47 protein-coding genes and 1 pseudogene are annotated in these 57357 nt (G+C 73.4%); 14 read left to right on the top strand and 34 right to left on the bottom strand.

Features of this window, described 5'->3' with window-relative positions:
- Positions 1–92: 92 nt before the first annotated feature.
- The 5 genes from VMF51_RS20030 to VMF51_RS20010 all read right to left on the bottom strand — a co-directional run bounded on the left by VMF51_RS20030 (position 93) and on the right by VMF51_RS20010 (position 17559).
- Positions 93–896 carry an SDR family oxidoreductase gene (locus tag VMF51_RS20030; protein WP_325476231.1) on the bottom strand — a complete coding sequence of 268 codons (804 nt, stop codon included), beginning with the start codon at positions 894–896 and terminating at the stop codon, positions 93–95.
- On the bottom strand, positions 893–1996 hold the full coding sequence (locus VMF51_RS20025; protein WP_325476230.1) for a diacylglycerol kinase: 1104 nt from the start codon (positions 1994–1996) through the stop codon (positions 893–895). The genes VMF51_RS20030 and VMF51_RS20025 overlap by 4 nt, the downstream gene beginning before the upstream one ends.
- Positions 1997–2115: 119 nt before the next feature.
- The gene (locus tag VMF51_RS20020; RefSeq protein WP_325476229.1) at positions 2116–9657 is read right to left on the bottom strand and encodes a metallophosphoesterase; all 7542 of its coding nucleotides are present in this window, start codon (positions 9655–9657) and stop codon (positions 2116–2118) included.
- Positions 9654–15350, bottom strand: a complete 5697-nt coding sequence (locus VMF51_RS20015) for a beta strand repeat-containing protein (RefSeq protein WP_325476228.1) — start codon at positions 15348–15350, stop codon at positions 9654–9656. Before VMF51_RS20015 ends, VMF51_RS20020 begins: the two co-directional genes overlap by 4 nt.
- A 1021-nt stretch (positions 15351–16371) precedes the next feature.
- On the bottom strand, positions 16372–17559 hold the full coding sequence (locus VMF51_RS20010) for an NADH:flavin oxidoreductase (protein ID WP_325476227.1): 1188 nt from the start codon (positions 17557–17559) through the stop codon (positions 16372–16374).
- Positions 17560–17609: 50 nt separating this feature from the next.
- Here VMF51_RS20010 and VMF51_RS20005 point away from each other — a divergent pair, with 50 nt between their 5' ends.
- Entirely contained in the window at positions 17610–18377 is a 768-nt protein-coding gene (locus VMF51_RS20005) for a putative protein N(5)-glutamine methyltransferase (protein ID WP_325476226.1), read from the top strand.
- 50 nt (positions 18378–18427) lie between these two features.
- On the opposite strand, the gene VMF51_RS20000 is transcribed toward VMF51_RS20005, so the two are convergent.
- From VMF51_RS20000 to VMF51_RS19985, 4 genes are read right to left on the bottom strand one after another with little or no spacing between them, the layout of a single operon-like run.
- The gene (locus tag VMF51_RS20000) at positions 18428–18964 is read right to left on the bottom strand and encodes a ribonuclease H (protein ID WP_325476225.1); all 537 of its coding nucleotides are present in this window, start codon (positions 18962–18964) and stop codon (positions 18428–18430) included.
- Between the two features lie 50 nt (positions 18965–19014).
- Complete coding sequence (locus tag VMF51_RS19995) at positions 19015–19587, bottom strand: TetR family transcriptional regulator (RefSeq protein ID WP_325476224.1); 573 nt, start codon at positions 19585–19587, stop codon at positions 19015–19017.
- Positions 19588–19614: 27 nt separating this feature from the next.
- A complete protein-coding gene (locus tag VMF51_RS19990; protein ID WP_325476223.1) occupies positions 19615–20418 on the bottom strand; it encodes a glucose 1-dehydrogenase in 804 nt (267 codons plus the stop codon).
- Entirely contained in the window at positions 20415–21491 is a 1077-nt protein-coding gene (locus VMF51_RS19985; RefSeq protein ID WP_325476222.1) for a hypothetical protein, read from the bottom strand. Before VMF51_RS19985 ends, VMF51_RS19990 begins: the two co-directional genes overlap by 4 nt.
- 79 nt (positions 21492–21570) lie before the next feature.
- On the opposite strand from VMF51_RS19985, the gene VMF51_RS19980 reads away from it, so the two are divergent.
- On the top strand, positions 21571–22224 hold the full coding sequence (locus VMF51_RS19980; RefSeq protein ID WP_325476221.1) for a PaaI family thioesterase: 654 nt from the start codon (positions 21571–21573) through the stop codon (positions 22222–22224).
- Between the two features lie 338 nt (positions 22225–22562).
- Here the strand turns inward: VMF51_RS19980 and VMF51_RS19975 are convergent, their stop codons facing one another.
- Both VMF51_RS19975 and VMF51_RS19970 read right to left on the bottom strand, forming a co-directional pair.
- Positions 22563–23990 (bottom strand): NAD(P)/FAD-dependent oxidoreductase, encoded by a 1428-nt coding sequence (locus VMF51_RS19975; RefSeq protein WP_325476220.1) that lies wholly within the window; start codon positions 23988–23990, stop codon positions 22563–22565.
- Between the two features lie 7 nt (positions 23991–23997).
- Positions 23998–24909: an alpha/beta fold hydrolase gene (locus tag VMF51_RS19970; RefSeq protein ID WP_325476219.1), complete on the bottom strand. Its 912-nt coding sequence runs from the start codon at positions 24907–24909 to the stop codon at positions 23998–24000.
- An 18-nt stretch (positions 24910–24927) separates the two neighbouring features.
- Between VMF51_RS19970 and VMF51_RS19965 the strand changes: the two genes are divergently transcribed.
- From VMF51_RS19965 to VMF51_RS19950, 4 genes are read left to right on the top strand one after another with little or no spacing between them, the layout of a single operon-like run.
- On the top strand, positions 24928–25497 hold the full coding sequence (locus VMF51_RS19965) for a TOPRIM nucleotidyl transferase/hydrolase domain-containing protein (protein ID WP_325476218.1): 570 nt from the start codon (positions 24928–24930) through the stop codon (positions 25495–25497).
- A gap of 57 nt (positions 25498–25554) precedes the next feature.
- Entirely contained in the window at positions 25555–26277 is a 723-nt protein-coding gene (locus VMF51_RS19960; protein ID WP_325476217.1) for a hemerythrin domain-containing protein, read from the top strand.
- An 11-nt stretch (positions 26278–26288) separates the two neighbouring features.
- On the top strand, positions 26289–26603 hold the full coding sequence (locus tag VMF51_RS19955; protein WP_325476216.1) for a thioredoxin family protein: 315 nt from the start codon (positions 26289–26291) through the stop codon (positions 26601–26603).
- 28 nt (positions 26604–26631) lie between these two features.
- Complete coding sequence (locus tag VMF51_RS19950) at positions 26632–27687, top strand: NAD-dependent epimerase/dehydratase family protein (protein ID WP_325476215.1); 1056 nt, start codon at positions 26632–26634, stop codon at positions 27685–27687.
- Between the two features lie 99 nt (positions 27688–27786).
- Here VMF51_RS19950 and VMF51_RS19945 read toward each other — a convergent pair whose 3' ends face one another.
- The 7 genes from VMF51_RS19945 to VMF51_RS19915 all read right to left on the bottom strand — a co-directional run bounded on the left by VMF51_RS19945 (position 27787) and on the right by VMF51_RS19915 (position 35018).
- Positions 27787–28428: a TetR/AcrR family transcriptional regulator gene (locus VMF51_RS19945; protein WP_325476214.1), complete on the bottom strand. Its 642-nt coding sequence runs from the start codon at positions 28426–28428 to the stop codon at positions 27787–27789.
- The gene (paaE, locus tag VMF51_RS19940) at positions 28425–29465 is read right to left on the bottom strand and encodes a 1,2-phenylacetyl-CoA epoxidase subunit PaaE (RefSeq protein ID WP_325476213.1); all 1041 of its coding nucleotides are present in this window, start codon (positions 29463–29465) and stop codon (positions 28425–28427) included. Before paaE ends, VMF51_RS19945 begins: the two co-directional genes overlap by 4 nt.
- A 2-nt stretch (positions 29466–29467) precedes the next feature.
- Entirely contained in the window at positions 29468–29953 is a 486-nt protein-coding gene (gene paaD, locus VMF51_RS19935) for a 1,2-phenylacetyl-CoA epoxidase subunit PaaD (RefSeq protein WP_325476237.1), read from the bottom strand.
- 2 nt (positions 29954–29955) lie between these two features.
- Positions 29956–30825 (bottom strand): 1,2-phenylacetyl-CoA epoxidase subunit PaaC, encoded by an 870-nt coding sequence (paaC, locus tag VMF51_RS19930; RefSeq protein WP_325476212.1) that lies wholly within the window; start codon positions 30823–30825, stop codon positions 29956–29958.
- Positions 30809–31087 (bottom strand): 1,2-phenylacetyl-CoA epoxidase subunit PaaB, encoded by a 279-nt coding sequence (gene paaB / locus VMF51_RS19925; protein ID WP_325476211.1) that lies wholly within the window; start codon positions 31085–31087, stop codon positions 30809–30811. Before paaB ends, paaC begins: the two co-directional genes overlap by 17 nt.
- Positions 31084–32001, bottom strand: coding sequence for a 1,2-phenylacetyl-CoA epoxidase subunit PaaA (gene paaA, locus VMF51_RS19920; RefSeq protein WP_325476210.1), 918 nt, complete (start codon positions 31999–32001; stop codon positions 31084–31086). The genes paaB and paaA overlap by 4 nt, the downstream gene beginning before the upstream one ends.
- Before the next feature lie 92 nt (positions 32002–32093).
- Complete coding sequence (locus tag VMF51_RS19915; protein WP_325476209.1) at positions 32094–35018, bottom strand: crotonase/enoyl-CoA hydratase family protein; 2925 nt, start codon at positions 35016–35018, stop codon at positions 32094–32096.
- Positions 35019–35070: 52 nt separating this feature from the next.
- Here VMF51_RS19915 and VMF51_RS19910 point away from each other — a divergent pair, with 52 nt between their 5' ends.
- Positions 35071–35670: a TetR/AcrR family transcriptional regulator gene (locus VMF51_RS19910; protein ID WP_325476208.1), complete on the top strand. Its 600-nt coding sequence runs from the start codon at positions 35071–35073 to the stop codon at positions 35668–35670.
- Position 35671: 1 nt separating this feature from the next.
- On the opposite strand, the gene VMF51_RS19905 is transcribed toward VMF51_RS19910, so the two are convergent.
- Positions 35672–36013, bottom strand: a complete 342-nt coding sequence (locus tag VMF51_RS19905) for a DUF2200 domain-containing protein (RefSeq protein ID WP_325476207.1) — start codon at positions 36011–36013, stop codon at positions 35672–35674.
- A 62-nt stretch (positions 36014–36075) separates the two neighbouring features.
- Here VMF51_RS19905 and VMF51_RS19900 point away from each other — a divergent pair, with 62 nt between their 5' ends.
- Positions 36076–36558, top strand: coding sequence for a hypothetical protein (locus VMF51_RS19900; protein ID WP_325476206.1), 483 nt, complete (start codon positions 36076–36078; stop codon positions 36556–36558).
- A gap of 4 nt (positions 36559–36562) precedes the next feature.
- Here the strand turns inward: VMF51_RS19900 and VMF51_RS19895 are convergent, their stop codons facing one another.
- The 7 genes from VMF51_RS19895 to VMF51_RS19865 all read right to left on the bottom strand — a co-directional run bounded on the left by VMF51_RS19895 (position 36563) and on the right by VMF51_RS19865 (position 45076).
- Entirely contained in the window at positions 36563–37093 is a 531-nt protein-coding gene (locus VMF51_RS19895; RefSeq protein WP_325476205.1) for a hypothetical protein, read from the bottom strand.
- A 68-nt stretch (positions 37094–37161) separates the two neighbouring features.
- Entirely contained in the window at positions 37162–37539 is a 378-nt protein-coding gene (locus tag VMF51_RS19890) for a hypothetical protein (RefSeq protein ID WP_325476204.1), read from the bottom strand.
- Positions 37540–37654: 115 nt separating this feature from the next.
- Positions 37655–40063, bottom strand: coding sequence for a phosphoenolpyruvate synthase (gene ppsA / locus VMF51_RS19885; RefSeq protein ID WP_325476203.1), 2409 nt, complete (start codon positions 40061–40063; stop codon positions 37655–37657).
- Positions 40060–40917, bottom strand: coding sequence for a pyruvate, water dikinase regulatory protein (locus VMF51_RS19880; protein WP_325476202.1), 858 nt, complete (start codon positions 40915–40917; stop codon positions 40060–40062). Before VMF51_RS19880 ends, ppsA begins: the two co-directional genes overlap by 4 nt.
- Before the next feature lie 77 nt (positions 40918–40994).
- Positions 40995–42221 (bottom strand): AGE family epimerase/isomerase, encoded by a 1227-nt coding sequence (locus tag VMF51_RS19875; protein WP_325476201.1) that lies wholly within the window; start codon positions 42219–42221, stop codon positions 40995–40997.
- A 4-nt stretch (positions 42222–42225) separates the two neighbouring features.
- Complete coding sequence (locus VMF51_RS19870; protein WP_325476200.1) at positions 42226–43566, bottom strand: aspartate aminotransferase family protein; 1341 nt, start codon at positions 43564–43566, stop codon at positions 42226–42228.
- The gene (locus tag VMF51_RS19865) at positions 43559–45076 is read right to left on the bottom strand and encodes a CoA-acylating methylmalonate-semialdehyde dehydrogenase (protein ID WP_325476199.1); all 1518 of its coding nucleotides are present in this window, start codon (positions 45074–45076) and stop codon (positions 43559–43561) included. The genes VMF51_RS19870 and VMF51_RS19865 overlap by 8 nt, the downstream gene beginning before the upstream one ends.
- A gap of 91 nt (positions 45077–45167) precedes the next feature.
- Between VMF51_RS19865 and VMF51_RS19860 the strand changes: the two genes are divergently transcribed.
- Positions 45168–46742 (top strand): PucR family transcriptional regulator, encoded by a 1575-nt coding sequence (locus VMF51_RS19860; RefSeq protein ID WP_325476198.1) that lies wholly within the window; start codon positions 45168–45170, stop codon positions 46740–46742.
- Between the two features lie 501 nt (positions 46743–47243).
- On the opposite strand, the gene pcaC is transcribed toward VMF51_RS19860, so the two are convergent.
- From pcaC to pcaH, 5 genes and pseudogenes are all read right to left on the bottom strand, one after another.
- Positions 47244–47645 carry a 4-carboxymuconolactone decarboxylase gene (pcaC, locus tag VMF51_RS25915; RefSeq protein WP_414689488.1) on the bottom strand — a complete coding sequence of 134 codons (402 nt, stop codon included), beginning with the start codon at positions 47643–47645 and terminating at the stop codon, positions 47244–47246.
- A 63-nt stretch (positions 47646–47708) separates the two neighbouring features.
- Positions 47709–48437: pseudogene (locus tag VMF51_RS25910) on the bottom strand (alpha/beta fold hydrolase); the annotation flags it as partial.
- Positions 48434–49546 carry a lyase family protein gene (locus VMF51_RS19850; protein ID WP_325476196.1) on the bottom strand — a complete coding sequence of 371 codons (1113 nt, stop codon included), beginning with the start codon at positions 49544–49546 and terminating at the stop codon, positions 48434–48436. The pseudogene VMF51_RS25910 and the gene VMF51_RS19850, both read right to left, overlap by 4 nt.
- 5 nt (positions 49547–49551) lie before the next feature.
- Positions 49552–50094, bottom strand: a complete 543-nt coding sequence (gene pcaG / locus VMF51_RS19845; RefSeq protein ID WP_325476195.1) for a protocatechuate 3,4-dioxygenase subunit alpha — start codon at positions 50092–50094, stop codon at positions 49552–49554.
- Positions 50091–50861: a protocatechuate 3,4-dioxygenase subunit beta gene (gene pcaH, locus VMF51_RS19840; RefSeq protein ID WP_325476194.1), complete on the bottom strand. Its 771-nt coding sequence runs from the start codon at positions 50859–50861 to the stop codon at positions 50091–50093. Before pcaH ends, pcaG begins: the two co-directional genes overlap by 4 nt.
- Positions 50862–50966: 105 nt before the next feature.
- Here pcaH and VMF51_RS19835 point away from each other — a divergent pair, with 105 nt between their 5' ends.
- The gene (locus VMF51_RS19835) at positions 50967–52169 is read left to right on the top strand and encodes an aromatic acid/H+ symport family MFS transporter (protein WP_325476193.1); all 1203 of its coding nucleotides are present in this window, start codon (positions 50967–50969) and stop codon (positions 52167–52169) included.
- Between the two features lie 66 nt (positions 52170–52235).
- Complete coding sequence (locus tag VMF51_RS19830) at positions 52236–53018, top strand: IclR family transcriptional regulator (protein WP_325476192.1); 783 nt, start codon at positions 52236–52238, stop codon at positions 53016–53018.
- On the opposite strand, the gene VMF51_RS19825 is transcribed toward VMF51_RS19830, so the two are convergent.
- Together VMF51_RS19825 and VMF51_RS19820 are read right to left on the bottom strand one after the other, a co-directional pair.
- Positions 52955–53179, bottom strand: a complete 225-nt coding sequence (locus VMF51_RS19825) for a hypothetical protein (RefSeq protein ID WP_325476191.1) — start codon at positions 53177–53179, stop codon at positions 52955–52957. The genes VMF51_RS19830 and VMF51_RS19825 overlap by 64 nt on opposite strands.
- Positions 53180–53241: 62 nt before the next feature.
- A complete protein-coding gene (locus tag VMF51_RS19820) occupies positions 53242–53583 on the bottom strand; it encodes a hypothetical protein (protein ID WP_325476190.1) in 342 nt (113 codons plus the stop codon).
- A 96-nt stretch (positions 53584–53679) separates the two neighbouring features.
- On the opposite strand from VMF51_RS19820, the gene VMF51_RS19815 reads away from it, so the two are divergent.
- The 3 genes from VMF51_RS19815 to VMF51_RS19805 are packed head-to-tail and all read left to right on the top strand — an operon-like array spanning position 53680 to position 57215.
- Complete coding sequence (locus tag VMF51_RS19815) at positions 53680–56397, top strand: response regulator (protein WP_325476189.1); 2718 nt, start codon at positions 53680–53682, stop codon at positions 56395–56397.
- Positions 56398–56440: 43 nt separating this feature from the next.
- A complete protein-coding gene (locus VMF51_RS19810; protein WP_325476188.1) occupies positions 56441–56899 on the top strand; it encodes a GAF domain-containing protein in 459 nt (152 codons plus the stop codon).
- 19 nt (positions 56900–56918) lie between these two features.
- The gene (locus tag VMF51_RS19805; RefSeq protein ID WP_325476187.1) at positions 56919–57215 is read left to right on the top strand and encodes a DUF1905 domain-containing protein; all 297 of its coding nucleotides are present in this window, start codon (positions 56919–56921) and stop codon (positions 57213–57215) included.
- 13 nt (positions 57216–57228) lie between these two features.
- On the opposite strand, the gene VMF51_RS19800 is transcribed toward VMF51_RS19805, so the two are convergent.
- A partial coding sequence (locus VMF51_RS19800) for an integrase core domain-containing protein (protein WP_325476236.1) occupies positions 57229–57357 on the bottom strand: 129 nt, incomplete at its 5' end.

The raw sequence follows: 57357 nt of genomic DNA, 5'->3' as shown, positions 1-57357 counted from the left end.
AGATGACCGAGTCCGGTGCTCGTGCATGCGAGTGGCGTTCAGCGTGCGTGATGGGCGCCGCGGAGCGTGCGAGCAGCGGACTCGGTCATCTACTAGACGGACACGTCGGGGAACCCGAGGTCGAGGGTCGGTTGCTGGATCCCGCCGTCGATCTCGAGGAGCTTGCCGGTGACGTACTGCCCGGCCTGCGAGGCCAGGTAGAGCACGCCCGCGGCGATGTCCTCGGGCTCGCCGACGCGGCCGAGCGGCGTCTTGGTCTCCAGCTGGCTCATCAGCTCCGGCTGCCCGGCGACGTACTCGAGGGCGCTGGTGAGGATCGAGCCGACGTAGATCCCGTTGACCCGGATGCGCGGCGCGAGGTCCTGCGCGGCCATCTTCGTCCAGTGCGCGAGCGCGGCCTTGGCGGTGCCGTAGGCGACGAAGCCGCGGTCCGCCGTACGGCCCATCATCGAGCTGATGGTGACGATCGACTTCTGGCCCTCGCCTTCCTTCAGCATCAGCGGTACGGCGGCGACGCTCAGCGCGTGCGCGGTGGTGACGTTGAAGCTGAACGCCTCGTTGAGGAACTCGTTGCTGGTCTTGAGGAACTCCGTCGGGAAGGTGCCGCCGACGTTGTTGACGACCGTGTCGAGCCGGCCGAACTCGTCGTACGCCGCCTGGGCGAGACCGGCGACGGCGTCGAGGTCGCTGAGGTCGGCCGGGACGACGAGGCACCGGCGCCCTGTGGCCCGCACCTGCTCGGCGACCCGGTCGAGCTGCCGCTCGGTGCGGGCGGAGATCAGGACGTCGGCCCCGGCCTGGGCGAGCGCGACGGCGGTGGCGGCGCCGAGCCCGCGGCCCGCTCCGGTGACGATCGCGGCGTGGTCGGTGAGCGCGAAGCGGTCGAGGATGCTCACGAGCCGCTCACCAGCCCGCGGCCGGTGACGAGCGGGAGGTCGACGGCGCGGACGAGTCCCGGCTTCGCGGCGACGACCGCGGGCAGGGCGTTGATGATCCGCTGGGCGGTGGTGATCATGCCGCTGACGTTGTGGTCGCCGTGCTCGCCGTGGTGGGTGAAGTCGACCTGCATCATCGGCTCGCCGGTGATCCGGACCCGGTAGCCGCCGTCGCCGCCGGCGGGCGGCTGCTCCCACTCGGGCACCTGGTCGGGGTCGGTGCGGGTGATGTGCTCGAGGACGACCCGCGGGACGCCGTCGACCTTGCCGATCACCTGGAAGCGGACCGCGCCCATGGTCCCCTTCGCGACGTCGCCGCTGACGCTGGCGGTGTCCCACTCGGCGGGCCGGCGGTCGACCTCCTCGGTGAGCGGCTCGTCGAGCGTGATGTCGAGGCCGGCCGCGATCTGGCGGACGACGCTGCCCCAGGCCATGCCGAGGATCCCGGGCGCGAAGATGGCGCCCACCTGGTCCATCGGCCTGCCGAAGCCGAACAGGTCGTTCATCACGACCGGCTGGTAGTACGTCGAGTAGTCGCAGATCTCCATGACCCGGACCTCGTCGATGCGCTGGCTCAGCGAGGTCATCACCAGCGGGAGGATGTCGTTGGCGAAGCCGGGGTCGATGCCGTTGATGTGCATGCTGGCGTTGCCGCGCACGCAGGCGTCCTCGATCCGCGCGATGAACTCGGGCGGCAGGATCCCCTCGGGCCACTGCAGCAGCACCGGCCCGCTGGACGTCACGTTGATCCCGGCCTCGACGAACGAGATCAGGTCCTCGATGCACTCGAAGACGCGGTCGTCGGCCATCGCGGTGTGCACGATCGCGTCCGGCGCCCGCGCGATCAGCTCGTCGCGGTCGGTCGTGGCCGCGATCCCGAGCTCGCGGCCCAGCTCGGCCAGCACCCCGGCGTCCTTGCCGTGCTTGTCCGGGTTGCTGACCCAGACCCCGACCAGCTCGAGGTCGGGGTGTGCGTCGATGCCGGCGATCGCGTGCCGGCCGATGGTCCCGGTCGACCAGACGACGACACGGAGCGGCTTCTCGGGGATGACCTGTGACATGCGTCGCACACTAGAACACGTTCTAGTGACCAGGGAAGGGCTCGGGACCGCCGCTGTAACGCGGTGTCCACGCGCCTGGTGCGGTGCTGCGACACAGCACCAGGTCGGTGGACACCGCGTTACAGCCGGAAGCGGACCACCTTCGCGCGCGCCGACAGGTACGACGCGTCGCCGCGGTAGGTCACGACCGCCCGCCAGCGGCCGGCGGGGAGGCGCTTGGGGAGCGCGATCCGCGCCGTACCGGCGGTGAGGGTGCCCCGCACGGTCCGAGTCACGGAGACGCGGCGCGCCTTGCCCTTGACCCGCTTGGTCACCGTGCCGGTCAGCTTCACGACGACCGTGCCGGTCGCCGCGGTCCGGCCGGAGGCGGGCGGGACGGTGACGATGACAGCACTCGCCCGACCCCGGGTCCTGGTCACCTTCGCGCGCACCGAGGGCTTCACCTTCGCCAACGGCTGCCAGGTCGCCCGGAACGTGAGGGCGCCGCTCGTGCCGGTCGCCACGGTGACCGAGGTCGACGCCCCGCTCAGCCCGGTGCCGACCCAGCCGGTGAACCGGTGGCCGGGACGCGTGGGGTTGGCCAGCGTGAACGCCGCCGACTCGACCGTGTACGACGCCGGGTTGCCCGACGCCGTGCCGCCGGCCAGGTCGTAGGTGATCGGGAAGCCCCGCGGCGTCCACGTGGCGACGTACGAGCGCGCGCCGACCGACCCGGCCGGGACGGTGACCTCGGTGGTCGGCCCGCTCAGGTCGGTGCCGGTCCAGCCGGCGAAGTCGAAGCCCGAGCGCCGCGGGTTGCTCAGGCTCAGCGCACCGGTCTCGATCGTGTACTCGGTCGGGTTCGCCCGGGTGAGGTAGCCGCCCGCGAGGTCGTAGCCGAGCCGGTAGGGGGTCACCCTCCAGTGCGCGGTGTAGCTGCGGTCGCCGGTGGAGCCCGCCGGGATCGTGACGGTCGCCGTCGGCGAGGTCACCCCGGCCCCCGTCCACCCGAGGAACGTGTAGCCGGTGCGCGTCGGCGCGGCCAGCGTCACGGCGTCCTCCGAGGTGTACGTCGTCGGGTTCTCGGTCTCCGGCGCCCGGCCGCCGGCGAGGTCGTAGCCGATCGCGAAGCTGGCGACCCGCCGGACGATGTTCGTCTTCGAGGTCACGCTGTTGCCCGCACCGTCGGTCAGGACGGCGTACCACTCCTGCGTCACGTCGAGGTCGGGGTGGAACGTGACCTCGCCCTGCTCGTCGCCGACGAGGGTGACCGGTTCGCCGAGCGCCTCGGGCGCACCGGAGGCGAAGGTGACGCGCGAGGTCTCCAGGGTGCGCTGCTGGGCGCCGCCGAGGTCGACCTCGATGACGTAGTTCTCGGAGTTCTCGCCCCAGTAGCCCGGCGTGCTCGGCTTCGGGATCTCCTGGCTCCAGCGACCGTCGGACGTCGTCCGCTGCAGCCACGGGCTATAGGTGTTGACGTAGATGAGGTTGTTCTCGGCGTCGACGCTGAGGTTCTTCAGGAAGCCGTGGCCGCCCCAGGCGCGGGTCTGGTAGTCGGTCAGGATCGCGACCACGCGCGAGCCGCCGCTGTTGGTCCGCGAGGTCACGAACGTCCCGGACTGGTGACCGGACAGCACGAGCTTGACGTTCGGGTAGGGATCGATCAGCTCGTTGATCGTGGGGTTCGAGTACGGGTTGTTCGCGTCGCGCGCCCACAGGTGGTGGTGCGTGGAGAGGATGACGCTGTGGTCGGGGTGGGACTCGATGACCGACTGCGCCCACGCGATGCCGGCGGGCGTGTTCTTCATGCCCGGCTCGACCGACCAGTGGCCCATCTGGAGCCACAGGATCTTCGAGCCGCTGATCTCACCGGTGTAGAAGTAGTTGTCGATGTCCAGGTGGCCGCCGAACGACCACGGCGAGCCCTCGAGACCCTCCTCGAAGCGCTCCATCGGGAAGTACTTCTTCAGCATCTGGCGACCGTTGTACGACTCGTTGTAGTCGTGGTTGCCCCAGGAGACGGCGAGCGGGATGTCCGCCTCCTCCAGGGCCTGGGCGGACGGCTCGGCGTTGCGCCACTGCCACTCGTCCTCGAACTCCTCCTTGTTCACCCAGTCGCCGGCCTGGACGACCATCGCGGTCTTGCGCTCGGCGGCCTTGTCGGCGATGTACTCGAACTGCTCCGTCATCGTCCACGGGGTGGCCTGGGAGTAGAGCTGGGTGTCGCCGACGTGGTTGAACGACCAGTCGTAGTCGTCGGCCGACGGCAGGACGTCGTCGAAGTCCTCGCTCTCGGCCCAGGGCAGCGCGGTGAGGCCACGCCACACGAGCACGGTGAGCACCCGCCCGTCGGACACCGGGTGCTCCGCGGCGGTGGTCCGGACGTCGAGGTTGACGTCGGCACCCTCCGGGCTGGCGTCGTCCTCCTTCAGCTGCCACTTCTGCGCCTCGGTGTCCCAGACCCAGGCGGACACGGTCCGCTTGTCGGCCTTGCCCCGCCAGGAGAAGTGCCACTCGTCCTCGGCGGCCTGCTCCTCGGTCAGGGTGAACCGGTAGATCTGGAAGGGGTTCTCGTCGTCGCCGACGGTCGCGGGCGTGAGCTCGCCGGTCGGCGTACCGCTGAGGGGCGTGAGCGCGCCGGGCTCGCGGTCGGCGGTCGCGCCGGTGCGGACCTGCACGTTCTCCGAGCCCAGCGGGACCGACTCGTTCGCGTAGTACTGGGCCTCGACGGTCTCCGGAAGGTCCGTCTGCGGGGTGACCTGCAGTCGGAGGGAGTCGTTGGCCGGCCGCTGCACCGTGGTGAGCGGGGTGCGCGGAGCCGTCGTGTCGCTCACGTCGAGACGGAGTACGGCGGGCTCCGAGACCAGGCTCGGCTCGGCGGTGGTCGTGGCGGTGAAGGTGACCTCCACCCCGGACCCGGTCGTCAGGACCGGCACGGGGACGGTGAACACGCCCGCCTCGACCTGCTGCTCGAAGACGGTCTCGCCGCCGATCTCCGCGGTCAGCACCGAGCGCTTGGACACCGACCCGAACACGTCGACCCGGCCGGCCTCCACGTCCGCGCCGTCACCGGGGCGACCCAGCGCGAGCACCAGCTCGTCGGCGGACCGCGTCTCCCGCTTCCCGAGCCTGACGGCGTCGCCGAAGTAGTTGTCGGCGCGGAACGCGTCCAGCTCCGGGATGAACGGCATGGTGGCGATCCAGAGCTCGTCGACGACACCGAGGAACGGCTCGAGCAGCCGGTTGGGGTCGTCCGGGTCGACCCCGGAGTCGCCGACGGTCAGGGGCGCGTCGAACAGGTTGGGGAACCGGCGCCCCTCGGCCATCGCGGAGTGGGCCTCCACCCCGTCGACGAACACCGCGTAGGTCATCTCGTCGAAGGTGACCGTGACGACGTGCGGCTCGGCGTCCGTGGGGATCGCCGTGGTGGCGTCGTCGAACGGCGTGAGCGCCTGGAAGAGCCCGTCCGCCTTGCGCAGGCCGAGCTCCATGGTGGGCTCCTCGGCGCCCGGCACGCTGCGTGCCACCAGGGCGTTGCGCTCGCCGCCGATGGCGGCGATGTCACCCGGGGTGAGGGCGAAGATGCCCGAGACGGTGAACTTCTTGGCGCTCGCACCGACGTTGCCGTCGTACTGCAGGCGTGAGGAGTCGAAGCGCACCGAGCCGCTGCCCGGCAGCGCCGACTCGGAGTCGGTGACCGCGGTCAGCTCGGACCCGACGAGCGTGCCGGTGACCTTGCCGGTCGAGTCGGTGAGCGCGTCGCCGACGGCGAGGTCCGTGGCGAAGTGCTCGACGAGCTCGAAGTCCTCGCCCCACACGTCCCGCGGGTCGTTGTCGGGTGCCCCGAGGCCGCCGAAGTAGGCCCAGACGACCTGCGAGTCCAGCTTGGTCAGCTGGTCGAGACGCGCCCAGACGACCGAGGTCCCCCCGGGCTGCCAGGTCTCGACCTCGAAGGGGACGGGGACGCTGCGGTCGGTGTAGAGCGCGAACGTGTCGGCCTCGACGTCGGGGGTGTCCTCGATCTGCAGCCGGACGGGTACGTCGGTGAGGGTGCGGCGCTGGTCGTTGCTGACGGTGACCGGCTGGCGCTCGGTCGCGCCGGCGTCGGCCCACGCCACCTCGCTGCCGTCGGACGACGCCACCCCGTGCAGGACGCGCAGGGCCGCCTCGGCGGCCCGGAGCCGGTCGAGGTGGCCGAGCGCTCCGCGCTGCGCCTCGGTGAGTGTCCGTACGGCGACCCGGGCCGCGCGGACGGCCGGCTCGTCGGCCAGGGTCACGTCGGCGGCTGCCGGGAGCGCGGCCAGCAGGGCGTCGACCTGCGAGGTCTCGCGGTCGATGCCGAAGCCCTCGGCGAAGTACGCGCGGCCGTTGCCGTCGACCTCGTGGCGGTTGACCGTCAGCCGGTCGTCGGCGACGTCGATCTCGAGGAACGACGGGTGGGAGTTGCTGGAGAAGCTGAGGCCGCCGCCGAGCCTCTCGAAGAGACCCAGGTAGTCGTCCTCGCTGATCCCCTCGGCGATCCCGTCCTCGAGCTGGCTGTAGTGCTTGGCGCCCGCCGTACCCGGGGTGACGAAGAGGGTGCCCTCGGGGTCCACCTTGTACTCGACCCGGACGCCGCCGATGACCTCCTCGATCACCTCCGACGCCGGGGCGGCCGCGCGGGCCTTGACCGGGGACGACGGGTCGGAGAAGAGCTCCTTGGTGCGCGTCCAGTAGTGGTCGTGGCCCTGGATCACCAGGTCGATGTCGAGCTCGTCGATGATCGGGACGAGCTTGTCGCGCAGGCGCAGGATCTCGGCGTCGAAGGGGTGCGCGCCCGCGGTGTAGACGCCCTTGTGCATCGTGAGGACGATCCACTTCGCGCCGGCCTCGCGCGCCGCGGCGACGTCGGCGCGCAGCCAGGCGACCTGCTCGTCGCTGAGGACGTCGCAGTCGGTGTCGTTGCCGAACCCGTGCAGCTGGCAGCGCCCCCGGCCCTCGTTGGTGTTGAGCATGACGAAGTGGGCGTCGTTGTAGTCGTAGGAGTAGTAGACGCCGGCCGAGGTGTTCTGGCCGTCGGGAGCCTCGAGCGTGAAGTGGTCGGTGAACTCGTCCGGCGCGCCGTCGTGGTTGCCCGCGACCGGGGCGATCGTGTTCGCCAACAGGCTCGCCTGGGACTTGTCGAACAGGTCGACCCAGTCGAGCTCCTCCTCGCTGGTCTGGACGACGTCGCCGGCGTGGATCATGAACTCGGAGTCCGGCACGGTCCGCAGCGCCTGGTCCAGGGTGTTGGCCGACACGGCCGCCTCGGTGGCGCCACCGCGGGCCTGCGTGTCCGTCAGCCCGATGAAGCTGAAGTCGTCCCCGCCGTCGGCGGTCTCGAACGTCCCCGTCTCGCTCCACTTGCCCGTGAAGGTGTCGCCGACGCGGTAGTAGTAGGTCAGGCCGGGCGTGAGGTCGGTCGCGACGACGCGGTAGAGGCTCTCCCCCTCGTTGCTCTCCTCTGCCTGGGCCTCGAAGATCCGGGTCGCGTCGTCGGGGAAGCGCGGGTCGGTGCTGACGATCGCGCCGGGCTCGACGGCGTCGGCGAGGTCCTGGTACCAGGTGAAGGCGCGCCGGGTCCCGGGGTCGCCGTGGAACGTGGCGGTGATGCGGTTGGGCATCTCCTCCGGGGCGACGTACTTGATCCGCGGCAGCAGGGTCGCGAGGTCCCACATCCAGGCGTCGACGAAGTCCCAGCCCAGGGCGGAGTACGTCGACTTCGCGTGCTCGTCGAGACCGTCGGCGTCGTCGCCCACGACGACGTTGCCACGCACGGTCGTCGCGGGCCCGAGGTCGCGGCCGACGACCTTCTCGGCCCGGGGCGCCGCGACCGAGGAGTCCTCGCGGACCAGGTTGTTGCGCACGGCGGCGTCGCCCTCGACCGTCGCGGCCAGGCCGGCCGCGAGGTCGGCGACGGTGACGGCGACCTCGACGTCGTTGTCGTGCACCGACGTGTGCGCGCCCGCCTCGGCGACGAGGCCGGCACCGCGCGCCGCGGCGGGCGCGCTCAGGACGGCGTCGTCGACCTCGACCTGGGTGATCGTGGCGGGGCGCGTCTCGGTGCCGCCCGCGCTCACCGCGACCGCCGACACGCGCTCGGTGCCGGCCTCCGGCGCGAGGCGTACGCCGGCGAGGGTGAGGCCGCGGATCGTGCCGTCCAGCTCGCGCACGAGGCCGAGGTCGGCGGAGCCGTCGCTGGCGGCGTACGTCGGGTTGGCGATCGTGTGGCCGTTGCCGTCGAGGGTGCCGGAGAAGCGGTCGAGGCCGGTGAACTCGGCGCCCGCGAAGTCGATGTCGGCGACGAGGCGGAAGGTGTCCGCGCCGTACACGCCGTGGTCGGAGGCGACCGCGGCCCGCATGGCCTCCAGGTCCCCGACCGAGCCGATCAGGTAGGGGTCGGCCGTGGTCCCGGAGCCGGCGACGCCGGCCCGCTTGAGCGGCGGGACCTGCGCGTTCCGCGGCACCGGGTTGCCCATCACGGGCTCCCAGCGCCAGGTGCCGGACCCCGCGGCGAAGTCCCAGCCGATGCCCTCGTACGTCGCCTGCCGGGCCAGCTCCGCCGGCGAGGCCGGACTGCCGTCGTGACCGATGCGCCAGGTGGTGCCGGTCGCGCCGGTCTCGCTCGGGACCGAGGTGAGGTCGATGTCGCTGTCCCAGGCGAGGTCGTAGGTGCCGGTGCCGCGGGTCTTCACGGTCTGCTCGACGTGACCCTCGGCGTCGAAGTTGCGGTTGTTGTTGGCGTTGACGAGGTTGCCGGTCGCCGTGCCGTCCTTGTCCGCGGTGATCCAGCCGGTGCCGAAGGTGCGCCCGGAGCCGGTGTTGGCGTCCATGTAGATCCAGCCGGACTTGACCACGTTGTCGCGGATCGTGGTCGTGGCGTTGGGGTCGAGGACGACGTACGCCGCCGACGACCCGGCGCCCTGGGTGTCCTCGTTGACGCGCGTGTCGACCACCAGGTTGCGCTCGACAACGGGGCTGCCGGCCGAGACCCAGTTGACGACGGCACTGGGGTACTTCTTGCCGATGACGTCGACGTCGTCGAGGTAGTTGTCGGCGATGACGCTGGCGCCCGAGACCCGGTTGACGAGACCCGACGCGCGGGAGTTGGTCGCGGTGATCGAGGCCTTCAGCAGCTCGACCTTGGAGTCGATGAGCGAGTTGCCCCGGACGGTGACGTTGTTGCCGGTCTCGACCAGCGCCGCCGCGAAGTGCCCGGCGGTCGGCGGGTCGCCGGCGACCGTGACGTTGACCCCGACCAGGGTGAGGTCCGAGATGGTGGCGTCCGTGGCGCTGCGGAAGAAGCCGGTGCTCACGCTCGTCGCGTAGCCGCCGATGTTGCTGATCGCGTGCCCGTTGCCGTCGAACTGACCGGTGAAGGTGTGGAAGGTCGGGAACGTGGCGCCCTGGTAGTTGATGTCGGCGTCGACGCGGTAGCTCAACCCGGCGTACGTGCCCGGCTGGGCGTTCACCGCCTCGGCCGCGGCCGTCAGGTCGGCGGCGGAGGCGATGACCACCGGGTCGGCCGCCGTACCCGTGCCGGTGAGGCCGGGCACGGTGGCCGCCGCGGCCGGGCTGACGGCTCCCAGGAGGGAGCCGGCCAGCCCGGCGGCGGCGACGAGGGCGAGGGGACGCAGCGAGGGCTTCTTCACGGTGGCAGTCACTTCTTGTGGGTGTAGGAGCGGGCCTTCGAGGTGCGGGCGGCGTAGAACGCGTCGCCCGCGTAGGTCGCGGTGATCCGGTACCGGCCGGCGGGCAGCCGCTTCGGGATCGTCACGGTCGCCGTGCCGGCGCGCAGGGTGGACCGGAGGGTCCGGGTGACGCGCACCCTCGTGGTGCGGCCGTTCACCTTCCGCGTGACCTTGCCGGTGACCTTGACCCGCACCGTCCCGGCGGGCGCGGCGTAGCCGGAGGCGGTGCCGACGGTGACCTCGGCCTGTCGCCGGGCACCCTTCCGGACGACCTTCAGCCGGACCGTGGACCGGGCCTTGGCCTTCTTCGTCCAGGTCGCGGTGAGCACCAGGTCGGCCGACGTGCCGCGGGGGATCGTCAGCGTCCGGGTCGTGGCGCCCAGACCCGCCCAGCCCGCGAAGTCGTAGCCCGGCCGGGTCGGGTTGACGAGGGTGAACGGCGCGGTCCGCACCGTGAAGGTCGCCGGGTTGCGCCGGGCGAGAGCGCCGCCGGCGAGCCGGTAGGTGATGGTGTGCACCCGGTCCCAGGTGGGCGTGTAGGTGCGGGTCCCGGACGAGCCGCGCGGGATCGTCACGACCGGCGTCGGCCCGGTCAGGCCGGTGCCGTCCCATCCGGCGAACACGAAGCCGGGGCGCACCGGCGTCGGCAGGGTGATGGCCTCCGACTCGACCGTGTAGGTGCCGGGCACCGGGCCGGTGAAGTCCGCGTCGTCGCCGAGGGCGTAGATGATCGGGTAGACGATCGGCGTCCAGGTGGCGGTGTAGGAGCGCGGCTGCGACGAGCCCCGCGCGACCACCACCGTGGTGGTGGCGCCGGTCAGGCCGGTGCCGGTCCAGCCGGCGAACGCGTAGCCGGTGCGGGTCGGGTTCGCGAGCGTGAAGTTCGCGCTCTCGACCGTGTACGACGTCGGGTTGCCCGCGCCCGCCTCGCCGCCGGCGAGGTCGTAGCTCAGCGGGTAGCCGATCGGCGTCCAGGCGGCCGCGTAGGAGCGGGAGCCGGTGGAACCCGCCGCGACCGTCACGGTCGCGGTCGGCTGCTCGACCCCGGTCCCGGTCCAGCCGGCGAACGCGTAGCCCTCGCGGGTCGGGTTCGCCAGCGTGAACGCCGCGCTCTCGACCGTGTACGACGCCGGGTTGGCCCCGGCCGGCGTACCGCCGGCGAGGTCGTAGCTCACCGCGTAGGCGACGGGGGTCCAGGTCGCGGTGTAGGCCAGCGGGGCGCTCGGGTAGCGCGGCAGCGTGACGTTGCGGGACGCGCCCTCGATGCCGGTGCCGGTCCAGCCGTCGAACACGTAGCCGGTGCGGGTCGGGTTGACCAGCGTCCGGCCGACGGCGTAGCCGTGCGTGGCCGGGTTGGCGTCGCCGTCGGTGCCGCCCGCGAGGTCGAGCTCGAGGTCGACCTCGGGGAACGTCACCCCGGCGGGGACCGGGTGGCGACGCTCGTCGTCCCAGCGCCAGGCGCCGGTCCCGGCCGTGAAGTCCCAGCCGATGCCCTCGTACGTCGCCTGCCGCGCGAGGTCGTCGCGCGAGGTGTAGGTGCCGAGCTGGCCCCGGGTCCAGGCGTCACCGCCCGCGTCGAGCAGGCTCGAGCCCGACCAGAACACGTCGTACGGGTTCGGGGTGGGGGCGCTGGTGTGCCCGACCGGAGTCGTGGGGTCGATGTTGTTGTTCGCGTTCACGAGGTTGTCGGTCGCGGTGCAGCCGCTCGCGGCCGTGGCGATCCAGCCGTAGTTGGCGGCCGCGGTCTGCCGGATGCTGCCGGTGAGGACGACGTTGCCGGTGAGGGCGCCGACGCAGACGGTGTGGCCGTTGACGAAGGCGCCTCCGGCCCCGGAGCCGCCGTTCTGGGTGACGGACGTGTCGAGCACGAGGGTGCGGGAGACGTCGACCCCGACGTTCGCCCAGCCGAACACGCCGCCGACGCGCTTGTCGCCGTTGACGCTCACCCCGGCGAGCAGGTTGTCCGCGATGGTGGTGCCCGCACCGGTCGACTTGCCGACCAGGCCGCCGACCGCGGAGGAGTTGTCGGTGTTGTTCGCGCTGCTCACGGTGGCGTTCATCAGCGCCGAGCCCGTGATGGTCGCGCCGGCCGCCCGGCCGGCGAAGCCGCCCTGCTGCACCCGGTCCGTGGTGCCACCGGCGGTCACGGAGCGGAGATCGCGCAGCGTCAGGTCCCGGATGGTCCCACTGAGGACCTGGACGAAGCCGGTCTGGGTGGCGCCGGCGTCGGCCCCGTCGGCGATGGTGCCCGGGCGCAGCGTCAGGTCGCTAATCGTGTGGCCGTTGCCGTCGAGGACGCCGGAGAAGCGCCGGAACGTCTCGAAGGTGCCGCCCGCGTAGTCGAGGTCGGCGGCCAGCTCGAACCAGCCCGCCGCCGCGCCGGTCTGCGCCTCGTCGGCGTTGACCATCGCGACGGCGGCGTCGAGGTCGGACACCGACGCGACGACGTACGGCGAGGCCTCGGTGCCCTCGCCGTCGAGCTCGGAGACGACGATGGTGACGGTGACCGGGGCGGCGACCTCGTCGCCGTCGGCCGCGGTGACCGTGACGGGGTAGCTGCCCTGCGTGCCGAAGTCGACGGCGCTCAGGTCGAGCGCGACGGTGCCCCGGTCGACGCTCGCACCGAGGCGCTCCAGGACCTCGGCCGCCGTCGGGCTGCTGCCCACGCGGTACGACGCGGTCGTGCCGGTGACGGTGATGACCGGCGGCTCGACGACCGGGCCGGCAGCCCGCTGCAGCACCGGGTGCTGGGCCGCGGCGTCCCAGGTCCAGACCGTGTCGAAGTCCCAGCCGAGGGCCTCGTAGGTCGCCTGCTGAGCCAGCTGGGCCGCGGGGGTGTACGTGCCGAGATCGCCCCGGTCCCAGCCGCTCGCCGACAGCAGGGTCGTCCCGACCCAGAGGACGTCGTACGGGTTCGGGTCGGGGGCCGCGGTGTGGCCGACCGGGGAGGCCGGGTCGATGTTGTTGTTCGCGTTGACCAGGTTGTCCGACGTCGCGCACCCGGTGGCGGCCGAGCGGATCCAGCCGTAGCCGGCCGGGGACGCCTGCTGGAGCGTGCCCGAGACCACGACGTTCCCGGTGAGGGCGCCCACGCAGACGGTGTGGCCGGCGACGAAGGCGGCGCCGGCGCCGGAGGTCCCGTGATGGCGCACGGAGGCGTCGACGACCAGGTTGTCCTCGACGGTCGCGTCGGTGTTCTGCCAGCCGCTGATCCCGCCGACGCGCTTGTCCCCCGAGACGGTGGTGCCCGAGAGCAGGCTGTCGCGGATCGTGGTGGTGGCGGTGCCGACGGTCTTCCCGACCAGCCCGCCGACGGCGGAGGAGTTGTCGGTGTTGTCCGCCGAGCGGACCTCGGAGTCGACCAGCGCGACGCCGGCGACGGTCCCGCCCGAGCTCCGCCCGACGACGCCCCCCTGCTGCACGCGGGAGGTGGTCGTGCCGGCGGTCACCGACGTCAGCCGCTTCAGCGTCAGGTCCTTGATCGTGCCGCCGGCGAGGACCTGGACGAAGCCGGTCTGGGTCGCGTTGGCGTCGGCGGCGTCCGCCGTCGTGCCGGGCTGCAGCGTCAGGTCGGTGATCTCGTGCCCGGCGCCGTCGAGGACGCCCGAGAACTCGCGGAAGGTCGCGAAGGTGCCACCGCCGTAGTTCACGTGGGCGGTGAGCTCGATGTGGCGCAGGCCGTACGTCGCGTTGTCGGCGTTCACGGCCGCCGCCACGGCGTCGAGGTCGGCGGCGGTGCCGACGAGGTAGGGGCTGGTCGGGGTGCCGTCACCGCTCACGCCCGCAATGGCGGCGGGGTCGAGGGTCCAGGTGGCCGTGTAGGACCGGGCGCCGGTCGAGCCGGTCGGGATCGTCACGGTCAGCGACGGCCCGTCGAGGCCGGTGCCGGTCCAGCCGGCGAACGTGTAGCCGTCGCGGGTCGGGTTGGCCAGCACGATGTCGGCGTCGCCCGGGAGGTAGGTCTCCGGGTTGGCGCCGGTGGCGGTGCCGCCGGCCAGGTCATAGGTGATCGCGTCGCCGGCGGACCAGGTGGCGGTGTAGGAGCGGTCCCCGGTCGAGCCGGCCGCGATCGTCACGGTCGCGGCGGGCTCGTCCAGACCGGTGCCGGTCCAGCCGGCGAAGGCGTGGCCCGGGCGGGTGGGCGTGGGCAGGCCGATGTCGTCCGACTCGACCGTGTACGTCGACGGAGCCGGGTCCGTCACGGAGCCGCCGGCGAGGTCGACGTCGAGCGCGTAGGAGACCGCCGCCCAGTTCGCGACGTACTCCCGGTCGCCGCTGGAGCCCGCCGGGACCGTCACCTCGGTGGTCGGCCCCGTGAGGCCGGTGCCGGTCCAGCCAATGAACGTGTAGCCGGCGCGGGTCGGGGCCGCCAGCGTGATGGCGGCGGAGGCGGCGGAGTACGCGACCGGGTTGGCCCCGTTGGTCCCGCCGTTCAGGACGTAGGAGATCTCGTCGTGGCCGTCGAGGTCGGCCCGCGCCGGGACGGGGTGACCGAGGTCCTCCGACCAGCGCCAGTCGCCCGTGCCGGGGGCGAAGTCCCAGCCGAGGCCCTCGTAGGTCGCCTGCTGGGCGAGCTCCGCGGGCGAGGTCGCGGTGCCGTCGTTGCCAAGCACCCACTTGCCGGCGACGTCGTGGGCGTAGGCCGTGCCCGCCCGGCGGGTCCACCGGAGCGGGTGGCCCTCCGGGGCGGTCTCGGCGACGGCCGGGAAGCCGGTGCGGTTGTGGTCGGCGTTGACCAGGTTGGTGCCGTAGGTGTCGATCTCCGCGTGGTTGAAGCCCGCGATCCAGCTCACCGTGTTGCCGTTGGTGCCGGTGGCGTGCGAGTACACCGAGCCGGAGAGGACGACGTTCCCGGCGATCTCCTGGTCGGTCATGCCCGCACCGCCGTAGTTCACCAGCGCGGCGGCGTTCATGTTGGCGCCGCCGGCGGCGCTGCGTGACATGTAGCCCGCGTCCGGGTCGGCGGCGACGAGGTTGTCGCTGACGGTCGTGTACGCCGCCTGGTAGCCGACGAAGGCGCTGACGTACTTGCCGGCGCTGGACACCGTGACGTCCCCGCCGAGCATGCTGTTCGTGATGACCCCGGGCGCCTCCGCGGTGCCGGCGACGCGCGAGACGAAGCCGGCGTCGAACGGGTTGTTCGCCGGGCTGTCGTTGCGCACGGTCGCGTCGAGCACCGTGACGCCGTCGATGGTGGCGCTGGTGGCCTGCGTCGTGAGGCCGGAGGTGACCGCCGTCGTGGCGCCGGCCGGGAGCGTCGTCCCGGCCTTGACCGCGCTCACGCCGGTGAGCGTGAGGCCGACGACCGTGGCGCCGTCCAGGCGTCCGAAGAACGCGATGCGCTCGGTGTCGCCGTCGACCCAGGACCCGTAGGAGACGTTGCGGATCTCGTGCGCGTTGCCGTCGAAGGTGCCCGAGAACCGCTGGAACGTCGCGAACGTGCCGCCGGCGTAGTCGATGTCGGCGCCCAGGCGGTAGGCGAGCGCGCCGTACGTCGCGTGGTCGCCGTTGACGTGGGCCGCGGCCGCGTCCAGGTCGGCGGCCGAGTCGATGACGATCGGGTCGGCGGCGCTGCCCGAGCCCGTGAGGCCGTCGATCGTCGCGGCGTACGCCGGCGACACGAGCGACAGCCCGCCGGCGCCGACCGCGAGGCCGAGGGTCGCCACCCCGAGACGGGAGAGGAGGGAACGTTCGGTCCGTGGGGACTCGAGGTACGACATGCGACTCTCTTCGCTGGTGTGCTGGATCCTGAGATGCCCTTGCTGGCCTGCGCCCGAGTTCCCGGCACGGCGGCCGGGCGCGCTCAGGCAACCGCCGTCGAATAACCGGAGGGGGCACGGTCGCGACCCGTCGGGGTGGACCGGGTGAACAGTCGGGGCCGGGCCGGCTGAACCGACCTCGCTCGTGCCGGCCGCAGTCCCCCGCCGTTCACGTCCGGTCCACCTGGCCGTCGGGTGGCTCGGCTTTCCTGCCCTCGCGATGAGACGACTGTGGACCCGGCGCTGCGCGGCGCTCACCTCACTGGCGGGGGCGGCCTTCTGTCTCTCGCCGCCCCTCGCCGCCGACGCCCACCCGTTCGGTGAGCCGCAGTCGGCCGAGATCAGCGCGACCGACGACGGCCTGCGCATCGTCTGGAACGCCTCCCCGGACGACCTCGGCGTCCTGGCCGCCTGGCTCGGCGTGAACGCCGGCAGCCTCACGGTGATCGAGGACGGCGAGCTCGTGCCCGACGAGTCCACCGAGCCGCCGGGGGTGCAGCTGGCCCGGGCCTCGCAGCTCTCCGCCTACCTGCTCGAGCGGGTCGAGGTCACGGCGGACGAGCCCTGCGCGGGAACCCTGTTGCCCGTCGACGACGTCGAGGCCACCGGTGCCACGCTCGACTTCGACTGCGGGGGGCCGGTGTCCGCGGCCGACGTACGGATCGCGACGCTCACCGACGTCGACGAGGCCTACCGCACCCTGGCGTCCGGCCCCTTCGGGCAGGGCGAGGCGTACGTCGCGGACACCGGCGCCGTGACGTGGGCGCTGACGACGGCCGACGCGGTCGACGGCGGGGACCACGCCACCGGCGCCCGGAGCGCCGCGCTCCAGCTCGGTGGAGTCGGCGTCGGAGCCGCGGCCCTCGTCGGGATCGGGATGCTGGTGGTCAGGCGCCGTCGTCCGCGGGTCGTTGAGCGGGCCGATCCGTCAGATCTGGATGGGCTCCGGGGTGATCACCGGGCAGCGCGTCCCCGAGTAGATGGTCGGCATGCAGCGGTTGCAGTGGATGCAGATCCCGGTGGCGACCTCGCCGGCCTGCAGCTGGTTGACCAGGTCGGGCTCGCGGAGCACGGCGCGGCCCATGGCGACGAAGTCGAAGCCGTCGGCCATCGCCTGCTCCATGGTGTCGCGGCGGTTGATGCCACCGAGCAGCATCAGCGGCAGTGAGAGCGCCTCGCGGAACTGCAGGGCCTTGGGGCGGAAGTACGCCTCGGTGAACTCGTAGGACTTCAGGAACGACCGGCCCACCGGCGTACGCATGCCGAGCCGGACCGGGAGCGGCATCGAGGCGGCGAACTCCTTGACCGGCGTCTCGCCGCGGAACAGGTACATCGGGTTCATCAGCGAGCTGCCGCCGCTCAGCTGCAGGGCGTCGATCGTGCCGTCCGCCTCCAGCAGCTGGGCGAACGCGATGCCGTCGGCGGTCGTGACGCCGCCCTTGAAGCCGTCGCTGACGCTGATCTTCGCGGTCACCGCGACCTCGTCGCCGACCTCGTCGCGGACGGCGCGCGCGACCTGCCGGGCCAGCCGCGCCCGGGCCTCGAGCGAGCCGTTCCAGGAGTCCTTGCGCCTGTTGAGGCCCGGCGCGAGGAACGACGAGATCAGGTAGCTGTGCGCCATGTGCAGCTCGAGGACGTCGAAGCCCGCGCGCACGAGAGTGCGCGCGGTGGCGACGTACGCCTTCGTGACGCGGGTCAGATCGGCCTCGGTCGCCGACTTCACCATCTGCATCGACAGCGGGCTCGGCATCGGGCTCGCGGCGATCGCCTTGACCCCGTTGGAGCGGCCGTTGGCGACCGGGCCGGCGTGGCCGACCTGCCCGGCGATCGCGGCGCCGGTCTCGTGGATCGCGTCCGCCATCCGGGCCAGGCCAGCGAGCGAGTGCTCTCCGACGACGATCTGCTCGCGGTGCGTTCGGCCCTCGGGCGCGACGGCGAGGTACGCCACGGTCGTCAGGCCGATGCCGCCGCGGGCGACCGCGAGGTGGTAGTCGATCAGGCTGTCGGTGACCTGACCCTCGGGCGCGCGGCCCTCGAAGGTCGCGGCCTTGACGGTGCGGTTGCGCAGGGTGACCGGCCCGAGCTGGACCGGCGCGAAGACGTCTGGGGCTGCCACGCGCGGACTATAACGCGTTCTAGTTCCCGTCCGGGGTCGATGATGGCGGGGTGATCGAGTCCCGACTGCGCGCGGCCGGCTGCGTCTTCGCCGAGCAGGAGGCGGCGCTGCTGCGCGAGGCGGCCCGTGACGAGGCGGACCTGGCCCGGCTGGTCGAGGAGCGGGTCGCCGGGCAGCCGCTGGAGGTGCTGGTGGGCTGGGCGGAGTTCTGCGGGCTGCGGGTGGCCGTCGAGCCGGGGGTGTTCGTGCCGCGGCAGCGGACGTCGTACGTCGTCCGGCTGGGCGCCGCGTGCCTGCGTGCGGGCGACGTGGCCGTCGACCTGTGCTGCGGGACGGGTGCGATCGGCGCGGCGCTGGCCGCCGCCGTACCGGGCCTGGAGGTGCATGCCGCCGACGTCGACCCGGCCGCCGTACGGTGCGCCCGCCGGAACCTGGAGCAGGTCCACGAGGGCGACCTGTACGACGCCCTGCCCGACGGCCTGCGCGGGCGGGTCGACGTACTGGCGGTGAACGCGCCGTACGTGCCGCACGACGCGATCGCGCTGATGCCGCCCGAGGCGCGGCTGCACGAGCCCGGCGTAGCGCTCGACGGCGGGCCGGACGGGCTCGACGTCCAGCGCCGGGTCGTCCGCGACGCCGGCGCCTGGCTGGCCCCCGGCGGTCGGCTGCTGATCGAGACCAGCGTCGCGCAGGCCCCGCTCACCCGCGACCTGATGACCGCGGCCGGGCTGGCCGCCGCCGTACACCACGACGACGACCTGGACGCCACCGTCGTCGTGGGTCGGTGCCGAGTCGGCAGAAGTTCACGTCAGGTCTGACTGCAACTTCTGCCGACTCGACGCGCAACTTCTGCCGACTCGGCGTCCTGTCAGAAGAGTGCGTCGTCGGATGCCGGGGGCTGCGGGGCCGCGATGCGGCCGGTGCTGCCGCCGTCCTTGGCCGCGGCGACCGCGAGCCGGTCCACGAGGTCGTTCATCCGGTTGCCCGAGTGGCCCTTGACCCACTGGAAGGCGATCTCGCCACGGGCCTCGACCAGGTCCACGAACGGCTCCCAGAGGTCGCGGTTCGCCACCGGCTGGCGGGCGCTGTTGGTCCAGCCGCGCGAACGCCAGCCGCGCCACCAGGCGTCGCGGAAGCAGTTCACGACGTACGTCGAGTCGCTCACCACCAGCAGCGGACCCTCGAGGGAGCGCACCGCCTCGTACGCCGCGCGGACCTCCATCCGCTGGTTCGTCGAGGGCGACTCGGCGCCGCTCGCCCAGACCGCCTCGTCGATCGCCCAGGCCCAGCCACCCGGGCCGGGGTTGCCCGCGCAGGCGCCGTCGGTGAACACCTGGCGAGCCCCCTCGGGGACCGGCATGGCGGGCTTGGCGGGGCGGGACGTACGGCGGGTGCGGGGCGGCATCCGGACACCTTCACATACGCGCCCCCCGGCGGCCGCACCAGCGGCGCTGGCTACGAGACCGTCGCCAGCGCTTCTCGGGTCAGGTCGTGCAGGGAGCGCCCGGTCTCGCGGGTGAGCCAGTGCTCGTAGGCGTGCTCAGCGGCTGCCAGCGCGACCCGCACCCGCAGGCCGGGCTCGAGGTCGGCCTCCGCGTCGAGTCCGAGCCGCTCGGCGACCAGCATCACCAGACGGGCGCGCTCGTCGTCGTCGAGCAGGGAGGCGCGGCGTACCCGCGCGGGGGCGGCGGCCATCGCCCGACGCCAGAGCGCGATGGTCTCGGTCTCGTCGGCGAACTGCTCGGTACGGCGCAGGATCGCCGCCGCCAGCGCGTCCGGCACCGGCTCGTCGGCGGGCCGGGCGGCGAAGCCGTCCACGATCTCGGCCCGGCCGACCCGGAGCGTGCCGACCAGCAGCTGGTCCTTGCTGCGCACGTGGCGGAACAGTGTCGAGAGCGCGATCCCGGCCGCTGCCGCGATCTCCTCGACCGAGACGTCGTCGAAGCCGCGCTCGGCGAAGAGCTCCAGCGCCACCCGGTCCACGTGCGCGCGGAGCTCGGCGCGCTGACGCTCGCGCAGACCACTCATGGCTGACCACTCATGGGCGGGAGTCCATCAGGTGGCGGGCTCCAGCGGCGGGACGGGTACGGAGATCGCGGGCGCCTCCACCCCGCCGTCGACCTGCACCACCTTGCCGGTGACCCAGGACGCCGCGGGCGAGGCGAGGTACAGCACGGCGCAGGCGATGTCCTGCGGCTCGCCCGGCCGGCCCATCGGCGTACCGGCCACGAACTCGGCCCGCAGGGCGTCGTCGGTGAGGACGATGTCGAGGCCCTTGGTCGCCACCCCGCCGACGCTGAGCGCGTTGACCCGCACCCGCGGCGCGAGCTCGGCGGCCAGGTTGCGCGTCATCATGTTGAGCGCGGCCTTGCCCGCGCCGTACGCGACGAACGCGGTCTCCACCATGTCGGAGGAGCGCGAGGAGATGTTGACGATGCTGCCGCCGCCGGTGGTGTCGACCATCGCGCGCGCGGCCCGCTGGGAGAGCAGGAACGGCGAGGTGACGTTGAAGCGCAGCGCCTTCTCGAACATCCGCTCGCTGGTCTCCATCGCCGCGCGGGGTCCGGTGCCGCCGGCGTTGTTGACGAGTACGTCGAGCCGCCCGAAGCCGTCCAGCGTCGCCGCGACCAGCCGGTCGAGGTGCTCGGTGACCATCACGTCCGTCTCCACGACCAGCGCCCGGCGGCCGAGCGCCTCGACCTGCGCGGCGACCTCGTCGAGGTCGCCGCGGGTCCGGGCCGCCAGGACGACGTCGGCCCCGGCCTCGGCGAGGCCGATCGCGATCCCGCGCCCGATGCCCTGGCCGGCGCCGGTGACGATCGCGACCCGGCCGTCGAGGCGGAACAGGTCGAGGATCATCGACCCGCGCCCTTCTCGTGCCCCAGGTGCGGCGCCGCGCGGCCGGCGATCAGCGGAAGGTCGAGGTAGGTCTTGATGCCGGGCTCGGCGGCGACGACGTACGGGATCGCGCTCACGCAGTGGTTCGCGGTGGAGACGACGCCGGGGTTGCGGACCAGGCCGGCGGCGACCGACTCGGGCTGCAGGCCCTTGAAGGTGAGCAGCACGCTCGGGTCGCCGGTCACCTCGACCTCGAAGCGCTCGCCCTCCTCGCCGAAGGTCCAGCCGGGGTCCAGGTCCTCCTCGCCCATCAGCCAGTTGACCACCGCGCTGACCACCGGCTCGCCGTCGACGAGGGCCTCCCAGCGGAACCGCCGCGCCGCCACCTGGCCGGGCTCGATGACGCCGATCGGGGTGTCGATCGGCTTGGCCGCGACGGCCACCTCCTGGACGGTGCGGATGCCCGCGTCGACCGCGAAGCCGAGCTCGGCGACCACCATCCGCACCGACGCCTTGAACCCGCCCGAGAGCAGGCCGGCCATCGGGCTGTCGTACGCCTCCTGCGGGGTGCCGCCGAAGCCCATGACGTGGCGGACGACGTCGGGGGCGTTGTAGGTGCGGATGTCGGAGAACTCCTCGGCCCGCACGTGGGTGATCCCCTGCGAGAGCGCGCTCGCCATCAAGGGGAAGCGCTCGGTGATCCCGCCGGGGTGGATCCCGGTGCCGTGCAGCGTCGTACCCCCCTCGCGGCACGCGTCCTCGATGCCGCCGACCCGCGCGGGGTTGGGATAGATCCAGCCGACGGGGGTGACGACGTTCTTGCCGGAGCGCAGGATCGCGGCGACCTCGTCGTCGTTCGGGACGAGTGGCGCGTACACGACGCAGTCGGCGTCGGTCGCGAGGATCTCGTCCTGGCTCGTGGTCGCGGCGACGCCGATCGGGTCGCCGCCGATCAGCTCGCCGACGTCCTTCCCGTGCTTGCCGTCGCTGTGCACCCAGCACCCGACGAGCTCGAGGTCGGGGTGCGCGAGCACGCCCTGGATGGCGGCGACGCCGACGCCGCCGGTCGCCCACTGGATCACCTTGATGGTCATGCCGGAGCAGTGAGCCAGTCGCGGGAATGACTGTCAAGATCGAAGTCACTCCCAGAAGTTCTCTGCCAGGGTGTCCCCCATGAGCAGCCCGGCGCACCACGTCGCGTACTTCCCGGTCGAGGACCTGCCTACCGCGGAGGTCGACCGTCTCGAGGAGCTGTACGGCGGGCTCGCGGACGCCGTACGCGACCTGATCGACGCCGCGGTGACGACGGACCCGCCCGCGGAGCTGCTCGCCGAGGCGGCCAGGGTGCTGACCGGGCTCACCGAGGATCTGCGGGTGCGGCAGACCGACGGCGCGCTCGGGGTCCGGCACAACGGCCAGGGGCGGACCTGGAGCTGGGGCAACGCCGTGATCGGCCCGCGCAACGCCACGGCCCCGCCGCTGGAGGTCGTCGGTCCGGACGAGGACGGCCGGGTCACCGCGGAGGTCGTGCTCGGTCCCACTCACCAGGACGAACCCGGCGTCCTGCACCCCGGCGCCGCTGCCAAGCTGCTCGACCACCTGATGGGCGTCACCGCCGCCGATCGCCGCCGGCTGACGATGACCGGCACGCTCACGATCACCCACCACCGACCGACCCCCCTCGGCCCAGTCTCGCTCGCCGGCTGGATCGCCCGCGAGGAGGGCAGCAAGGTCTTCGTGCACGCCGAGCTCGCCGACCCCGACGGCGTCACGGTCGAGGCGGAAGGCGTGTTCATCATCCCCCGCTGGGCCCGCGACGCGGACTGAGCCCTGACGCCGGTTGAGCAGCGCCGCGCCGCTCGACGCCGGTTGAGGTGCGAGCGAAGCGAGCCTCGAAACCCGGCGTGCCGACAAGCAGCCTCCACCGACGCCGCCGTACGACCCACCGGGTTTCGAGGCTCGTCGCTGGCGCTCCTCACACCTCAACCAGCGTCAGGGCACCGTCGCCAGTTCTTCTCGCACCTCAACCAGCGCCACGCCGATCGACGCCGGTTGAGGTGCGAGCGAAGCGAGCCTCGAAACCCCCCGTGCCGACAAACAACCTCCACCGACGCCGCCGTACGACCCACCGGGTTTCGAGGCTCGTCGCTGGCGCTCCTCACACCTCAACCAGCGTCAGACAGGTGGCGCAGGGCGCGCTGGGCGGCGCGGAAGCCGCACATCCCGTGGACGCCGGCGCCGGGCGGGGTGGCGGCGGAGCAGAGGAACATGCCGGGGAGGCCGGCGTCGTACGGGTCGGCCTGGAGCGAGGGGCGCAGCACCAGCTGGCGCAGGTCGTTGGCGCCGCCGGCGATGTCGCCGCCGACGTAGTTCGGGTTGTACGACGCGTACGCCGCGGGCGGCATCGTGTGCGTGGCGACGATCGTGTCGCGGAAGCCGGGCGCGAAGCGCTCCACCTGGTCGAGCACGGCATCGGTGACGTCGCCGTCGTACCCGTGCGGGACGTGGGCGTAGAGCCAGACGGGGTGCAGGTCGCCGGCGGAGCGGGTGGGGTCGGCGAGGTACTGCTGGCCGACCAGCACGAACGGCCGCTCCGGCATCCGCCCGCGCACCACGGCGGCCTCCGCCTCCGCCGTCTCGGCCGGGCTCCCGCCGAGGTGGACGGTGCCGGCGCGGCGGCAGGAGTCGTTGGTCCAGGGGATCCCGCCCCGGACGGCGAGGTCGAGCTTGAACGCGCCGGGGCCGTAGCGCCAGCGGCGGTACGCGCGGGCCCGCCGGGCGGGCAGCTCGTCGCCCGCGATGCGCGCGAACGCGTCCGGGGTGGTGTCGAAGAGGGTGACCCGAGCAGGAGGCAGGTCGGCCAGCGAGCGCACCGGGACGCCGGTCGAGATGGTCCCGCCGAGCGAGCGCAGCAGCGAGGCGAGCGCGTCGGTGATCGCGCGGGAGCCGCCCTCGGCGACCGGCCAGCCGTACGCGTGCCCGGTCGCGACGAGCATGGCGCCGGCCGCGGAGGTGGCGAGCCCGCCGAGCGGGCGGTACATGTGGGCCGCGCAGCCCAGGAAGAGCGCGCGGGCCTGCTCGGTGCGGAACGTGCGCGCCAGCACGGTCGCCGGCAGCCCGGCCCGCAGCCCGAACACCGCCATCGACAACGGGTGGTCGGGCCAGCGCACGACCGGTCCGAGCACGTCCTCGGCGAGGTCGTCCATCCGGTCCACGAGCGGCTGGAAGACCTGCAGCCACCGCCGCCCGTCGGCGCCCAGGCCGATCGCGGTCTCCGACAGCGCCCGTTTCAGTATGCCGGCCGACCCGTCGTCGAGCGGATGGGCGAGGTCGACCTCGGCATGGCGCCAGACCAGGCCGTGCTCGGCGAGCGGCAGCGTCGAGAGGTACGGCGAGGCCTGCGCGAACGGATGGATCGCGCTGCAGACGTCGTGCAGCAGTCCCGGCTCGGTCAGCTCGGCGGTGCGGGTGCCACCGCCGATCTCGTCGTGCCCCTCCAGCACCTGCACGGAGTGGCCCTGCTGCGCGAGCGCCACGGCGGCGGCCAGCCCGTTGGGTCCCGAGCCCACGACCACCGCGTCCAGCAGAGTCATGCCTCGATCATGCCGCCCCGGTGGAGGAGCCGGTGACGAAGTCCCCGATCAGCCGGTTCACGACCGCGGGCTGCTCGACCTGGAGGAAGTGCCCGGCGGCTGGCACCGTCTCGACCCGGCTGCCCGCCGGGAGCCGGTCCGCCAGACCGTCCGCGAACCGCGGCTCGAGGCAGCCGTCGTCGGCGCCCTGCAGGTAGAGGGTGGGCACGGTCGGCGTACCGTCCCAGGTCCGCTTCCAGTCGGCGTACGCCGCCGGCACCCGCCAGGGGGCGCGGATCGCGCGGTAGTAGCCCACCGCCGCCGACCGGTGCTCCGGGCGCTCCAGCGCGGCGAGCACGTGCGGCAGGTCGTCGGACGCGTCGTGCCCGGGTGACCAGTCGCGCCACAGCTTGCGGACCAGGCGCGGCAGGGTGCGCTCGGGCAGCAGCGGCAGCTGGTTGAAGACGACGTACCAGCTGTGCCGGGCCTGCCGCGCCAGCACCCGCGGGCTGCGCTGGTCCATGGTCCGCAGCGGCGGCACCGACATCGCGACGATCCGGGAGTACGGCGACCGCTCGTGCGCGCCGAGCGCGTTCGCCGTGATCGCGCCCCAGTCGTGGCCGACCAGCACCGCGTCGTCGCCACCGTCGAGGGCGGCGTGCACGCCGGCCGCGTCGGCCATCAGGGCGGCGACGTGGAGGCAGCCGTCGGTCGGCAGCCCGCTCGGGGCGTACCCGCGCGTGAACGGCGCGACCACCCGGCAGCCGCGCTCGGCCAGGTACGGACCCAGGTGCCGCCAGCTGTGCGCGGTGTCGGGGAAGCCGTGCAGCGCGACGACGAGCCGCCCGTCCGGCGGCCCCCAGGCGAGCGCCTCGAGGCGGACCGCGGGCAGGTCGAGGGTGAGTCGCTCGGGCGAATGCGGTGCGGGACGGTCTGGCATGCGGGCAATCTAGATTCCGTGGTCGTCACCGTCACCCAGCGTGTGCTGCTGGTCGAGGGCGCCTCGGACGCGGCGGCGCTGCGCGGGGTGGCGGCCCTGCACGGCCGGTCGCTGGCCGACGAGGGCGTCGAGATCGTGGCGATGGGCGGGGCGACCAACGTGGCCCGGCACCTCGCCGTCCTGCCGCCGGGGGTCGCGGTGGGCGGCCTGTACGACGCCGCCGAGGAGCGGTTCTTCCGCCGTGGCCTGGAGCGGGCGGGCTTCGGCCGGGTGCGTGACCGGACCGATCTGGAGGCACACGGCTTCTACGGCTGCGAGCCCGATCTGGAGGCGGAGGTGCTCCGCGCGCTGGGCACCGAGCGCGCCCTGGAGGTGGTCGCCGGGCAGGGTGAGCTCACGTCGTTCCGGGTGCTGCAGCGCCAGCCCGCTCAGCGGGACCGGACGGTCGAGCAGCACCTGCACCGGTTCCTCGGCAGCCGGTCGGGACGCAAGGCCCAGTACGCCGCCGCCCTGGTCGCCGCGCTCGCACCCGCGGAGGTGCCGGCGCCGCTGGCACGGGCGCTGGGGACCCCGGCGTCTCCTCACTAGGACGTCGGCCCAGCGCCCTCCCAGTGCGCTCCCAGCGCGGGCGCGCACGCTGCGGGCATGAACCCGACCCCGCTCCTGCTGCCCGGTCAGGCGGCCGCGCCGCCCGGCCCCGCCGACCTGTCGATGATGTACCTCCTGCACCACGGCTTCCGCCGCGACCTGGCCCGCTTCCCCGAGGCGGTGCGCCGTACGCCGTTCCGCGACCGCGCGACGTGGCGCGCCCTGCCCCGGCGATGGGACCTGTTCGCGAGACTCCTCGACGACCACCACCACAAGGAGGACGAGATCGTCTGGCCGCTGCTGCGGCAGGCGGCGGCGAGCGCCGGCGACCACGCCGCGCTGGAGGTCATCGAGGCGATGTCGGAGGAGCACCTGCTGATCGACCCGCTGCTCAGCGAGGCGCGGAGCGGCCTGGTCGGCCTGGTGCAGGACCCGGACGAGCGCCGGCGCCTGGAGGTGGTCGAGACGATGCAGATGGTGGCCGAGGTGCTGGGCCACCACCTCGCCCACGAGGAGCGGGACGCGATCACCGTGCTCCAGCGGCACGTCGACGGTGCGGAGTGGGCCGAGCTGGAGCGCACCCAGCTGCGCGGCGGGCTCGGGCTGCGCGACCTGCTGCGGATGCTGCCCTGGGTGGTCCAGCACGTCGACCCGGCCGTCGTGGAGCGGCAGCTCCAGGAGTCGGGCACGGGTTTCCGGGTACTGCTCGCGCTCGGACGGGGCAGCTACCGGCGCCTCGACGAGGCGGCCTTCCACTACGTCCCCGACCCGGTCCGGTGACCGTGCGCGAGGTGAGCGACCGCGACTTCGCCGCGGTCGTGCTCGGCGCGACGGTGCCGGTGCTCGTGGACTTCCACGCCGACTGGTGCGGCCCGTGCCGCCAGGTCGCGCCGATCCTCGCGGAGCTCGCCGAGGAGCTCGACTGGATGCGGTTCACCCGGCTCGACGTCGACGCCTCGCCCGTCACCGCGGCGGCGTACCGCGTCACCGGCCTGCCCACGCTGCTGGTCTTCGTCTCCGGCGAGCTGGTCCTCTCCATCGTCGGCGCCCGGCCGCGGCACACCATCCACGACCTGCTGGTCACGCTGGCGCCCCAGACCGCGTAGCGAGGGCGTGGCCGGGGCACCGGTTCCCATGCGCATCGTGATCACGGGGGCCACCGGCAACATGGGGACGGCGCTCCTGCGTCGCCTCACCGCCGACGGGCACGACCTCGTCGGGCTCGCCCGGCGGATCCCGGAGGGCTCGACCGATCCGCGGGTGGCCTGGCGGTCCGTGGACCTCACGACGGGCGAGTCGGCGTACGAGCTGGCCGACGCGTTCGCCGGAGCCGACGCCGTCGTCCACCTCGCCTGGGGCTTCCAGCCCTCCCACGACGTCGGGCACCTGGAGCGGCTGGGCGTCGACGGGACCCGTCGGGTGATCCGGGCGGCCGTCGTGGCGGGCGTCCCCCACCTGGTGCACCAGTCGTCGCTCGGCGTGTACTCCCCGCGCTCCGACGACACGCCCGTCGACGAGTCGTGGCCGACCCACGGCGTCCGCACCTCGCCGTACAGCCAGCACAAGGTCGCCGCCGAGCGCCTCTGCGACGAGGCGGAGGGCGGCGACCTCACCATCACCCGGCTGCGTCCCGGGATCATCGGGCAGCGAGCGGCCGGCAGCTCGCTGCTGCGGTACGGCGTGCCCGCGCCGGTCCCCGCCCGTGCGCTGGGGCTGCTCCCGGTGCTGCCGCTGGACCGGCGGCTGCGGATCCCTGTGGTGCACGCGGACGACGTCGCCGACGCGTACGCGCGGGTGCTGGACCAACGGCCGACCGGTGCGTTCAACCTGGCGGCGCCCGACCCGCTGACCGCCGTCGCCATCGCGGCCGCCTTCGGCGCCCGGCTCGTACACGTGCCGTCCTCGGTCATGCGTCCCGCTATGTCCGCCGCGTGGCACCTGCGGCTGCAGCAGGTCGACCCCGGCTGGCTGGACATGGCCTTCGCGCTGCCGCTCCTCGACAGCGGCCGGGCGCGGACCGAGCTGGGCTGGACGCCGACCCGTACCGCCGTCGAGACGTTCGCCGAGGTCGTCGACGGCATGCGTACGGGCGCCTCCGCTCCCACGCCCGTCCTGCGTCCGCGGACCGTGCGCTCGGCGCTGCGCGACGCGGTGCGGCACGGGACGGTGGGGCGGCGGGAGCGGAGCTGAGCCGGGCAGGGGCGGCGGGCGTCGTACGGCTGCAATTGCGGCCGTAGGACGGGGAATCGACGCGCGAGCCTGTCCAACGGCTGCAATTGCGGCCGTTGGTCACCCCGGAGCCGACCGGGGCGCGCCCACCGCCAGCCCGTCCAGCGCCGTGGCGACGACGGCCGCGGCGAGCTGGTCGACGTCGACAGGGCCGTCGACGTCGTACCACTCGACCAGCGAGTTGACCATCCCGAACAGCAGCCGGGAGACCAGCCCGGGGTCGAGATCCGCGCGCAGCGCGCCCTCGGCGACCGCGGCCGCGACCAGGTCGGCGAGGCGGTCGTCGACCCAGCGGCGGCGTTCCAGCGCGGCCCGCTCGACGTCGGTGTTGCCGTGCACGCGCAGCAGCAGGGTGACGGCGGGCTGGTGGTCGACCAGGAGGCGTACGCCGTCCTCGACCACCCGCCGCAGCCGCTCGTACGACGTCCCGGCCGCACCCTCCGCGGTGGCCGCCTCGACGACGGCGGTCAGCTCGCCGAGGGCCTCGTCGAGGGCGAGCTCCAGCAGCCGCTCCTTGCTCGGGACGTGGTGGTAGAGGCTGGACTTGGACAACCCCAGGGCGGCGGCGAGGTCGGCCATGCTGGTGGCGTCGTACCCCTGGCGGATGAACAGGTCGATGGCGGTGCCGAGCACCGCGGCCTGGTCGTGACCGGGCCGGCCCCGACGGGGCGGCGCGGTGGGGGCGGTCGGCGGGGAGGTCATGCGTCGAAGTCCACCACGACGCGGTCGCTGACCGGCGTGCTCTGGCAGGTCAGCACGTAGCCGGCGCCGACCTCGGCGGGCTCCAGGGCGTAGTTGCGGCGCAGGTCGACCTCGCCCTCGCGCACCAGCGCCCGGCAGGTCCCGCAGACCCCGCCCTTGCAGGCGAACGGCAGGTCGGCGCGGACCGCCTGCAGGCCGTCGAGGACCGTGGTGGACCGCGCGATCCGCGCGGTGGCGGCGCGGCCGTCGAGCATCGCGGTCACCTCGCTGGTCGCCCCCGACACGACGGCCTCGGGACGCACCACCTCCGGCGGCGGCTCGTCGACGTGGAAGAGCTCGACGTGCACCTTCTCCGTGGGTACGCCGAGGTCCGCGAGGACCGCCCGCGCCTCGACGAGCATCGGGTACGGCCCGCACAGCCACACGTGGTCGACCCCGTCGACGGGCGCGACCGTCGTCAGCAGGCGCCGGAGCCGCGGGGCGTCGAGCCTCCCCGTGAACAGCTCGACGTCCCGCGGCTCGCGGCTGAGCACGTGGACGACGGACAGCCGCGCCCCGTGCTCGTCCTTGAGGTCGGCGAGCTCGTCGAGGAACATCACCGACCCGGAGGTGCGGTTGCCGTAGACGATCGTCACCTCGGCGTCGTCGCCGGTCAGCGCGGTCGCCGCGATCGACAGCAGCGGGGTGATGCCGGACCCCGCGCCGATGCACAGGTGCCGGCCGCCGGGCTCGACCCGCCACCGGCCGGTCGGCGGCAGCACCTCGACGGTCGCGCCCGGCTCCACCTCGCGCACCAGCCAGCGCGAGAACAGCCCGTCGGGGATCTCGCGTACGCCGATGCGGGGCGCGGCGCCGACGGGGGCGCAGATGGAGTACGACCGCCGCTGCTCGACGCCGTCGACCACCCGGCGCAGGGTGAGCGACTGGCCGGCCTCGAAGGCGAACAGCTCGGTCAGGTCGTCGGGCACCGCGAAGGTGACCGCGACCGCGTCGTCGGTCAGCGGCTCGACGGCCGCCACTGTCAGGGGATGGAACACGCTCACAGCTCCTTGACGTGCTCGAACGGCTCCCGGCATTCGGGGCAGCGGAAGAGCGACGTGCAGGGGGTCGGCCCGAACTCCGACGTGCGCTCGGCCACCGCGCCGCACCGCGGGCAGCGCACGTCGAGCCGCGTCGGCTCCAGCGTCAGCGGCACCGGCCCGCCGCTGCTCGCGGGCGCGGGACCCGGCGGCGAGATGCCGTGCTCGGCCAGGGCTGTCCGGCCGCGGTCGGTGATCAGGTCGCTCGACCAGGGCGGGTCGAGCTCGACGCGGACGCGGACGTCGTCGTACCCCTCCTCGCCCAGGCGGCGCACCAGGTCGTCGCGCATGGCGCTCAGGGCGGGGCAGCCGGAGTACGTCGGCGTGATCGCCACGTCGACCCGCCCCTCGCGCTCCTCGACGGATCGGAGCACGCCCAGGTCGGCGAGGGTCAGCATCGGCAGCTCCGGGTCGACGACCGCGGCGGCGACGTCGTACGCGCGCATCGTCACCACCGGCCCATCGGGTGCGCGCGGGCGACCGACTGCAGCTCGGCGAGCAGGTCGGGCAGGTCGTCGGCGAGGCCGGCGTCGGCACCCTCCTCCGGGCGCCTCAGCTCGGCGGCGTCGAGCAGCTGGTCGAGCACGTCCTCCGCCTCCACCCCCGCGTCGGGATAGCGGCCGAGCAGCTCGACCCGGGCCGCGGCCAGCGCGTCGAACGCGGCCACCATCCGGCCCCGCGACTCCTCGGTGCCCTGCGCGAGCGTGACGACCCAGCGCCCGGACCAGTCGCGGTGGTAGGTCAGCTCCTTGACGCCCTTCGCCGCGATCGCCGCCAGCACCGGGTCGGGGTGGTCGACCAGCCGCTGCAGGACGGCGAGCCGCACCGTCGACCAGAGGAAGAGGCGCAGGACCGTGTGCCCGAAGTCGCCGTTGGCGAGGGCCGCGGTGCGCGAGGAGTGGTACGCCGGGGCGTCGCGGAAGAAGGCCAGCGCGTCCTCGGCCGGGACCGGGGAGCCCACCGGCATCGCGGGCACGACGGTCGGGTCGACGACCGCTGCCCGGGCGAGCAGCAGCCGGGCCTGACCGAGCAGGTCGAGCGCGATGTTGCCCAGCGCGACGTCGTCCTCGAGGTCGGGCGCCCGGCTGCACCACTCCGAGAGCCGGTGGGAGTAGACCAGCGCGTCGTCGCCGAGCAGCAGGCACAGGGCCGCGTGCCCGGTCCGGTCGAGCCCCTCGGGCAGCTCCGGGTCGATGCCGGCGAGCGGGTCGGCGAACCCTGTCCCGAACGCCCAGTGCGCGGGATCGGTCGCGTCGAGGTCGGCGTACGGCCCGTGGTCGACGGCGGCGGTCCCGCCCGGCTCAGAGGTGGGGCACATCGTCGGGGACCTCGTAGAACGTCGGGTGCCGGTAGACCTTGTCGCCCGCCGGGTCGAAGAGCGGCTCCTTCTCGTCGGGGCTGGACGCGGTGATCGCGTCGGCGCGGACGACCCAGATCGAGACTCCCTCGTTGCGCCGCGTGTAGACGTCGCGCGCGTGGCTGAGCGCGGTCCGGTCGTCGGCCGCGTGCAGCGACCCGACGTGGACGTGGTTGAGCCCGCGCTTGGCGCGCACGAACACCTCGTAGAGCGGACCGGTCATCGGCTCGCCTCCCCCGCGGCCCGCGCAGCGGCGCGCACCCACTCCCCCTCGTCGTGCGCGCGCCGGCGGTGCTCGAGCCGCTCGGCGTTGCAGGGTCCGTCGCCGGAGACGACCCGCTTCAGCTCGTCCCAGTCCGGCTGGCCGAAGTCGTGGTGGCCGCGCTCCTCGTTCCAACGCAGCTCCGGGTCGGGCAGCGTCACGCCCAGCGCGTCGGCCTGCGGCACCGTCATGTCGACGAAGCGCTGCCGCAGCTCGTCGTTCGTGTGCCGCTTGATCCCCCACGCCATCGACCGCGCCGTGTTGGGCGAGTCGGCGTCGGGCGGCCCGAACATCATCAGCGCCGGCCACCAGAACCGGTCGACCGACTCCTGCACCATGGCCCGCTGCTCGTCGGTGCCGCCCATCATGGTCATCAGCAGCTCGAAGCCCTGCCGCTGGTGGAACGACTCCTCCTTGCAGATCCGCACCATCGCCCGGCCGTACGGCCCGTACGACGTCCGGCACAGCGGCACCTGGTTGCAGATCGCCGCGCCGTCCACGAGCCAGCCGATGGTCCCGACGTCGGCGTACGACGGGGTCGGGTAGTTGAAGATCGAGGAGTACTTCTGCGCCCCGCTCATCAGCTGCTGCTCGAGGTCGTCGCGGTCCACGCCGAGGGTCTCGGCCGCGGAGTAGAGGTAGAGCCCGTGGCCGGCCTCGTCCTGGACCTTCGCGAGCAGCACCTGCCGGCGGCGCAGGCTCGGCGCGCGGGTGATCCAGGCCCCCTCGGGCTGCATCCCGATCACCTCGGAGTGCGCATGCTGGGCGATCTGGCGCACCAGGGTCCGCCGGTAGCCGTCCGGCATCCAGTCCCGCGGCTCGATCCGGTCGTGGCGCGCGATCGTGTCCTCGAACTGCCGCTCCGACTCGTCCATCGGCCCTCCCCGTGATTTACCGACCGTGCGGTCGGGAATCACTCTGCCACGGGGTGACGGGCGTCACAACTCCGGCCAGGTCGGGTGGGGCGTCAGCGCCCCGTCCACACCGGCGGACGCCGCTCGGCGAACGCCGCGACCCCCTCGCGCGCGTCGTCGGAGAGCATGGCCGGCGTCGCGAGCTCGGTCTGCCGCTCGAAGCCCTCCTCGGCGGACCAGCCCGGCGCCTCGTCGACGATCCGCTTGCCGACGGCGACACTGAGCGGTGCGGAGGCGACGACCTGCTCGGCCAGCTCCAGGGCGACCTTCAGCGTGTCCCCCGCGGGTACGACGCGGTTCACCAGCCCGAGCTCGTGCAGCCGCTCGGCCGGCAGCGGCTCGCCGGTCAGCGCGAGCTCGAGGGCGACGGCACGGGGCAGCCGCAGACCCATCCGCCAGAGGCCTCCGGCGGCGGCGACCATGCCGCGCCGGGCCTCGGGGATGCCCATGAGGGCACCCTCCGCCGCGACGACCAGGTCACCGCTCAGCATCACCTCGAAGCCGCCGGCGAGCGCGGCTCCCTCGACGGCCACGACCAGCGGCTTCGTCGGTGGGCGACCGGTGATGCCGAGCGGCCCGCGGCCGTCGGTGATCGGCAGCTCGCCGCGGTTCGCGGCCACCAGGTCCATGCCCGCACAGAAGTGCCCGCCCTCACCGGTCAGCACCAGCACCCGCACCGCCGGGTCGGCCTCGGCGTCGTCGAGGGCGCGCTCCAGCGCGAGGGCGGTACGCCGGTCGATGGCGTTGCGGACCTCGGGCCGGTCGAGCGTGATCACGCAGACCGCACCCCGCCGCTCGGTCCGCACCGGCGCCTTCGGCGGCGTCGGCAGCTCGTGCCGCTCGCCGGCATCGAAGGTCAGCCGGCCGCCCTTCGACGTCACCCGGGCGCGCAGCACGTCGGCCGACGCGAGGAGCTCCAGCGTCTCCACGTCCTCGACCCGCAGCAGCACCCGCTCCCCGGCGTCGTCGAGCACGCTGAGGATCGCCGCCTCCGCCGTACCGTCGCGCTTGAAGGGGCGGGTCATCGCTTCGACGACACCGGAGCCGTCGAGCTCGGTGCGGACCGGGCGGGGCGCCGGCCGCTCGAAGACCGGCGTGAGGTGGGCGTACGCACGCTCGGGCGGCGTGGCGGAGTAGAGACCGAGGGCGTGCTTGGTGGCGTACCACCCCAGCGACGTCGACAGGCCGACCTGAGCCGGCTCGGCCCGCAGCATCGGCACCATCGTGGCGATCGCGTGGCTGCCGTAGTTGTTGCCCGGCCCGCCCCCGAAGGTCAGCCCGCCGGTGACGCTCAGCGGACGGGCGGGGTCGTCGACCGGCAGGCCGAGCGCCTGGGCGCCGAGCTGCACGGCGGCCGGGAAGCAGGAGTAGAGGTCGACCAGGTCGAGGTCCTCGACGGTCAGACCCGCGTGGCCGAGCACGGCGGCGCCGGCCGCGGCGATCGCTGGCGACGTGGCGAGGTCGGCCCGCTCGGAGACGAACCACTCGTCGGTCGCCGACGCGCCCGCGTGCACGAAGACCCACTTCTCCTGGGGTACCCCGGCCGCCTCGGCCGCGGCCACGCTGGTCAGCACGATGCCGGTGGCCAGGTCGACCTGGAGGTTGGCGCACATGAGCTTGGTGTACGGGTCGCTCACCCAGCGGTTGTCGGGCGCGGGCCGGGCGACCTGCTCGGACGTGCGCGGCGTCGGGTCCCAGGCGTACGGGTTGCCGGCCGCCACCTCGGACAGGCTCGACCAGAGGCGCCCCAGCCGCTCCCGGTGCTCCGCACGCCCGGCGCCCGCCCGGGCGCGCAGGGCGGACTCGATCAGCGCGTAGGTGTAGATCGGCGCTCCCAGCCCCACGGCGGTCTCGGCCTCGTTGTTGGCCGGCCTGTCGATGCCGATCGCCCGGTCGGGCGCGGCGCCGTCGGGCTGCCGCCCCCACGCGGGCGTCCGGCCCGCCTTCTGCAGCGCGGCCACCGTCGCGCCCGCCTCCGCGCCGGCGAGGAGTACGACGTCCGCCCGGCCGTCGACGACCTGCTGGGCGGCGTCGTTCACGACGAGCTGCGCCCCGTCGCCGCCGTACGGCGAGGACTGGACCGTGCCCGCGTCGCTCGCGCCGACGAGCTCCGCGACCCGGCCGGCCTGGTCGGCGTAGGTCCAGCTCGCGCTGGGGACGGCGTACACGAGGTCGGCCAGCCGGAGCAGGTCGACGCCCGCGCCGCTGTCCTCGATGGCACGGCGCAACGCCTCGACGGAGAGCTCGACCGGCTCGCGGGGGTCGGCGAGGTCGGGCTCACGCTGGACGAGCTGGCCGACGCCGACGATGACCGGCGTGCGCGGGTCGAGCTCGCGCCCGCTGGCGCGGTGGAGCACGGGCTCCCGCGAGACGCGCAGCCGGCGGCCACCGCCGGTGACGACCTTCTCGAGGGCGGCCAGCGAGTCGGCCAGGGCCACCTCGACGCTGCGGACCGCGGTCAGCCCGACCGGCCCGCGGACCGGCGCGCCGTCGAGGCCGCCGTCGAGGCGGACCGCCGTACCGCCCTCGGTGGAGACGGCGGTGGCCCACAGCCCGATGACGATGCCCATCGGACCGGTGCCGCGCAGCGCGAAGCCGCCCGGGCCGGCGTGCTCGACGCTCCAGCGCGCCTGGGCCGGGATGTCCATCAGGCGGATCTGCTGGACGAACTGCTCGCCGGTCCGCATCCGGTCGGGCCGCTCGCCCCGCCAGGCGGCGTGCAGGGTCAGCCACTGCTCGACGAGGTCGAGGTCGGTGAGCGCGTCCGCGACCGTCTCCGCCGGGACCGGCAGGACCCGGGTCGCGCTCACCTGGCGCAGGAAGTCCGCCACCCCGGCGGGAGCCGGGACGTCGGGGCCGCCCTCCCTGACGGTCCCGACGTCCGCGGCGGATCGGGTGAGTCGCTCGCGGGCGGTCGCCCGGGCGACGGTGGCGAGGGTGCGGGCGGTGCGGACGAGGTGCTGGGTGCGCCGGGCCATCGCGAGGTCACTTTCCGTCTGATCGGACTGTATCTTCGACTACCGTAGCGCCATGAGCGACCGGACGCGGCGTACCCAGGCCGAGCGAACCGCCGCCACCCGGGCGCGGCTGATCGAGGCGGCGTACGACTGCCTGCTCGAGACGGGGTACGCCGCCACCACCGTCGGCGCCGTCCAGGAGCGCGCGGGCGTCGCGCGGGGCACCCTGCTGCACCACTTCCCGACCCGCGCCAGCCTGATGGTCGGCGTGGTCGAGGACATCGCCGACCGGCGGCTCGCGGTCCTCGCCTCCCCCGAGGCGGCCGAGCCCGCGGGTCAGGACTGGGACGCGGTCGTCGACCTGCTCTGGCGCGACCTGCAGAGCCCGGCGTTCCTCGCCGCCCTGGAACTCTGGGTCGCCGCCCGCACCGACCCGCCGCTGCGCGAGGCGCTCGTGCCGGTGCAGGATCGGCTGTTCGCCGCGATCCACCGCGCGGTCACCGCGCTCGTCGGCGACGACCCGCGCGCGCCCACGCTCGTGCAGTTCACGATCGACCTGCTCACCGGCACCACGATGGCCGGGATGCTCGGCCCGGGCCGCGAACAGGCGGCCGTCGTCGTCGCCCGCTGGAAGGACGCGCTGGTGGTGCTGGCGGGCCAGCCGGGACGTTAGGTCAGGACCGCAGGACCTTCTCCATCGCCTTCCCGCGCGCGAGCTCGTCGACCAGCTTGTCGAGGTAGCGGATCTGCTGCATCAGCGGGTCGTCGATCTCCTCGACCCGCACGCCGCACACCACGCCCGTGATCGCCTCCGCGTGCGGGTTGAGCCGGGCGTCGGCGAAGAAGTCGGCGAACGTCGTACCCGCGTCCAGGTGCGCCTGCAGGGCCGCGTCGTCGAAGCCGGTCAGCCACGCGATGACCTCGTCGAGCTCGGCCTGCGTACGCCCCTTCTTCTCGACCTTCGCCACGTAGAGCGGGTAGACCGACGCGAAGGGGCTGCTGAAGATCCGGCTCATCCTCGAAGCGTAGATCCCCGCGGCAGCGCCCGCAGCGGCGCGAAGTGCGCCAGGATCGGACCGTGACGACAGCGCCCGGACGAGCGACAACCGGCGAGCCCCGGTCCCGGCAGCGTCCGCTCCGGCGCTGGATCCGCGCCCGCCCCGCCGACGTCATCGACCTGTTCGTCTACGTCGTGGTCCTCAACCTCGCCGTCGAGTACCTGCCCGCGGTCATCAGCGAGGGCTTCACCCTCTCGCTGCTCACCGCCCTCCTCCTCAAGGTCGCCCTGGAGATCGTGGTGGCGCTCAAGGGCCGGGTCGTGGCGCGGTTCCACGCGGCGACCACCCGGTCGGGGAAGGTCGTCGCCGGAGTCGCGCTGTGGGTGGTCGCGGCCGGCAGCAAGCTGGTCGTGCTCGGCCTGGTCGACGTCGTCTTCGGCGACGCGGTCAGCCTGGGCGGCTTCGTGTCCGTCACGCTGCTCGTGCTCGCACTGCTCGCGTCCCGCGCCGCCGTACGCCGGGTCCTGGAGGAGCCCGAGGACGCCTCGGCTGCGCCCGCCTGATCGCTCAGTCGTTGCGGCGCACCCGGATGGTCGGGCTGACGTCGCCGCGGCAGCCGGCCTTGCGCGCGACCTTGGCGAAGAAGCGGCCCTCCGTGCCCGTGTTGCCGGTCGACCAGACGTAGCGGCCGCCCTGGAGGTCGGTCGTGTCGGTGGCCCACAGGTGCGGCTCACCGCCGACCAGCTTGAACACCTTGACGGTCCGGTCGGCGGCGCAGCGCTTCGGGCGCGGGCTGCGCACGACGCCGGACATGTCGGTGCCCTGGGCGGTGATGGTGACGGTGACCTTCGCCCGCGCGGGAGCGGCCTGGGCCGCCTGCGCAGGAGCGAGCGCCGAGGCCGTGAGGGCGCCGGCGACGAGCAGCACGGGGAGGATCGCGGACCTCGCGACCGTCCCGCCTCCCGACGACGGGCGGGTCTCGGCCGGCGTACGGCCGCGCCGCGGACCCCGGCGGGTCGGCCAGACGGACCGGCCGCCCTGACGGTCGGGGCCGTCCTTGCCCCACAGGTGGACGATGGCGTGGATCGAGGACCTCATGACGAACCTTCCCGGAGCGACTCTCGCCCCTTCGGGGGAGAGGAGCCGGGGAGGGCCGTCCGGATACCTCAGAGGTGGTCGGGGACGATCAGCGCGTCCGGGTCCTGCCGGGGCGGGACGTGCTGCAGCACCGTCTTCACCAGCGCCACCCGGGCCGCGACCTGCATCTTGCGCTTGAGCCGGCCCACGTCGCCCAGGGTCGACTCGACGGCCTCGGTCACCTGCGCGTCGGTGAAGGTCGGCCGGGTGCCGACGGCGACCTCGACGTCCGGCAGGGCCACCAGCGTGGCGAGCACCTGGGTGCCGAGCGAGTCGAGGAGCTGGTAGCGCTGGAAGCGGCTCAGCTTCTCCCAGGCCTCGTCGATCTTGTCGGCCTTCCCCCGGGCCGCGACCAGCTTCGCCGCACCCGTGAGCCCCTCCGTCATCTCCCGCTCGGTGAACCGCATCCCCCAAGGATGCCGCTGCCGCGCACAACCGGCGCAATTGCGGCCGTTTAGCAGGGTTCTCGGACCGAAACATGTCCGGAGGCCGCAATTGCGGCCTCCGGACAGGGCTCAGGCCTCAGCCCGCAGACACCTTCGCCAGCCGCAGCCAGGTGTCGACGACGGTGTCGGGGTTGAGCGACATCGACTCGATGCCCCGGTTCAGCAGCCACTCGGCGAGCTCGGGGTGGTCGGAGGGACCCTGGCCGCAGATGCCGACGTACTTGCCGGCGTCGCGGCAGGCGGTGATGGCCAGGTCGAGCATGTGGAGCACGGCGGGGTCGCGCTCGTCGAAGCCGTCGGCGACCAGGCCCGAGTCGCGGTCCAGGCCGAGGGTCAGCTGGGTCATGTCGTTGGAGCCGATGGAGAACCCGTCGAAGTGCTCCAGGAACTGCGACGCGATCACCGCGTTGGACGGCAGCTCGCACATCATCACGACCTGCAGGCCGTTCTCACCGCGCTTGAGGCCGTGCGAGGCGAGCAGCTCGATGACGCCCTGCGCCTCCTTCAGCGTGCGGACGAAGGGGATCATGATCTTGACGTTGGTCAGGCCCATCTCGTCGCGCACGTAGCGCAGCGCCTCGCACTCCATCGCGAAGCAGTCGGCGAAGTCGTCGGAGAGGTACCGCGACGCGCCGCGGTAGCCGAGCATCGGGTTCTCCTCCTCCGGCTCGTACGCCTCGCCGCCGACGAGGTTGGCGTACTCGTTGGACTTGAAGTCGCTCATCCGCACGATCACCGGCTCGGGGGCGAACGCCGCCGCGATGGTGGCGACACCCTCGGCGACCCGCTGCACGAAGAACTCGCGCGGGCCGTCGTACGGCGCGATGGTCTCCTCGATCTGGGTGCGCAGGCCCTCCTCGATCGAGGACGGGTCGGCGGCCAGGTCGAGCAGCGCCTTGGGGTGGATCCCGATCTGGCGGTTGATGATGAACTCCAGGCGGGCGAGGCCGACGCCGGCGTTGGGCAGCCGGGAGAAGGCGAAGGCCTGCTCGGGGGTGCCGACGTTCATCATGATCTTGACGGGTACGTCGGGCATCGAGTCGAGCTCGGTGCGCTCGACGGAGAAGTCGAGGATGCCCTCGTAGACCAGGCCGGTGTCGCCCTCGGCGCAGGAGACGGTCACCTCGCGGCCGTCGGCGAGGTCCTTGGTCGCCGAGCCGGTGCCGACGACGGCCGGGATGCCGAGCTCGCGGGCGATGATCGCCGCGTGGCAGGTGCGCCCGCCGCGGTTGGTGACGATGGCCGAGGCGCGCTTCATGATCGGCTCCCAGTCGGGGTCGGTCATGTCGGCGACCAGCACCTCGCCGGGGTTGAACTCGTGCATGTTCTCGATCGAGGACAGCACCCGGACGGCGCCCGCGCCGATCTTCTGGCCGATCGCGCGGCCCTCGACGAGCACGTCGGTGCCGTCGGTGGCGCCCTTCGGCATCAGGTAGCGCTCCAACGCGCCGGTCGCGCGCGACTGCACCGTCTCCGGGCGGGCCTGCAGGATGTAGAGGCGGCCGTCGACGCCGTCCTTGCCCCACTCGATGTCCATGGGGCGGCCGTAGTGCTCCTCGATGACCAGCGCGTGCCGGGCCAGCTCCTCGACCTCGGCGTCGGTGAGGGAGAGCAGCCGCGAGTCGGCCGGGTCGACGTCGACGAACTCGGTCGTGCGGCCGACGGTCGCGTCGTCGGTGTAGACCATCTTGGTCGCCTTGCCGCCGACGCCGCGCTTGAGGATCGCCGGGCGGCCCGCGCGCAGCGCGGGCTTGTAGACGTAGAACTCGTCGGGGTTCACGGCACCCTGGACGACGCCCTCGCCCAGGCCGTACGCCGAGGTCACGAAGACCGCGTCGGTGAAGCCCGACTCGGTGTCCATCGTGAACAGCACGCCGGAGGAGCCGATGTCGGAGCGGACCATGCGCTGCACGCCCGCCGACAGCCCGACGTCGGCGTGCGCGAAGCCGTGGTGCACCCGGTACGCGATCGCGCGGTCGTTGTAGAGCGAGGCGAACACCTCGCGGATCGCGGTCAGGATCGCGTCGATCCCGCGCACGTTGAGGAAGGTCTCCTGCTGGCCCGCGAACGAGGCGTCCGGCAGGTCCTCGGCGGTCGCGCTGGAGCGAACGGCGAAGGACGGCTCGCCCTCGCTCTCGGCCGCGAGCCGCTCGTACGCCGAGCGGATGTCGGCCTCGAGGTCCTCCGGGAACGGCTGGTCGACCACGGCCGTGCGGATCTCGCGGCCGACCTCGGCGAGGCGGCGTACGTCGTCGGTGTCGAGGCCGTCGAGGAGCTCGGCGATCCGCTCGCGCAGGCCCGTCTCGCCGATGAACCGGTGGAACGCGTCGGACGTCGTGGCGAAGCCGTTGGGGACACGCACCCCGAGGTCGGACAGCTGCGAGACCATCTCACCGAGCGAGGCGTTCTTCCCACCGACCTGCTCGAGGTCGCCGAGGCCGAGCTCGGAGAACCAGCGGACGTTCGCGTTGTCGGGCGTGCTCATGACGATTTCCCTTCGGGCTTCCGGCGCCGAAACCTGGCGTCGGACTTGAGTGTCTGGAGGATCAGCGCGGAGATCTCCTCGACGGACTTCGCCGCCGAGTCGACGACCGGCAGCCGGTGAGCCTTGAACAGCTCTCCGGCTCGGCGGAGCTCCCAGCGACACTGCTCGGGAGACGCGTACCGACTGCCCGGGCGACGCTCGTTGCGCACCCGGCTCAGCCGGTCGACTGTGGTGGTGAGGCCGAAGCAGCGCTCGACGTACGCCTCGACCGGCCTCGGGAGGCTGTCGGACTCCAGGTCCTCGTCGACCAGCGGGTAGTTCGCGACGAACAGCCCGTGCTGGAGGGCGAGGTACATGCTCGTGGGCGTCTTGCCGCACCGCGAGGGCGCCAGCAGGATCACGTCGGCCTTCTCCAGCGCCCGCAGGCTCTGGCCGTCGTCGTGCTCGATGGTGAACTCGACCGCCGCCATCCGCGAGTTGTAGCGCTTGATGTCGCCCACCCCGTGCAGGCGGGCGGCCTCGCGCACCCCGCGCTGGCCGATGATCGACTCGACCTTGGCCATGTGCAGCTCGAAGAAGTCGATGAGCGGCGCGCGGGTCTTGTGCAGCTCGGCCCGCACCTCGTCGGTGGCGGCCGTGCAGAAGACCAGCGGCAGGATCGGACCGTCCATCGCCTCGTCGAGCTGCGCCACCACGCGCCGGGCGTCCTCGACGGTGTGGATGAACGGGATCAGGGTCCGCTCGAAGCGCGTCTCGGGGAACTGGATCAGCAGCGCGTTGCCCATCGTCTCGGCGCTGATGCCGGTGCTGTCGGACAGGAAGAACACAGGTACGACGTCCTGCTCTTCGTCCATCGCGCCGTCCTCCGGGTGGGGTGCCCGCAACCTACTCGGTGCCGAACCGCGTCCCTGCCCAACCCCGGGACTGGCCGTCATGTGGACAGCCCACCGCGCACGGCACCGGCGAACGAGCAGCCGGGCTGGAGCGCGGGGAGCAGTGCCGCCTGGTACGCGTGGTAGACGTCCGGCTTGCCCGGCCAGATCGCCTGGGCGGGGCGGTTGCGCGTGTCGAGCTCGTGGTGCCACGAGCCGTACTGCCGGTCGACCAGGTAGCGGTCGACGTAGCGCCACCAGGTCGCGGCCGCGTCGGCCCAGCGCTGCTCGCCGGTCGCGTGGTGCAGCGCCTGGGCGGTGTTGATCGCCTCGGCGACGACCCAGTGCATCCGGGTGCGCGCGACGGGCCGGCCCGACCAGTCGGTGGTGTAGATGAAGCCGTCGGCGCCGTCGGCGGCCCAGCCGTCGGAGATCGCCCGCTCGGCGAGGGCGGTCGCGGCCTGGTTCAGCCCGAACGGCAGCACCAGCCGGGCCCATTCGAGGCCGTGGCCGACGGTCGCGCCGTACGGCCGGAAGGGGTGCGTCGGCTCCTCGCGGTGCAGGTCGAGCAGCGGGTTCCAGTGCTCGTCGTAGTGCTCGGGGATCCGCCAGTCGTTGTCCTCGGCCCAGTTCAGGACCCGGCTCGCGATCCGGCCGGCCCGCCGGAACCAGATCGAGTCGCGGGGCTCCGCGGAGGTGACGTCGGCGGCGGCGAGGTAGGCCTCGACGGTGTGCATGTTCGCGTTCAGGCCGCGGTAGGGGTCGAGACGGGTCCAGCTCCGGTCCCACAGCTCGGGGACCAGACCCTCGTCGTCGTCCCAGAAGTGCAGCTCCTGGGCGGTTAGCGCCCGCGCCATCAGCTCGTCGGCCCCCGGCACCTCGGCGAGCAGCGCCGAGCAGGCCGCCAGCAGCACGAACGCGTGCCCGTAGGACTGCTTGGTGGTGTCGCGGGGACCGGTGCGCCCGACCGAGGAGAACCAGCCCTGGTGCCGGTCGTCGAACAGGTGCGTGAGCAGGCACTTCACCCCGTGCTCGGCCAGCTCCTCGAGCTCCTCCCTGCCCGGCCCGCCCGCCACCGTCGTCTCGTCGGCGAGCACGCCGAGGCTGAACACGTGCGTCATCCGGGCGGTGATCCAGAGCTCGACCGGTCGGCGCTCGTCGAGCATGCCGTTGGTCTCCAGCCAGCCGAAGCCCTGCTCGTCCCACGAGTCCGCGGCGAAGCGGAGCAGCCCGGCTCGCTGGGCGGCCAGGTACGCGGGGCTCCCGGGAGCACTGCCGGAGTTCACGCGGTCACGATACGGCGGCGGCCGCCCGAGTCAGAGCACGATCGAGCATCTCCATCCCCGCGCGGGCGTCCGCGGCGGAGATCGTGAGGGGCGGGACGACGTGGATCCGGTGGTAGTTGGCGAACGGCAGCAGCCCCTCCGCACGGCACTCCGCGAGCACGGCCGCCATCGCGGGACTGCTCCCGCCGTACGGCGCCAGCGGCTCCCGGGTGGCTTGGTCGGTGACCAGGTCGAGCGCCCAGAACACCCCCGTGCCGCGGACCTCGCCGATCCAGTCGTGGCGTGCCGCGAGCTCGCCGAGCCCGGGACCGAAGACCTCCTCGCCGAGCGCGGCGGCGTGCTCCACGACCCGTTCGTCCTCCATCGTCTCGATGGTGGCCACAGCGGCCGCGCAGGCCAGCGGATGGCCGGAGTAGGTGAGCCCGCCGGGATAGACCCGGTGGTCGAAGGTCGCGGCGATCTCCTCGCTGATGGCGACGCCGCCGAGGGGGACGTAGCCGGAGTTCACGCCCTTGGCGAAGGTCAGCAGGTCGGGGACGACCCCGTCCAGCTCGACGGCGAACCACCGACCGGCGCGCCCGAAGCCGGCCATCACCTCGTCGGCGATCAGCACGATGCCGTACCTGTCGCACAGCTCCCGGACCCCGGTGAGGTAGCCCGGCGGCGGGACCATGATCCCGGCCGTCCCGGGGATCGACTCCAGCAGGATCGCGGCGATCGTCGACGGTCCCTCCAGCGCGATCACCTGCTCGAGGTGCGCCAGCGCCCGCTCGCACTCCTCCGCCTCGGTGGTGGCGTGGAAGGCGGAGCGGTAGAGGAACGGGCCGAAGAAGTGCACGACGCCGTCGGACGCGTGGTCGCTGGGCCAGCGCCGCGGGTCGCCGGTCAGGTTGACGGCGAGGTGGGTGCCGCCGTGGTAGCTGCGGTAGCGCGACAGCACCTTGTGCCGGCCGGTGTGCAGCCGGGCCATCCGCACCGCGTGCTCGTTCGCGTCGGCGCCGCCGTTGGTGAAGAAGACCTTGTCGAGGCCCTCGGGGGTGTGGCTCGCGATCAGCCGGGCCGCCTCGGAGCGGGCGTCGTTGGCGGCCGTCGGGGCGATGGTGCACAGCGTCGCGGCCTGGTCCTGGATCGCCTTCACCACCCGGGGGTGCTGGTGGCCCAGGTTGGTGAAGACCAGCTGGGAGGTGAAGTCGAGGTAGCGGTTGCCGTCGCCGTCCCAGACCCAGGAGCCGTCGGCCTTGGTGACGACCATCGGCGAGATCTCGGCCTGGGCGGACCAGGAGTGGAAGACGTGCCTGCGGTCCAGCTCGGAGGTGCGGGCGGGGTCGCCGTACGACTCAGTCATTGCGCGGGAACCCGAGCTCGAGGCCGCCCTCCGGCCGGTTGGCGGGGTCGATCCAGCGGGTCGTGACGACCTTCCCCCGGGTGAAGAAGTGCACGCCCTCGGCGCCGTGGGCGTGCGTGTCGCCGAAGAGCGAGCGCTTCCAGCCGCCGAAGGAGTAGTAGGCGACCGGGACGGGGATCGGCACGTTCACGCCGATCATCCCGACCTCGACCTCGCTCTGGTAGCGCCGGGCGGCGCCGCCGTCGTTGGTGAAGATCGCGGTGCCGTTGCCGTACGGGTTGGCGTTGACGAGCGCCACGGCCTCGTCGTACGACGCCACCCGGACGACGGAGAGGACCGGGCCGAAGATCTCCTCGGTGTAGATCTCCATCTCGGGCCTGACGTGGTCGAACAGGGTCGGGCCGAGCCAGAACCCGTCCGCCTCGCCCCGGGCGGCCACCTCACGCCCGTCGATCACCAGCTTGGCGCCGGCCTCCTGGCCGGAGGCGACGTACGACGCCACCTTGTCGCGGTGCTCCCGGGTGACCAGCGGCCCCATGTCACCCTCGCCGCCCGCGTCGTCGCCACCGATGACCAGGGTGCGGGTGCGGTCGGCGATCCGGGCCACGAGCTCGTCGGCGACCGGCTCGACCGCGACCAGCACGCTGATGGCCATGCAGCGCTCGCCGGCGCTGCCGTAGCCGGCGTTGACCGCGGCGTCGGCGGCCAGGTCGAGGTCGGCGTCGGGGAGGACGACCATGTGGTTCTTGGCGCCGCCGAGCGCCTGGACGCGCTTGCCGTGCCTGCTGGCCCGCTCGTAGACGTACTCGGCGATCGGGGTGGAGCCGACGAAGCTGATCGACTTCACCTCGGGGTGGTCCAGGAGCGCGTCCACGGCGACCTTGTCGCCCTGCAGCACGTTGAAGACGCCGTCGGGGAGGCCGGCCTCCTGCCACAGCGCGGCCAGCCACAGGGAGGCGGAGGGGTCCTTCTCGCTGGGCTTGAGGACGACGGTGTTGCCCGCGGCGATGGCGACGGGGAAGAACCACATCGGGACCATCGCCGGGAAGTTGAACGGGCTGATGATGCCGACCACGCCGAGCGGCTCGCGGGTCGAGTGCACGTCGACGCCGGTCGAGGCGCTCGGGCTGTGCCCGCCCTTGAGCAGGTGGGAGATGCCGCACGCGAACTCCACGACCTCCTGGCCGCGCGCGATCTCGCCGAGGGCGTCGGAGGGGACCTTTCCGTGCTCGGCGGTGATCAGCTCGGCGAGCTCGCCCTTGCGGGAGTTGAGCAGCTCGCGGAACGCGAACAGCACCTGGGTGCGCCGCGCGAGCGAGGTGTCGCGCCAGCCCGGCGCCGCAGCCGCGGCGGCGGCGATCACGTGCGCGGCGTCGCTCTCGTCGGCGAGCGACACCCGGCCGCTGACGCGGCCGGTGGCGGGATTGGTGACGTCGGCGGTCCGCGGGGAGCCGCCGGCGTACGGCGCTCCCCCGGCCCAGTGCCCGAGGACGGGGGTCGAGGAGGTCATGGCCCCATCCTGCTGCGGTCGCGATGCTCGGGCGGTTGACGGAACGTACGATTCGTCGTACTTGCCCGACGATCTGTAAGGCCGTGCCGCGATGACCGACGTCACCCTGCGCGACGTGCTCGCGATGCCGGTGCTGCGTGCCGCGGACCCGGTCGTGGTGGCGGGCGAGGACGCGCTGGACCGGCGGGTGCGCTGGGTGCACGCGACCGAGCTGCCCGACATCGCTCCCCTGCTGCGCGGCGGCGACCTGGTGCTGACCACCGGGATCGCGCTGCCCGAGGCCGAGGCGGGACTCGGCGCCTTCGCGTCGAGCCTCGCCGAGGTGGGCGCGGCGGGGCTGATGGTGGAGCTGGGCCGGCGCTGGGCGGTCGTCCCGCCGGCGCTCGTCGCCGCGTGCGACGCGGCCGGGCTGCCGCTGGTCTGCCTGCGGCGGGTGACCCGCTTCGCGTCGATCACCCAGGCGGTCGGGGAGCGGGTCGTCGACGAGCACCTGGCCGAGCTGCGCGAGGCCGAGCGGGTGCACGAGACGTTCACCGCCCTCAGCCTCGCCGAGGCCGATCCCGGCGAGATCCTGGCCGCCGTGCAGCGGCTCTCCGGCGCCGCCGTCGTCCTGGAGAGCGAGCAGCACCAGGTCGTCGACTACCTCGCCGGACCGGAGGACCTCGACGACCTCCTCGTCGGCTGGACCGCCGTCTCCGCGCGGGTGCCGCTGACCGGGCGGACCACGTGGGACGAGCGGCAGGGCTGGCTGCTCACCCGCCTCGGGCCGCGCGAGCGCGGCTGGGGCCGGCTCGTCGTCCTGTCCGCGCGACCGCCCTCGCAGCGGCTGGTGGCCATCGCCGAGCGCGGGGCGGCCGCGCTGGCCCTGCACCGGCTGCACGACCGCGACCGCGACAACCTCGTGCGGCGTACCCACCACGAGCTGCTGCTCGCGCTGCAGACCGACCCGGGCGCGGCGGACGTCGTACGACGGTGCGAGCTGGCGGGTCTCCCGACGAGCGGTCGGTCGTACGTCGGGCTCACGGTGCGGCCGCGTCCCGACGCCGGACGCCGCTCGCCCGCGGGCGAGGTGGTGGCGGCCGTCGTACACGCCGCCCACGAGGCGGGGCTGCCCGCGCTGATCTGCGAGCTGGACCACGACGTCCGGGCGCTGCTCGCCGTCTCCCCGACCGCGTCGGACCCGGTGGTCGACCGGCTCGCGGCCGGTGTCCTGCGCCGGCACGCGGTCGTCGTCGGGGCCGGGCGTCCCGCTCCGTCCCTCGCCACCGCCGACCGGACCCTGCGGGAGTCGCGGCAGGTCGTCGACGCGGTCCCCGCGGGCGGCGGCTCTCGCGCCGTGCACCGGCTTGAGGACGTGCACCTGCGCGGCCTGCTGGCCCTGCTCGCCGACGACGACCGGCTGCGGCTCTTCGTCGCCCGCGAGCTGGACCCGCTGCGCCGCCACGACGAGGAGCACGGCACCGAGCTGCTCGCCGCCGTCCGGGCGCTGCTGCTCCACCCCGCCGGCAAGGCCCAGGCCGCGGCCAGCCTGCACCTCTCGCGGCCGTCGTACTACGCCCGGCTGGCCCGCGCCGAGGCCGTCCTCGGCGAGCGCCTCGACGACCCCGACATCCGCCTCTCCCTCCACGCCGCGATCGTCGCCGCCGACCTCGGCGTCGACGCCTGACGCCGGTTGAGGCGCGAGCCCTCGCGCTGGTTGAGGTGCGAGCGAAGCGAGCCCTCGCGCTGGTTGAGGTGTGAGGGCCTCCAGGCCCGAGCCTCGAAACCCAGCAAGACGACAAACGGCCCCCATCGACGCCGACCCCCGACAAGACGGGTTTCGAGGCTCCTCGCTAGCGCTCGTCACACCTCAACCAGCGACACACGCCGGTTGAGGTGCGAGCGAAGCGAGCCCTCGCGCCGGTTGAGGTGTGAGGGCCTCCAGGCCCGAGCCTCGAAACCCAGCAAGACGACAAACGGCCCCCATCGACGCCGACTCCCGACAAGACGGGTTTCGAGGCTCCTCGCTAGCGCTCGTCACACCTCAACCAGCGACACACGATGGTTGAGGTGCGAGCGAAGCGAGCCTCGAAACCCAGCAAGACGACAAGCAAGCTCGATCGAGGCCGACTCTCGACAAGACGGGTTTCGAGGCTCCTCGCTAGCGCTCGTCGCACCTCAACCACCGCTACGCGAGGCCCTCGTCTGCGAGCACCTCCTGGGCGATCCGGAAGGCGGTGTTGGCGTCGGGGACGCCGCAGTAGATCGCCGTCTGGAGCAGCAGCTCCTTGATCTCCTCGACGGTGAGCCCGTTGCGCAGGGCGGCGCGGACGTGCATCGCGAACTCCTCGTGGTGGCCGCGGGCGACCATCGCGGTGAGGGTGATCAGCGAGCGGCTGCGGCGGTCCAGGCCGGGGCGGGTCCAGATCTCGCCCCACGCGTACTCGGTGATCAGGTCCTGGAAGTCGCGGGTGAACTCGGTGGCGTTGGCGGTGGCGCGATCGACGTGCGCGTCGCCGAGCACCTCGCGGCGGACGGTCATGCCGGCGTCGTACCGCGCGCTCGGCGCCGCCGGCGGCGTCTCGCCCAGCAGGTGCTGACGGATCAGGGCGGCGACCGTCCCGGGCGCCTCGGCGGGCGCGAGGTGGGCGACGTCGTCGAGGACGACGAGGCGGCCGTCGCGGACGCCGTCGGCGATCTCCGCCAGCTTCGCGGGCGGCGTGGCCACGTCGACCGCGCCCGCGACGGCGAGCACCGGCGCGGTGACCTCGCCCAGCCGGTCGCGTACGTCGAAGCCCGCGAGCGCCTGGCAGACCAGCGCGTAGCCGTCGTCGACCGCGTCCTGCAGCGTGTGCAGCAGCGCCGACCCGGCGGCGGGCTCCCGCTCCAGGAACCCGGGGCCGAACCACCGCTCCGCCGAGCCCGCCACCAGCGCCGGCGTGCCGGAGGCGCGGACCTGCTCGATCCGGGCCGCCCACGACGCGGGGTCGCCGATCTGCGCGCCGGTGCAGAGCAGTACGGCGCCCTCCACCCGCTCGGGAGCGTCGAGCAGGAGCTGCAGCCCGACGGCGCCGCCCACCGAGTCTCCGGCGTACGCGAATCGGCCGCCGGCCTCGCCGCGCTGCTCCAGCACGTCGTTCACCACGGTGAGTACGCCGCGGGCGAGGTCGGCCATCGTGAACGGCTCGTCCGGGACGGAGGTGTTGTGGCCGTGGCCGGGCAGGTCCCAGGCGAGGACGTCGAAGGCGTCGGTGAGCCCGGCGGCGCAGGCCGTCCACAGGGTGCTCGCGGAGGTGCCGAGCGACGGGCCGAGCACCAGCAGCGGAAGCTCGGTGCGGTGGGCCGCACCGCTCAGTCGGACGGCGGTGATCGCGGGGGTCATCGGTTCTCCTGGGTCTGCGAGAGGGTGGCGCGGCGGACGACGGCGTCCACGATGCCCCCCGCCTGTCCGAGGTACGACGGCGCGGGGTCGTGACCGGCCTGCGCGGCCAGCGAGCGCTGCTCGGCGAGCACGTCGTCGCCGGCCTCGGCGAGCGTGCGGGCCATCCGGTCGGTCCGGACCTCCAGCCCACCGACCAGGTCCGCGGTCTGGGAGACCGCGACCAGGGTGCGGCGTACCAGGTCGCGCAGCGTCGCCCACTCGGCGTGCCAGCCGCCGTCCGCGCGGTCGTCGACCTGGCTCGCCGCGGCCAGGTGCAGCGTCGCGGCGAGCTGGGGCGTGGTCAGCGCGGCGCGCCGTACCAGCACGGACACGACGGGGTTGGCCTTGTTCGGCATGGTCGACGAACCCCCGGCCGAGCCCTCGGCGAGCTCCCCGATCTCGGGGCGGCTCAGGGTCAGGACGTCGTTGGCGATCCGGCCGCAGGCGTCGGTGCAGCCGGCGAGCGCGTCGCCGATCCGGGTGACGGGCGCACGGGTGGTGTGCCACGGCAGCGGGGTCAGCGGCACGTCGCGACCGAGCTCGACCATCCCCGCGCGGGTCCCGGCGGCACCGCCGAGCTGCGCCGGGAACGTCAGTCGTCGTACGTCGTCGCGCGCGTCGAGTACGCCGGTCAGCCATTGCGCGACCCGGAAGCCGAACGTCGTCGGGATGGCGTGCTGGGTCAGCGTGCGGGCGACCACCGGGGTGTCGCGGTGCGCGGTCGCCAGGGCGGCGAGCCCCTCGACGACCCGGTCGAGGTCGTCGAGCAGGTCGGTCACGGCCGCCGACGCCAGCAGCATCAGCGCCGAGTCCACGACGTCCTGGCTGGTCAGGCCGCGGTGCAGCGCGGGATCGCCCGCGCGCTCCCGCAGCAGCCGGACCAGCCCGATGACCGGGTTGCCGCCGCCCTCGGCGTCGCGGGCGAGCAGGTCGAGGTCGGCAGGACCGACGAGGCCGGCCAGGTCGACCCCGGCCCACCGGGACTCCACCGCGACCATCGCCTCGAGGTACGCCGCCGACGTGAAGTGGTCGCCGGCCCGGTGGTCGCCCGGCCAGAAGAGGTCGCCCATGCGTCTCAGTCTCGCCCGTGCGACAGGAAGACGGTCTCCCCCTCGCCCTGGAGCCGGATGTCGAAGACGAAGCCGTGCTCGTCGGGGCGGGCCACGAGCGTGTCGCGTCGCCCGGTCGGCAGCGACGCGAGCAGCCGGTCGTCGGCCGTGGCCGGGCCGGGCAGGTAGGCACGGGTCTGCAGGCGGTCCAGCAGCCCGCGGGCGAAGACGGTCAGGGCGAAGAACGGCGCCGCGCCGGGCCCGGTCGCGCCGGGCGCCAGGGTGGTGAAGGAGTAGCGGCCGGTGTTGTCGGTCGACGCCCGGCCCCACCCGGTGAAGGTGAAGCCGTCGCGGTGCAGCGAGCCCTCCGCCCGCGGCACGACCCCGTCGGCGTCGGCCTGCCAGAGCTCGATCAGGGCGTCCGGCACCGGGGCACCCGCCCCGTCCAGGACCCGTCCGGAGAGGCGGATCGCCCGGGCGCTGCCCGGCGGGACGAGCTCGCTGTCGCCGTCGTACGGCAGGGCGTAGCCGAAGAACGGGCCGACGGTCTGGCCGGGGGTGGGGGTCACTCTTCCTCCATCGGGGTGCGGTGCGAGCCGGTCAGGACGATGTCCCAGCGGTAGCCGGTGCACCACTCGGGCTGCGTGACGTCGTGGTCGTACGACGCCACGAGTCGCGCGCGCGCCGCGGGGTCGACGATCGCCTGGTAGATCGGGTCGAGTGCGAACAGCGGGTCGCCCGGGAAGTACATCTGGGTGACCAGGCGCTGGGTGAACTCGCTGCCGAAGACCGAGAAGTGGATGTGCGCCGGACGCCAGGCGTTGCGGTGGTTCTTCCACGGGTAGGGACCGGGCTTGATGGTGGTGAACCGGTAGTTCCCGTCGCCGTCGGTCAGGCAGCGGCCGACCCCGGTGAAGTTGGGGTCGATGGCGGCCGGGTGCTGGTCGCGCTTGTGGATGTAGCGCCCGCCGGCGTTGGCCTGCCAGACCTCGACCAGCTGGTGCCGGACCGGCCGGCCGTCGCCGTCGAGCACCCGACCGGTGACGACCATCCGCTCGCCCACCGGCTCGCCGGAGTGCTGGATGGTCAGGTCGGCCTCGAGCGGGTCGACGTCCGAGTGCCCGAAGGCCGGTGACCACAGCTCGATCCCCTCGGGGTCGGCGTGGTGCAAGTCCTTGGTGGGGTGCCGCAGGATGCTGCTGCGGTACGGCGGGTAGTCGAGCCGCACCCGATCCTCGGTCCGCCCCTCGGCGGCGTACTTCTCGGCGATGGTCGCGATCTCGTCGCTGACCTCGGCCTGCGAGGAGGCCGCGGCGTCTGAGGAAGCTGTACTCACACCGGGGACCGTACGGCGGGGACCGTGGCCGCCGTCTCACTCGGCTTCCGACCAGCGGAAGCATCGTGTCGTCTAGACCACGACGCGGATGTGACCGTCGTCCCTATGCAACGCCTCTCCTGGCCCGTGGCCCTCTGCTGGATCGCCGTCGCGCTCGACGGCTTCGACCTCGTCGTCCTCGGCGCCGTGATCCCCACGCTCTCCGTGACCGGTGCTCTCGGCTTCACCGACGCCTCACTCACCACCGCCTCCACGATCGGCCTGGTCGGCGTGGGCATCGGCGCCGTGGCGATCGGCCCGCTGACCGACCGGTTCGGGCGGCGGCTCAGCCTGATCTCCAGCATCGCCCTCTTCTCGGTGCTGACGATCGCGATCGCCTTCGCGCAGACGACGACGCAGTTCACCGCGCTGCGCTTCCTCGCGGGCCTCGGCCTCGGCGCCTGCCTGCCCACGGCGCTCGCGTACATGAGCGAGCATGCCCCGGCGGGCCGTGGCGGCTCGGCGGTGACCCGGATGATGACCGGCTACCACGTCGGCGCGGTCATCACGGCGCTGCTGGCCCTGTGGGTGATCGACGCGTTCGGCTGGGAGTCGATGTTCGTGATCGGCGGCGTCGCCGGCCTGCTCACCCTGCCGGTCATGTGGGCCAAGCTGCCCGAGTCCGAGACCTACCTGCGCCGTACCGCCCAGAAGCCGCCGCGCAGCACCGAGGTCGTCCGCGGCCGGTACCTGCGGATCAGCCTCGGCCTGTGGGTGGCGTCGTTCATGGGCCTGCTGCTCGTCTACGGCCTCAACACCTGGCTGCCCAAGATCATGGGCGAGGCGGGCTACTCCATCACCGCCGGCACGACCCTGCTGCTCGTCCTCAACGTCGGCGCCGTCATCGGCCTGCTCGTGGCCGGCGTCATCTCGGACTCGCGCGGCAACAAGCCGACGGTGCTCCTGTGGTTCGGCCTCGCGGCCGTCTTCCTCGTCCTGCTGTCGATCAAGCTGGAGCACGAGCTGCTCGTGTACGCCGCCGTACTGCTCACCGGCATCTTCGTGTTCAGCGCCCAGGTGCTGGTCTACGCGTTCGTCGGGCACCTCTACCCGCCGGAGATCCGCGGCACGGCGCTCGGTGCCGCTGCGGGCATCGGCCGGGTCGGCGCCATCGTCGGCCCGTCCCTCGGCGGCGCGCTCGTCACGGCGGGGATCGCCTACCCCTGGGGCTTCTACGCGTTCGCGGTCGCGGCCCTGCTCGCCGTACTCGCCCTCGCGACCGTCCCCGCCCACGTCTCCTCCGAACCCCTCGTCCCCGAGCCGGCGTGAGTTGAGTGCCGACCCGGCGCGAGTTCGCGCCGGGTCGGCACACGCTCGGGGTGGGAGGATCGGGGCATGGCCGGCAACGTCTCCCGCCCCGGCACCACGGTGACCGGGCGGGCGCTCGCGCTGATCGGGGCGTTCGACGAGGACCACCGGCGGCTCACGCTGACCGAGCTGGCGGTCCGGGCCGAGCTGCCGCTGCCGACAGCGCACCGGCTGGTCGCCGAGCTGGTGGCGTGGGGCGCGCTCGCCCGGGCGGGCGACGGCCGGTACGTCGTCGGCCGGCGGCTGTGGGACATCGGGCTGCTGGCGCCGGTCAACGCGGGCCTGGTCGAGGTCGCCTCGCCGTTCCTGCACGACCTGTACGGCGCCACCCTGGCCACCGTCCACCTCGCGGTGCGCGACGGGACGGAGGTGCTCTACCTGGACCGGCTGCGCGGCCACGCCTCGGTGCCGGTCGTGAGCACCGTGGGCAGTCGGCTCCCGATGCACGCGACGGGCGTCGGCAAGATCCTGCTCGCGCACGCACCGCCCGACGTCCAGGCCCAGGTCCTCGGCAGCCTGGCCCGGATCACGCCGTACACCGTGACCCAGCCGGGGACCCTGCGCCGCCAGCTGGCCCGCGCTGCTCGCGAGGGGTACGCCACGACCGTCGAGGAGATGAGCCTCGGCGCCTGCTCGGTCGCGGTGCCGATCCGGCGCGGACCCGACGTCATCGCCGCCCTCGGGATGGTCGTCCCGTCACTCAAGAACGACCGCCCGCGGCTGGTCGCGGCGCTGCAGGTCGCCGCTCAGGGCGTGGGGCGGGCGATCAGCGGGGTGACGGGCGCGAGCACCTCGTCGTCCCCCGCCTGAGCCTTCTCGACCTCGCGGGCGGCCCGGGGTGCGGACTCCTTGCTGGCCTGCCACAGGAACAGGATCATCACGCCGACCACGGCGAACGCCGCGATCGCGATGAAGAGTGCCCACCAGAGCGGGCCGAAGCTGAAGCTGCCGGGGTTCATCTCGTTGATCACCCTCCGAGCGTCGTACGCCGGACGGGCGGCGGGCAGGGCCGAAGGTCCGGGACCCCCGGGACTCAGGTCGGGACCGGGTGGTCGACCAGGGCCAGGAAGTAGCCGCCGTCGGTGGCGTGCCCGGGCCGGGACCAGGCCACCTCGCGCCAGCCCTCGCCGGGCAGGCGCGCGACGAACCCGTGTACGTCGGCCTCCCGGGAGCTGATCAGCAGCAGCCGGCGCCGCTCCGGGGGTCCGAGCTGCTCGGCGCCCAGGACCGACTCCAGGCCGTGGTCGACCAGGGTGCCGGTGGCGTCGAGGAAGCGAGCCCGCAGCTGGCGGGGTCCCGCGACCCAGACCGTGGCACGCCCCTCCGCGACCGGCCGGTCGGCGGACTGCTCCGCCGGGAGCAGGTCGACCCCCATCGCTCACATGCGCCGACCCTAGGGGGTGCGGCTCTGGGGCTTCCGACTCGCGAGACCTCCCGGCGCCGGATGACGGCCTCGTGAGAGCATCCGAGCGTGTCCCTCTCGCGGCAGGTCGGCCGCGTCACGCTCACCGGTCTGCTGGCCGTCGTCCTCGTGGCCGTCGTCAACGGCGCGGTCCTGGTCTACCTCGGCGTGGTCCAGAAGCGCGCGCTCGAGCAGGCCTCCGACGGCGCCCGGGCGATCCGGCTCGCGCACCTCGCCATGCTCGACCAGGAGACCGGTCTCCGCGGCTACCTGCTCACGGGCGACGAGGCCGGCCTCACGCCGTACACGGAGGGCCGCGTGAGCGCGGCCGAGCGGCTCGACGAGGCGGCGGAGCTGATCGGCGACGAGGACGACATCGCCTCCCTGCTGGAGCGGCAGCAGGCCGCGATCGACGCCTGGAGCGTGGAGTGGGCCGACGAGGCCCTGGCCGTCGGGGACGGCCTGGCCGCGCAGCCGGGCAGTGCCGCGAAGACCGCGTTCATCGAGCGCGGTCAGGAGCTGTTCGACACCTACCGGAGCAACCACGAGGAGCTCCAGGACGCGGCGGACGACCTCCGCGCCACCGAGCAGGCCATGCAGACGCGGGTGCTCGCGCTGGCCCTCGTCCTGGAGGTGCTGCTCCTGACGGGGGCGGCGTACGTCGTCAGCCGCCAGCGCCGAGCACTCCGCGCGGCGGTCGTGGAGCCGGTCGACGAGCTGCTCGACGGGATCGGGCGGATCCGCGACGGCGACCTCACCCCGACCACCCGCCGTCCCGCCCCGGCCGAGCTGCGCCTGATCGGCGAGGGTCTCGACGACATGGCCCAGGCCCTCGCTCAGCGGGAGAGCGACCTGGTGGCGGCGCGACAGGAGGCCGAGGCGGCCAACGTCGCCAAGTCGGCGTTCCTGGCCACCATGTCCCACGAGATCCGCACCCCCATGAACGCCGTCATCGGGATGAGCGGGCTGCTGCTGAGCAGCGACCTCGACGAGCAGCAGCGCGACTACGCCGAGACCGTCCGGGCCTCCGGCGACGCGCTGCTCACGATCATCAACGACGTCCTCGACTTCTCGAAGATCGAGTCCGGCGAGCTCGAACTGGAGCAGCACGCCTTCGCGCTGCGCGAGTGCGTCGAGACCTCGCTCGACCTGGTCGCGGCCCAGGCCGGCGCGAAGGGCCTCGACCTGGCCTGCCGGATCGACGACGACGTACCGCCGGTGGTCGCGAGCGACGTGACCCGGGTCCGTCAGGTGCTGGTCAACCTGCTCAGCAACGCCGTGAAGTTCACCGAGCGGGGCGAGGTCCTCGTGTGGGTCCGGGTCGAGGACGGCACCGACCCCGACCGGCCGACCCTGGCGTTCGCGGTCCGCGACACCGGCATCGGCATCCCGGAGGACCGGATGCACCGGCTGTTCCGATCGTTCAGCCAGGTCGACAGCAGCACGACCCGCGTGTACGGCGGCACCGGGCTCGGCCTCGCGATCAGCCAGCGGCTCGCGGAGGCCCTGGGCGGCCGGCTGCTGGTGGAGAGCGAGGACGGGGTCGGCTCCACGTTCACCCTGGTGGTCCCGATGACGCGAGCCACCGGCGAGGAGGATCGCGCGCGCGTGGCCCCCGCCGAGCTCCGCGGCCGGCGGGCCCTGGTCGTGGACGACAACGACACCAACCGGCAGATCCTCCGCGCGCAGCTCGAGGGATGGGGCATGGAGGTCGTGGACCACGCCGATCCCGTGCAGGCGCTGCGGGCCGCACGGACAGGCGACGACCCCTTCGACCTGGGCGTGCTCGACATGCACATGCCCTTCCTCGACGGCCTCGGACTGGCCCGTGGGCTGCGCGACCTGCCCGCGTGGGCCGACGTACCCCTGCTCCTGCTGACCTCGCTCGGCGAGCGGCTGCCGGAGGCCGAGGAGGTCCGGCTGACCCACCTGACCAAGCCGGTCAAGGCGGCCGCCCTCCGGGACACGGTCGCCCAGCTGCTCGGTGCCCGCGAGCTCGTCGAGACGCAGGCGGCCACACCCGCGACGGTGGGGCCGCTGCGGATCCTGCTCGCCGAGGACAACACCGTGAACCAGAAGGTCGCGACGCTGATGCTCGAGCGCCTCGGCCAGCGGCCGGTCGTCGTCGCCAACGGCGAGGAGGCCCTGGCGGCCGTGCACGCGGCGGCGTACGACCTGGTGCTCATGGACGTGCACATGCCGGTCATGGACGGGCACGAGGCGACCCGGCGGATCCGGGCCGAGCTGCCCGCCGAGCGGCAGCCGCGCATCGTCGCGATGACCGCCGGCGCGCTCGTCGAGGACATCGACGCCACCTTCGCCTCGGGCATGGACGACCACCTCTCCAAGCCGGTCCGCAGCGAGGAGCTCGCGGCGGCGCTGGCGCGGGTCCGGACCCGGCCCGAGAACGAGGCGGAGCCGCCGGAGGCGGGCGAGGAGGAGCTCCCGCCCGTGCTCGACCCCACGGTGCTCGAGACGCTCGTCGGGCACCTCGGCGCCGGTGCCGACGCCTTCCGGCAGCGGCTCGTCGACGCCTGGGTCGCGGACTCCGGGCAGCAGCTGGCCCGGCTCGACGCCGCCGTGTCCGCCTCGGACGCCGACGCCGCGGGCGACATCGCGCACAGCATGCGCTCGGCGAGCGCGGCCCTCGGCGCGCTGCGGGTCGCCCACCGGTTCGGAGAGCTGGAGGCCGTGGCCCGCGACGGTGCCGACCCGGCGCGGGTGGCCGAGCTCGCCGCCGCCGCGAGTGCCGAGGTCCGGCGGGCGAGGGACGCCCTCACCGACTGAGCCGTTGCTCCATCCCCCCGATCGCGACGAGGAGGCCCCCGACGTGCCCACCCCCGAGCCGTCCCCCCAGCACCGACGCCTCGACGAGGTCGCCCACCGCGTGCGGGACCTGCTGCACACCCGCATCGCGCTGGTCTCGACCTTCGAGGGCGGCCGGCACTACTTCGTCGGAGCCGCCGGGCTGCCGCCGGACCTGGACCGCGCCCGGGAGATCCCGATGCTCGAGTCGTTCTGCACCTACGTGCACGAGGGCGGCGCGCAGCTCGTCGTCGACGACGTCCGGCTCGAGACGCGCGTCGCCGCCCATCCGCTGATCGGCGAGCTGGGGATCCGCGCGTACGCCGGCTGGCAGATCACCGACGACGAGGGCCTGGTCGTCGGGGTGCTCTCGGTCCTGGACGACCGGCCGCGGGCCTGGACGGCCGCAGAGCTGACCGTGCTCGTCGAGCAGGCGGACGCGTGCGGCCCCGACGTCCGCGCGCTGGCCACCGGGCGGCCCTGAGCCTCCTAGCCTGAGGCACATGATCCTGGAGTTCGAGGGCGTGGTCTGGGAGTGGCGTGGGCCCGCGCCGTACCACTTCGTGTCGGTGCCGGAGGACGAGTGCGCGGAGCTCGCCGAGGCTGCGGCACTGGTGTCCTACGGCTGGGGCATGATCCCGGTGACGGTGGCCGTCGGGGACACGACGATCACGACGTCGCTGTGGCCGAAGGACGGCGGGTACGTCGTACCGCTGAAGGACAAGCTGCGCGCGGCCGAGGAGATCGCGCTGGGCGACGTCGTGTCCGTCCGGCTGAGCGTCGACGTGCGGCCGCGCTAGCTGTACCCGGCCATCAGGTTGGTGACAGTCGGCTGGTTGGGGGCTTGCCTCCGAGGGCGCTGTGGCGGCGTTCAGTGTTGTAGTGCTCGAGCCAGGGTGCAAGGGCAGCGGCGCGGGCAGTGTTGCTGGTGAAGACCTGCCG

The sequence above is a fragment of the Nocardioides sp. genome (assembly GCF_035503875.1).
GTDB lineage: Bacteria > Actinomycetota > Actinomycetes > Propionibacteriales > Nocardioidaceae > Nocardioides.
This window is presented reverse-complemented; position numbering and strand designations above follow the sequence as displayed.

Excerpts from the sequence above, each read along its gene's own strand:
- VMF51_RS19890 (WP_325476204.1), bottom strand. The coding sequence starts at position 37,539 with ATGCGGTTCACCGAGCGGGAGATGACGGAGGGGCTCACGGGTGCGGCG.
- VMF51_RS19830 (WP_325476192.1), top strand. The coding sequence starts at position 52,236 with ATGGCCGGCAACGTCTCCCGCCCCGGCACCACGGTGACCGGGCGGGCG.
- paaC (WP_325476212.1), bottom strand. The coding sequence starts at position 30,825 with ATGTGCCCCACCTCTGAGCCGGGCGGGACCGCCGCCGTCGACCACGGG.
- VMF51_RS19865 (WP_325476199.1), bottom strand. The coding sequence starts at position 45,076 with ATGACCTCCTCGACCCCCGTCCTCGGGCACTGGGCCGGGGGAGCGCCG.
- VMF51_RS19975 (WP_325476220.1), bottom strand. The coding sequence starts at position 23,990 with ATGACTCTGCTGGACGCGGTGGTCGTGGGCTCGGGACCCAACGGGCTG.
- VMF51_RS19910 (WP_325476208.1), top strand. The coding sequence starts at position 35,071 with ATGAGCGACCGGACGCGGCGTACCCAGGCCGAGCGAACCGCCGCCACC.
- VMF51_RS19820 (WP_325476190.1), bottom strand. The coding sequence starts at position 53,583 with ATGGGGGTCGACCTGCTCCCGGCGGAGCAGTCCGCCGACCGGCCGGTC.
- VMF51_RS19970 (WP_325476219.1), bottom strand. The coding sequence starts at position 24,909 with ATGCCAGACCGTCCCGCACCGCATTCGCCCGAGCGACTCACCCTCGAC.
- VMF51_RS19990 (WP_325476223.1), bottom strand. The coding sequence starts at position 20,418 with ATGATCCTCGACCTGTTCCGCCTCGACGGCCGGGTCGCGATCGTCACC.
- VMF51_RS19960 (WP_325476217.1), top strand. The coding sequence starts at position 25,555 with ATGAACCCGACCCCGCTCCTGCTGCCCGGTCAGGCGGCCGCGCCGCCC.
- paaD (WP_325476237.1), bottom strand. The coding sequence starts at position 29,953 with ATGCGCGCGTACGACGTCGCCGCCGCGGTCGTCGACCCGGAGCTGCCG.
- VMF51_RS20000 (WP_325476225.1), bottom strand. The coding sequence starts at position 18,964 with ATGCCGCCCCGCACCCGCCGTACGTCCCGCCCCGCCAAGCCCGCCATG.
- VMF51_RS19850 (WP_325476196.1), bottom strand. The coding sequence starts at position 49,546 with ATGGGCGACCTCTTCTGGCCGGGCGACCACCGGGCCGGCGACCACTTC.
- VMF51_RS19995 (WP_325476224.1), bottom strand. The coding sequence starts at position 19,587 with ATGAGTGGTCTGCGCGAGCGTCAGCGCGCCGAGCTCCGCGCGCACGTG.
- VMF51_RS19860 (WP_325476198.1), top strand. The coding sequence starts at position 45,168 with ATGACCGACGTCACCCTGCGCGACGTGCTCGCGATGCCGGTGCTGCGT.
- paaB (WP_325476211.1), bottom strand. The coding sequence starts at position 31,087 with ATGACCGGTCCGCTCTACGAGGTGTTCGTGCGCGCCAAGCGCGGGCTC.
- VMF51_RS19805 (WP_325476187.1), top strand. The coding sequence starts at position 56,919 with ATGATCCTGGAGTTCGAGGGCGTGGTCTGGGAGTGGCGTGGGCCCGCG.
- VMF51_RS19980 (WP_325476221.1), top strand. The coding sequence starts at position 21,571 with ATGAGCAGCCCGGCGCACCACGTCGCGTACTTCCCGGTCGAGGACCTG.
- VMF51_RS19895 (WP_325476205.1), bottom strand. The coding sequence starts at position 37,093 with ATGAGGTCCTCGATCCACGCCATCGTCCACCTGTGGGGCAAGGACGGC.
- VMF51_RS19985 (WP_325476222.1), bottom strand. The coding sequence starts at position 21,491 with ATGACCATCAAGGTGATCCAGTGGGCGACCGGCGGCGTCGGCGTCGCC.
- VMF51_RS19945 (WP_325476214.1), bottom strand. The coding sequence starts at position 28,428 with ATGACCTCCCCGCCGACCGCCCCCACCGCGCCGCCCCGTCGGGGCCGG.
- VMF51_RS19880 (WP_325476202.1), bottom strand. The coding sequence starts at position 40,917 with ATGGACGAAGAGCAGGACGTCGTACCTGTGTTCTTCCTGTCCGACAGC.
- VMF51_RS19835 (WP_325476193.1), top strand. The coding sequence starts at position 50,967 with ATGCAACGCCTCTCCTGGCCCGTGGCCCTCTGCTGGATCGCCGTCGCG.
- VMF51_RS19870 (WP_325476200.1), bottom strand. The coding sequence starts at position 43,566 with ATGACTGAGTCGTACGGCGACCCCGCCCGCACCTCCGAGCTGGACCGC.
- ppsA (WP_325476203.1), bottom strand. The coding sequence starts at position 40,063 with ATGAGCACGCCCGACAACGCGAACGTCCGCTGGTTCTCCGAGCTCGGC.
- VMF51_RS19950 (WP_325476215.1), top strand. The coding sequence starts at position 26,632 with ATGCGCATCGTGATCACGGGGGCCACCGGCAACATGGGGACGGCGCTC.
- VMF51_RS20025 (WP_325476230.1), bottom strand. The coding sequence starts at position 1,996 with ATGTCACAGGTCATCCCCGAGAAGCCGCTCCGTGTCGTCGTCTGGTCG.
- VMF51_RS19905 (WP_325476207.1), bottom strand. The coding sequence starts at position 36,013 with ATGAGCCGGATCTTCAGCAGCCCCTTCGCGTCGGTCTACCCGCTCTAC.
- paaA (WP_325476210.1), bottom strand. The coding sequence starts at position 32,001 with ATGGACGAGTCGGAGCGGCAGTTCGAGGACACGATCGCGCGCCACGAC.
- VMF51_RS19915 (WP_325476209.1), bottom strand. The coding sequence starts at position 35,018 with ATGGCCCGGCGCACCCAGCACCTCGTCCGCACCGCCCGCACCCTCGCC.